At 60.0% G+C, this 57,671-nt stretch carries 45 protein-coding genes and 1 tRNA gene (1 of these 46 running past the window's edge); 17 read left to right on the top strand and 29 right to left on the bottom strand.

The window, feature by feature from the left end; all coding sequences use genetic code 11:
- On the top strand, nt 1-308 hold the 3' portion of the coding sequence (locus tag HMPREF9720_RS13795; protein ID WP_009598976.1) for an acyl-CoA thioesterase. It extends 106 nt beyond the left edge of the window; the window shows 308 of its 414 coding nt (coding positions 107-414); its start codon lies off the left edge, out of view; the stop codon is at nt 306-308.
- 153 nt (nt 309-461) lie between these two features.
- On the opposite strand, the gene htpG is transcribed toward HMPREF9720_RS13795, so the two are convergent.
- Nucleotides 462-2,525 (bottom strand): molecular chaperone HtpG, encoded by a 2,064-nt coding sequence (gene htpG / locus HMPREF9720_RS13790; RefSeq protein ID WP_022044616.1) that lies wholly within the window; start codon nt 2,523-2,525, stop codon nt 462-464.
- A gap of 173 nt (nt 2,526-2,698) precedes the next feature.
- Here htpG and HMPREF9720_RS13785 point away from each other — a divergent pair, with 173 nt between their 5' ends.
- Entirely contained in the window at nt 2,699-3,217 is a 519-nt protein-coding gene (locus HMPREF9720_RS13785) for a nitroreductase family protein (protein WP_009598992.1), read from the top strand.
- A gap of 159 nt (nt 3,218-3,376) precedes the next feature.
- On the opposite strand, the gene HMPREF9720_RS13780 is transcribed toward HMPREF9720_RS13785, so the two are convergent.
- Together HMPREF9720_RS13780 and HMPREF9720_RS13775 are read right to left on the bottom strand one after the other, a co-directional pair.
- Nucleotides 3,377-5,218, bottom strand: coding sequence for a hypothetical protein (locus tag HMPREF9720_RS13780; RefSeq protein WP_009598982.1), 1,842 nt, complete (start codon nt 5,216-5,218; stop codon nt 3,377-3,379).
- Nucleotides 5,219-5,358: 140 nt separating this feature from the next.
- A complete protein-coding gene (locus HMPREF9720_RS13775; RefSeq protein WP_009598941.1) occupies nt 5,359-5,793 on the bottom strand; it encodes a hypothetical protein in 435 nt (144 codons plus the stop codon).
- Between the two features lie 386 nt (nt 5,794-6,179).
- On the opposite strand from HMPREF9720_RS13775, the gene HMPREF9720_RS15290 reads away from it, so the two are divergent.
- Entirely contained in the window at nt 6,180-7,064 is an 885-nt protein-coding gene (locus tag HMPREF9720_RS15290; protein WP_009598944.1) for a DUF4377 domain-containing protein, read from the top strand.
- Between the two features lie 176 nt (nt 7,065-7,240).
- On the opposite strand, the gene HMPREF9720_RS13765 is transcribed toward HMPREF9720_RS15290, so the two are convergent.
- Genes HMPREF9720_RS13765 through dnaE form a run of 3 tightly spaced genes read right to left on the bottom strand, consistent with a single transcriptional unit; the run spans nt 7,241 to nt 12,229 of the window.
- Nucleotides 7,241-8,233 (bottom strand): aldose 1-epimerase, encoded by a 993-nt coding sequence (locus HMPREF9720_RS13765; RefSeq protein WP_009598942.1) that lies wholly within the window; start codon nt 8,231-8,233, stop codon nt 7,241-7,243.
- A 1-nt stretch (nt 8,234) separates the two neighbouring features.
- Nucleotides 8,235-8,549, bottom strand: a complete 315-nt coding sequence (trxA, locus tag HMPREF9720_RS13760) for a thioredoxin (RefSeq protein ID WP_009598939.1) — start codon at nt 8,547-8,549, stop codon at nt 8,235-8,237.
- Between the two features lie 23 nt (nt 8,550-8,572).
- Nucleotides 8,573-12,229 carry a DNA polymerase III subunit alpha gene (dnaE, locus tag HMPREF9720_RS13755; protein WP_009598949.1) on the bottom strand — a complete coding sequence of 1,219 codons (3,657 nt, stop codon included), beginning with the start codon at nt 12,227-12,229 and terminating at the stop codon, nt 8,573-8,575.
- Nucleotides 12,230-12,353: 124 nt separating this feature from the next.
- On the opposite strand from dnaE, the gene HMPREF9720_RS13750 reads away from it, so the two are divergent.
- Nucleotides 12,354-12,563, top strand: coding sequence for a putative signal transducing protein (locus tag HMPREF9720_RS13750; RefSeq protein ID WP_009598952.1), 210 nt, complete (start codon nt 12,354-12,356; stop codon nt 12,561-12,563).
- Nucleotides 12,564-12,686: 123 nt separating this feature from the next.
- On the opposite strand, the gene HMPREF9720_RS13745 is transcribed toward HMPREF9720_RS13750, so the two are convergent.
- The 9 genes from HMPREF9720_RS13745 to HMPREF9720_RS13705 all read right to left on the bottom strand — a co-directional run bounded on the left by HMPREF9720_RS13745 (nt 12,687) and on the right by HMPREF9720_RS13705 (nt 22,330).
- Nucleotides 12,687-13,226 (bottom strand): energy transducer TonB, encoded by a 540-nt coding sequence (locus tag HMPREF9720_RS13745; protein WP_009598990.1) that lies wholly within the window; start codon nt 13,224-13,226, stop codon nt 12,687-12,689.
- Between the two features lie 126 nt (nt 13,227-13,352).
- Nucleotides 13,353-14,090, bottom strand: a complete 738-nt coding sequence (locus HMPREF9720_RS13740; protein WP_009598981.1) for a shikimate dehydrogenase family protein — start codon at nt 14,088-14,090, stop codon at nt 13,353-13,355.
- Between the two features lie 3 nt (nt 14,091-14,093).
- A complete protein-coding gene (locus HMPREF9720_RS13735) occupies nt 14,094-15,035 on the bottom strand; it encodes a DUF368 domain-containing protein (RefSeq protein WP_009598979.1) in 942 nt (313 codons plus the stop codon).
- A gap of 189 nt (nt 15,036-15,224) precedes the next feature.
- Entirely contained in the window at nt 15,225-15,542 is a 318-nt protein-coding gene (locus HMPREF9720_RS13730) for a DUF3276 family protein (RefSeq protein WP_009599004.1), read from the bottom strand.
- Between the two features lie 84 nt (nt 15,543-15,626).
- Nucleotides 15,627-17,204: a S41 family peptidase gene (locus HMPREF9720_RS13725; protein WP_009598937.1), complete on the bottom strand. Its 1,578-nt coding sequence runs from the start codon at nt 17,202-17,204 to the stop codon at nt 15,627-15,629.
- A gap of 101 nt (nt 17,205-17,305) precedes the next feature.
- Entirely contained in the window at nt 17,306-18,661 is a 1,356-nt protein-coding gene (gene hisS, locus HMPREF9720_RS13720; protein WP_009598940.1) for a histidine--tRNA ligase, read from the bottom strand.
- Nucleotides 18,662-18,692: 31 nt separating this feature from the next.
- Nucleotides 18,693-20,369 carry an energy-dependent translational throttle protein EttA gene (gene ettA / locus HMPREF9720_RS13715; protein ID WP_009598991.1) on the bottom strand — a complete coding sequence of 559 codons (1,677 nt, stop codon included), beginning with the start codon at nt 20,367-20,369 and terminating at the stop codon, nt 18,693-18,695.
- A gap of 213 nt (nt 20,370-20,582) precedes the next feature.
- Complete coding sequence (gene rbr / locus HMPREF9720_RS13710) at nt 20,583-21,161, bottom strand: rubrerythrin (protein ID WP_009598975.1); 579 nt, start codon at nt 21,159-21,161, stop codon at nt 20,583-20,585.
- Between the two features lie 110 nt (nt 21,162-21,271).
- Nucleotides 21,272-22,330: a CapA family protein gene (locus tag HMPREF9720_RS13705; RefSeq protein WP_175282419.1), complete on the bottom strand. Its 1,059-nt coding sequence runs from the start codon at nt 22,328-22,330 to the stop codon at nt 21,272-21,274.
- 286 nt (nt 22,331-22,616) lie between these two features.
- Between HMPREF9720_RS13705 and HMPREF9720_RS13700 the strand changes: the two genes are divergently transcribed.
- The gene (locus tag HMPREF9720_RS13700; RefSeq protein WP_009598966.1) at nt 22,617-23,543 is read left to right on the top strand and encodes a DMT family transporter; all 927 of its coding nucleotides are present in this window, start codon (nt 22,617-22,619) and stop codon (nt 23,541-23,543) included.
- Nucleotides 23,544-23,692: 149 nt separating this feature from the next.
- Here the strand turns inward: HMPREF9720_RS13700 and HMPREF9720_RS13695 are convergent, their stop codons facing one another.
- The gene (locus HMPREF9720_RS13695; RefSeq protein WP_009598945.1) at nt 23,693-24,001 is read right to left on the bottom strand and encodes a DUF4491 family protein; all 309 of its coding nucleotides are present in this window, start codon (nt 23,999-24,001) and stop codon (nt 23,693-23,695) included.
- Nucleotides 24,002-24,089: 88 nt separating this feature from the next.
- Nucleotides 24,090-25,445 (bottom strand): DcaP family trimeric outer membrane transporter, encoded by a 1,356-nt coding sequence (locus tag HMPREF9720_RS13690; RefSeq protein ID WP_014776498.1) that lies wholly within the window; start codon nt 25,443-25,445, stop codon nt 24,090-24,092.
- 386 nt (nt 25,446-25,831) lie between these two features.
- Here HMPREF9720_RS13690 and HMPREF9720_RS13685 point away from each other — a divergent pair, with 386 nt between their 5' ends.
- The 6 genes from HMPREF9720_RS13685 (at nt 25,832) to HMPREF9720_RS13660 (ending at nt 33,057) form a co-directional block, all read left to right on the top strand.
- Nucleotides 25,832-27,001 carry a metallophosphoesterase gene (locus tag HMPREF9720_RS13685; protein ID WP_009598965.1) on the top strand — a complete coding sequence of 390 codons (1,170 nt, stop codon included), beginning with the start codon at nt 25,832-25,834 and terminating at the stop codon, nt 26,999-27,001.
- The gene (locus tag HMPREF9720_RS13680; protein ID WP_009598956.1) at nt 26,992-28,068 is read left to right on the top strand and encodes a dihydrofolate reductase family protein; all 1,077 of its coding nucleotides are present in this window, start codon (nt 26,992-26,994) and stop codon (nt 28,066-28,068) included. The genes HMPREF9720_RS13685 and HMPREF9720_RS13680 overlap by 10 nt, the downstream gene beginning before the upstream one ends.
- A 104-nt stretch (nt 28,069-28,172) precedes the next feature.
- Complete coding sequence (locus tag HMPREF9720_RS13675) at nt 28,173-29,630, top strand: TolC family protein (RefSeq protein WP_009598967.1); 1,458 nt, start codon at nt 28,173-28,175, stop codon at nt 29,628-29,630.
- A 12-nt stretch (nt 29,631-29,642) separates the two neighbouring features.
- Nucleotides 29,643-30,632 (top strand): HlyD family secretion protein, encoded by a 990-nt coding sequence (locus HMPREF9720_RS13670; protein WP_009598984.1) that lies wholly within the window; start codon nt 29,643-29,645, stop codon nt 30,630-30,632.
- A gap of 9 nt (nt 30,633-30,641) precedes the next feature.
- On the top strand, nt 30,642-31,820 hold the full coding sequence (locus HMPREF9720_RS13665) for an ABC transporter permease (protein WP_009598989.1): 1,179 nt from the start codon (nt 30,642-30,644) through the stop codon (nt 31,818-31,820).
- Between the two features lies 1 nt (nt 31,821).
- Nucleotides 31,822-33,057: an ABC transporter permease gene (locus HMPREF9720_RS13660; protein ID WP_039940799.1), complete on the top strand. Its 1,236-nt coding sequence runs from the start codon at nt 31,822-31,824 to the stop codon at nt 33,055-33,057.
- Nucleotides 33,058-33,225: 168 nt separating this feature from the next.
- On the opposite strand, the gene HMPREF9720_RS13655 is transcribed toward HMPREF9720_RS13660, so the two are convergent.
- From HMPREF9720_RS13655 to mazG, 6 genes are all read right to left on the bottom strand, one after another.
- A complete protein-coding gene (locus HMPREF9720_RS13655) occupies nt 33,226-36,180 on the bottom strand; it encodes an outer membrane beta-barrel protein (protein WP_009598993.1) in 2,955 nt (984 codons plus the stop codon).
- 150 nt (nt 36,181-36,330) lie between these two features.
- Nucleotides 36,331-36,795 (bottom strand): DUF4890 domain-containing protein, encoded by a 465-nt coding sequence (locus HMPREF9720_RS13650; protein WP_014776506.1) that lies wholly within the window; start codon nt 36,793-36,795, stop codon nt 36,331-36,333.
- Nucleotides 36,796-36,929: 134 nt separating this feature from the next.
- On the bottom strand, nt 36,930-37,691 hold the full coding sequence (locus tag HMPREF9720_RS13645) for a LytR/AlgR family response regulator transcription factor (protein WP_009598997.1): 762 nt from the start codon (nt 37,689-37,691) through the stop codon (nt 36,930-36,932).
- Nucleotides 37,688-38,995, bottom strand: coding sequence for a sensor histidine kinase (locus tag HMPREF9720_RS13640; RefSeq protein WP_009598958.1), 1,308 nt, complete (start codon nt 38,993-38,995; stop codon nt 37,688-37,690). Before HMPREF9720_RS13640 ends, HMPREF9720_RS13645 begins: the two co-directional genes overlap by 4 nt.
- 7 nt (nt 38,996-39,002) lie before the next feature.
- On the bottom strand, nt 39,003-39,536 hold the full coding sequence (locus HMPREF9720_RS13635) for a gamma carbonic anhydrase family protein (protein ID WP_014776507.1): 534 nt from the start codon (nt 39,534-39,536) through the stop codon (nt 39,003-39,005).
- Nucleotides 39,537-39,667: 131 nt separating this feature from the next.
- Nucleotides 39,668-40,477 carry a nucleoside triphosphate pyrophosphohydrolase gene (mazG, locus tag HMPREF9720_RS13630; RefSeq protein WP_009598948.1) on the bottom strand — a complete coding sequence of 270 codons (810 nt, stop codon included), beginning with the start codon at nt 40,475-40,477 and terminating at the stop codon, nt 39,668-39,670.
- Nucleotides 40,478-40,628: 151 nt separating this feature from the next.
- Here mazG and HMPREF9720_RS13625 point away from each other — a divergent pair, with 151 nt between their 5' ends.
- The gene (locus tag HMPREF9720_RS13625) at nt 40,629-42,785 is read left to right on the top strand and encodes a beta-N-acetylhexosaminidase (protein ID WP_039940795.1); all 2,157 of its coding nucleotides are present in this window, start codon (nt 40,629-40,631) and stop codon (nt 42,783-42,785) included.
- 135 nt (nt 42,786-42,920) lie between these two features.
- Here HMPREF9720_RS13625 and HMPREF9720_RS13620 read toward each other — a convergent pair whose 3' ends face one another.
- Together HMPREF9720_RS13620 and pheT are read right to left on the bottom strand one after the other, a co-directional pair.
- Nucleotides 42,921-43,562, bottom strand: a complete 642-nt coding sequence (locus HMPREF9720_RS13620) for a lysoplasmalogenase (protein WP_009598955.1) — start codon at nt 43,560-43,562, stop codon at nt 42,921-42,923.
- A 129-nt stretch (nt 43,563-43,691) separates the two neighbouring features.
- Complete coding sequence (pheT, locus tag HMPREF9720_RS13615) at nt 43,692-46,157, bottom strand: phenylalanine--tRNA ligase subunit beta (protein ID WP_009598974.1); 2,466 nt, start codon at nt 46,155-46,157, stop codon at nt 43,692-43,694.
- Between the two features lie 523 nt (nt 46,158-46,680).
- Between pheT and HMPREF9720_RS13610 the strand changes: the two genes are divergently transcribed.
- A complete protein-coding gene (locus tag HMPREF9720_RS13610) occupies nt 46,681-48,042 on the top strand; it encodes a TrpB-like pyridoxal phosphate-dependent enzyme (protein WP_009598969.1) in 1,362 nt (453 codons plus the stop codon).
- Nucleotides 48,043-48,189: 147 nt separating this feature from the next.
- On the opposite strand, the gene HMPREF9720_RS13605 is transcribed toward HMPREF9720_RS13610, so the two are convergent.
- From HMPREF9720_RS13605 to HMPREF9720_RS13595, 3 genes are all read right to left on the bottom strand, one after another.
- On the bottom strand, nt 48,190-49,089 hold the full coding sequence (locus HMPREF9720_RS13605) for an EamA family transporter (protein WP_009598988.1): 900 nt from the start codon (nt 49,087-49,089) through the stop codon (nt 48,190-48,192).
- A 72-nt stretch (nt 49,090-49,161) separates the two neighbouring features.
- A complete protein-coding gene (lysA, locus tag HMPREF9720_RS13600) occupies nt 49,162-50,322 on the bottom strand; it encodes a diaminopimelate decarboxylase (protein ID WP_009598953.1) in 1,161 nt (386 codons plus the stop codon).
- Between the two features lie 49 nt (nt 50,323-50,371).
- Complete coding sequence (locus tag HMPREF9720_RS13595; RefSeq protein ID WP_009598957.1) at nt 50,372-51,244, bottom strand: UbiA-like polyprenyltransferase; 873 nt, start codon at nt 51,242-51,244, stop codon at nt 50,372-50,374.
- A gap of 213 nt (nt 51,245-51,457) precedes the next feature.
- On the opposite strand from HMPREF9720_RS13595, the gene lepA reads away from it, so the two are divergent.
- The 3 genes from lepA (at nt 51,458) to HMPREF9720_RS13580 (ending at nt 55,305) form a co-directional block, all read left to right on the top strand.
- On the top strand, nt 51,458-53,248 hold the full coding sequence (lepA, locus tag HMPREF9720_RS13590) for a translation elongation factor 4 (protein WP_014776518.1): 1,791 nt from the start codon (nt 51,458-51,460) through the stop codon (nt 53,246-53,248).
- Nucleotides 53,249-53,259: 11 nt separating this feature from the next.
- On the top strand, nt 53,260-55,167 hold the full coding sequence (locus HMPREF9720_RS13585; protein WP_009599001.1) for an AMP-dependent synthetase/ligase: 1,908 nt from the start codon (nt 53,260-53,262) through the stop codon (nt 55,165-55,167).
- A gap of 66 nt (nt 55,168-55,233) precedes the next feature.
- Nucleotides 55,234-55,305 (top strand) — tRNA-Gly (locus HMPREF9720_RS13580).
- A 114-nt stretch (nt 55,306-55,419) separates the two neighbouring features.
- Here HMPREF9720_RS13580 and HMPREF9720_RS13575 read toward each other — a convergent pair.
- A complete protein-coding gene (locus HMPREF9720_RS13575) occupies nt 55,420-55,704 on the bottom strand; it encodes a hypothetical protein (RefSeq protein WP_009598964.1) in 285 nt (94 codons plus the stop codon).
- 917 nt (nt 55,705-56,621) lie between these two features.
- On the opposite strand from HMPREF9720_RS13575, the gene HMPREF9720_RS13565 reads away from it, so the two are divergent.
- Nucleotides 56,622-57,593, top strand: a complete 972-nt coding sequence (locus HMPREF9720_RS13565) for a site-specific integrase (protein WP_009598960.1) — start codon at nt 56,622-56,624, stop codon at nt 57,591-57,593.
- Nucleotides 57,594-57,671 lie beyond the last annotated feature (78 nt).

Genomic DNA, 57,671 nt, shown 5'->3' with positions numbered 1-57,671 from the left:
AACTGCTCCGCTGGCTGGGCATGTCTTTCGCCGAGGTCGAGAAGCGGGGCATCATGATGCCGATTCTGGAGGTGCAGTCCAAATACCACCGTCCGGCCTATTACGACGAACTGCTCACCGTACGCATCATGCTGAAAGAGCTTCCCACGGCCCGCATCAACTTCTTCTACGAAATCTACAACGAAAAGGGCGACCTGCTCAATACGGGCATGACGCAGCTGGGCTTCATCCACAGCGACACGCGCCGCCCGTGCCGCGTTCCCGACTGGTTCCTGCAGCTGGTCACCAACAAGTGGACGGAGGAGTAGAAGCGGCAGCGACACCTCCGATGATTCCCGCTACGGCAAGGCTCCGGAGCGACGCAATGGCGGAGACTCCAACGGAACGATACTGAAAAACACCGCATACGAAAGAACCGCACCCATCGGGATGCGGTTCTTTTTTCCGGAACGCGACTCCGGCTATTTTTCGATCAGCGAAATCGAACGCTGGATGAAGTCGGTCAGGTTCTTGCCCTTGAGCATGCCGTTGGTCAGCAGCGCAAGGTCGATGATCTGCTTGACGAGCCGGTTTTCGCCGCCGATCTCGCGCAGCCGCTCGTTGCGCTCGTCGCGCAGCGTGACGATCTTCTTCGACAGCTCCTCGCGCGTCGATTTCTCTTCGGGAGTCAGCTCCTCTTCCTTCTTGCCCTTCACCACCTCGTCGAAGCGGTTCTCCTCGGCGACCGCCGCGTCGATCTTCTTGGTGATCGACTTCAGCTTGTCGCCATAGGCCTTCTCCGCGTCGGAGAGAATGTCGGCGACGATGGGGTGGTTGCCGTTTACCGCAATGGTGAAGTTGTCGGGCATCTGTCCGTAGAACTGGCTCATGCCGCCTCCGCCGCCCATCGCGGCCATCTCTTTCATACGGCGCATGAATTCGTTCTGCGTGATGACCACGGGCGCTTCGTCGGGCGACATGGCCTCGAACGAAATGTTGTAATGGATCTTGTCGTCCTTGGGCATCTGGCTCTCGAATACCGGGCGCAGCAGCTCCTGCTGGGCTTCGGTGAGCGACATCTTGATATTCTCCTCCTTCTGGATCAGCTTGTCGATCACGTCGCTGTCCACACGCACGAAACGCGTCTCCTTGTTCTTCGACTCGTACCAGTTGATATAGTGGTTGTCCAGCTGACCGTCCATCAGCAGCACGTCGTACCCCTTGGCCTTGGCCGCTTCGAGGAACGTGTGCTTCTCCACGGGATCGTCCACATAGAGGAAGACGACCGTCTTGTTCTTGTCGGTCTGGTTCTCCTTCACCTTCTCCAGATACTCCGCAGGCGTGAAATACTTGCCCTCGATGTTCTTCCAGAGCATGAACTCCTGCGCCTTCTCGGAGAACTTCTCGTCGGTCAGGATGCCGTATTCGATGAATATTTTCAGATCGTCCCACTTCGCCTCGTAGTCCGCGCGCATGGTGTTGAACAGCTCCTGCAGACGGTCGGCGACCTTGCGGGTGATGTAGCTCGAAATCTTCTTCACGTTGGAGTCGCTCTGCAGGTAGCTCCGCGACACGTTGAGCGGAATGTCGGGCGAGTCGATCACGCCGTGCAGCAGCGTCAGGTATTCCGGCACGATGCCCTCGACCTGATCCGTCACATACACCTGATTCGAATAGAGCTGAATCTTGTTCTTCTGTATCTCGAAGTTGTTGTGGATCTTCGGGAAATAGAGGATGCCCGTCAGGTGGAACGGATAGTCGATATTCAGGTGGATCGAGAACAGCGGCTCGTCGCTCAGCGGGTATAGCTCATGATAGAACTCCTTGTACTGCTCCTCGGTGATGTCGGCGGGTTTGCGCGTCCAGAGCGGATCGATGTTGTTGATGATGTTGTCCTTGTCGGTATCGACGTACTTGCCGTCCTTCCACTCCTTGACCTTGCCGAAAGCGATGGGCACGGGCAGGAACCGGCAGTATTTGCGCAGCAGCTCCTCGACCTTCGAACTTTCGGCGTACTCCAGCGAATCCTCCGAAAGATGCAGGACGATCGTCGTGCCGCGGTCATGCTCCGCATCGGTCTCCTCCATTTCGAATTCGGGCGTGCCGGTGCAGCTCCAATGCACGGTCTTGGCCTCTTTCTTATAGGATTTGGTGAAGATCTCGACCTTGTCGGCCACCATGAACGACGAGTAGAAGCCCAGTCCGAAATGACCGATGATCGACTGGTTCTTGTACTTCTCCATAAACTCCTCGGCGCCTGAGAAGGCGATCTGGTTGATATACTTGTCCACCTCTTCGGCGGTCATGCCCACACCGCGGTCGGTCACGGTCAGCGTTTTGGCCTCCTTGTCCACGGCGACGTGAATCGTCAGGTCGCCCAGCTCGCCCTTCATTTCGCCGATCGACGAAAGCGTCTTCAGTTTCTGGGTAGCATCGACCGCATTGGAAATCAGCTCGCGCAGGAAAATTTCATGGTCCGAATAGAGGAACTTTTTAATCACGGGGAAGATATTCTCCGTCGTAACCCCGATTTTGCCGTTTTTCATAGTTTTATATTTAGCTGTATTTTGATTCATTTCATCCGACCATCCATCAACAAACCGTGTGCCACCGCCCGTTTTCTGCCAAACTGTCAGTCGGGCATGACAAAGGCCGCCGTAAAAAGTTGCCGCGGCGGGAATTTTGCCGTATATTTGTCCGACTTCAAACAGTTACCACTATGGATTTTCTCTCTCTGGCAAAAAAGCGGTACGCATGCCGCAAATATGCCCCGGCAAAAGTCGAGCAGGAAAAGCTCGACATCATTCTGGAGGCGGGCCGCGTGGCTCCTACGGGCGCCAACCGCCAGCCCCAGCGGCTCATCGTCGTACGCTCGCAGGAGGGGATGGAGCGTCTGGCACGCTGCACCCGCGACTTCGGCGCTCCCTGCGCCGTCATCGTCTGCGCCGACACCGGCGAAGCATGGACCCGCAAATACGACGGTAAAACGATCGGCGACATCGACGCTTCGATCGTCACCGACCACATGATGCTGGCCGCAGCGTCGCTGGGGCTCGACACGCTCTGGATCTGCATGTTCAAACCCGAAGCCGTCCGCGAAGAGTTCCGGCTCCCGGAACATGTGGAACCCGTCAATATCCTGCTCATCGGCTACGGCATCGGCACTCCCGCCGATCCCGACCGTCACGACCTGCTGCGCAAACCGCTCGCGGAAACAGTCGTATACGAAACCTTCTGACCGGAACGGAAGCCCAAAATTCCCCGACGGCAAAGGCGGCGGTTTTTGCGAACCTCCGCATCCGCGCACACCGGAAGATTCCGGCTACAACCGACAGCAAAAAATAAGCGAAGGCCTCACGGGCCTTCGCTTATTTCGTATCTGCGCCGGTCAAGCGCGTTATTTGCTGCGCACACAGCGCACCATCATCGCCGTAGCAGGTACGACCCCGCCTGCGGAAACCGACGGATTGTTCGTTGTGCTGGCCGTAGACCATGCCAGATAGCAATACTGTCCCGGCTTGGTCGCGCTCTCATCGGCCGTCCATACTGAGATGATATTCGGCAGCATGGTCTTCGTACCGTCCTTGTACAACTGTCCGGAAGGCACCATGTAGATATTCTGCATGCCGTCGCTGCACATTCTGAACGCATAAGGCTCGAATTCTTTCGCCCCGTCGGCGACAAGTTCCAGAAGCTGCTCCGAAGTGGGCATACGCCACGTTCCGGCAGGCGCCACGAGCGAACACGGATCCACATCGCCGTAGGGAACGTCCGCATAGTTCGGAATCGACTGTTCGTCGGGTCCGTAAACCACACCCTGATATTTCGTCGAACTCGAAACCGTGCCTTCGAACTTGATGCCGTACTTGCTCTTCCACTTGAAGTACATACCGCGCTCCTTGGGTTCCGCAAAGGTATAGGCTCCGTCGACGACAGTCAGGTAGCCTTCGCTCCAAGTCACCGAGAAGGCGTTCGTCGCGGGGTTGGCCTCCTGCCGGACGCTCTTTCCGGTATCGGAGCCGTTGACCCAGATGGCGAGCGTGCGCTCCTCGCCCGCATTTTCGGGAACCGAGAACGAAACGGTCGGATTCTCCTTCGATCCGTTCTGCGTCAGCTCCAGCCCGTCGCTGCCTTTGATGACCACGGGGAACGACGCAAGGTCGCTCTCGCACTTTACGCTCAGCGTAAACGCTTCGTAGGTGGCTTTCGACGGAGAGTGGGATATGTAATCCACATAGTTTTTCTTTCCCGGCTGCACGAACGAGACGCCCGAATAAACCCGGTTGATGAACAGCCGCCATTCGCGGTTTCCGACTTCGTCGTTCTTGGGCACGGTCAGCGTAACCTCCGTCTCGGACGACGATGCGTCGATGGACCGAATCTCCCCGTCCTCGGCTTCGATATCGACCTCGTAAGCCGGGAATTCACCCGGATCGGTCTTGACGGTAAGCTTGAACGAAGCATTGTCCGTCACCGAAGCCGGCGTATGCGACACATAAGAAGGCTGGCGGATATTCTTCACGCAGCGGAGCGAAGCCATGTTCGTGCCCGCAAGATCGTAATCCACCATCGAATAGTCGGCGTTGAGTACATAAATCACACCTTCACCCGCATAATTGGCGCCCAGTCCCCAATATCCGCCGAACTGAGACTTTCCGCTGATCTGCCCCGAAGCAAGTTCCAGCGCGCCGCAGAAAGGCATGAAATAGTCCGAGCTGAGATACCCCATGCCGGTAATGCCGTCCAATACATGCTGGTTCATGTAGTCTTCCCGGTCGTAAAGACAGAAAAGCTCCATATAAGTCGGCGTACGCAGCCCGGCATCGATCATCGTGCACGGATCGGTATTCGGCTGGCGGTAGGGGATGTCGGCCAGCGCCACCTGCACGGCTTCGGGCGTATAGGCCGTTCCGGCGTACGAACCGCCGTCCGACGGCACGCCGTATTTGCTGCCCTGACGGAAATAGAGTCCGAGGTCGGACATCTTGTCGGCAACGGCGAATTTACCGTCCATAAGCGTAACGTTGCCCTTCGCCCAATAGAAACCGGCCGTCAGTACGAGCGCGGCCTCCTGCCGGGCTTCGACGATCTTCGTCCATTGGGGTTCCGCACCCGCATCGGCCATCTCCACAACGATATTGCGTTCGTTCTCGGTATAGTTGCCCGCGATTTCGACGTCGATGCTCTCGGTCCGCTCCGTCACCGCCACCGGATCGCCGACCTTGTCGCCGAGCGTCACGCGGTACTGCCATTCGACGAAAATCGGATCGGCCGCACGGGTCTCGATGCTCGTGGTGAAACCGAGTTTGTAACCGCCGCCGTTGTAAGGAACCGTTTCCGGAATGGTCGTGGAGTCGTATTCGGTTACACAAAAGTCTTTTAAGGCAGGTTCCTGTTCAGCCTCGACGATCCGAATCCACCGGGGGGGGTAGCGGCATCCTCTGTTACAGCCATTTCCACGACGACCGCCCGCGGTTCCTTGCTGTAGTTGGAACCGATGACGACCGATACTTCCGTTTTGGGTTCGGTCACGGCTATCGCATCGCCGACAGCCTCACCGAGCGTCACACGGTACTGCCACGGTTCGAATACGGGAACGACCGGCTGGGAGCGAGTTTCGGTGCGGGTCGTAAAAGTCATCGTGTAGGCACCGCCTTCGGCAGGTATCGTCTCAGGAATGGTCGTCGATGCGAATTCGGTCACCGTATACTCCGTTTTTTTCGTCGGTTCCGTATTGTCGTCCGAACAGGCCGACAATACGACACACAACATGCCTAACGGAAGGCACAAGCATTTGAGTAAATTTTTCTTCATAGTACAAATTAAAAAATGAGTGGACGGCTAAAGTAGTGATTTTATTCCTCGCAAACAAACCCGGACGAACAAAAAAGTATAATCCGCACAAAATGAGAGATCGGCTAAATCCTTGTAAATATTGATATTTATTACGATTTATCGCTGCCAAGCCGAATCATGCTTACATGTTTTCCGCACATCAGATCAAAATAATACAAATCCGCAGCAAAACACGCCCCGTTGCAAGCCGAAAACCATAATACAAAAAATACCGCTCATCTTGAACGTCCATGACACTTTTTTGTAACTTTACAAGGCAGGAAGGTCCACCGGAAACTGCGCCGGATGCGCGACGAGCGAAAGACAACGGAAAAAGCAAATACGGAACTACAAATCAAAGCAATATGAAGACTAAAAAATCAGGAATACTAATTTTATTCCTTTGCATATTCTGCGTCGTCGGCTGCGACAATGACGAAAAAAAAGGACGAGAAGTAACCGATTACAAAGAATATATTCTTACCGTTGCATCCAGAAAAGTTCCGGGAGTATTGACTTCCGACGGACACAATTATCTGACAGACGTATATGCCGTAAAAAAAGAGCTGTCCGATGAATGGATTCCCTTCGGCAATATCGAAGGATTTGACTTTGAAGAAAAATACGAGTGCAAAATAAAAATCAGCGAAACGAGCTACTTGGATTACGGCATGGGAGAACCCGCATGGACGGAATATGAACGGCTTGAAGTAATATCCAAAGAGAAAAAGGATTCGGAGGAGATGCCGTTGCACTTTATTCCCAAATGGTATTATGAAAACCGTCCCCTTCCTCAATACAGATATGCAATAGAATCTGAAAACAAAGAGCTTATCGAAGAAGTTTTGAAAGCCAATCCCATCCTTCCCTTGGATTATCATTATTTGCTTTATCGGGATGAGGATAATCACCCGAAAGGGATTGCGATAAAAGACGACGACGATTTATTCGGTCCCAGCATTATAAAAAGCACAAATAGAAATCCGGAAGAAATGCCGGAGTCCTACAAGCTGCTTCCTCCCGAAGAACAGGTGCAAGGTTTCATGGAATGGACATTTTCAGATGAATCGGGAAATGCAACCGATTACCCGTCATTCGATGTGTTTGTCGCCCATTCTTCTCGATCGAGGAGCGTTGGTCCCGCACCCGACCTTGTCTGTCTCTATAAAGACCTTACAGAACATTACAAAAACCAATACCCCGATGCCGGAGTAAAAACGGTTGTCGTTTCTTTCACAATAGACATATAACAAAATAAAGGCAACGCCCTAAAACATGTCAATCCGCTGAAACTCTGGAACCGAAACCGGCACGCGGCACGGACATCCCTCAAAATCACCTATAGCGCAAAAAGACAGCGGGCCGAAATTCGGCCCGCTGTCTGCCTTGAAGAATCCGTACGGATTCCCCGTTTCGTAAAGGCAGGTCACTTGGCATACAGCCGGAACTTCATGCGCCAGCTTTCGCCCGGAGCGATCGCCTGAAAACCTTCGGCCGCAGGGTCCGCGGCGTTCGGGGCGTTCGTCGTCCACGACTGCGGTTCGGGACAGCAGTAGGGCACCCGGCCGCCGTTGTTCCAGATCGTCCAATAGGTCGTCTGCCGATCGACCTCGTAGAAAGTGCGGACGCCCGTACGGAGATTCTCGACCAGCGCACCCCGGAAAGGCTTGCCGTCCACCTCGATTTCGCGCAGCGTGAAGCCCGCTTCGATCGGTTCGCAGTCCGTTACCCGCAATCCGCCTTCGCGCAGTCTGGCGAACTGTTCCGACAACGGCAACTTACGCCCTGTCGGGATATTACGCCCGCTCATCTCAACTTGTTCTCCAACTGCGACGCGCATCACATAATCCGCCGCCTCACCGCCCGCAAAGGGAATCTGCATCGGCGTATGAAACCCGACGCCCACGGGCATCGACTCCGCACTGCGGTTGGCGAACATCACCTCCTGCTCCAGCCCTTGGGCCGTAAGGCGGAAAGTGATCTTGCATTTGAACTCATGCGGAAAATCGCGGAAAATCGCGTCGTTTCCGGCGTTCGAATAGTAGCGGCACTCCACCAGCACCTCCTCCCCGGTCTCCCAAGCCTTCGACACGGCGAAAGGCTGGCTCTTGAGGATGCCGTGGTGGTAATGGTGCTCTTTGGCGTTCGTGATGGGAAAGCGGTAAGTCCGGCCGCCGAACGTATAACGCCCGTCCTCGATCCGGTTGGGCGGAAACAGGATCGGCAGTCCGAAGACATGCGGCCGTCCCTTGAACGTTTCGACCTCGTCGTCGGCCGGCGCCCGCAGAATCTCGGCGCCCAGCCGCGTATTGGTCAGCCGGATGAGGTTTGCGCCCATGCCCGGAATCAGCAGGGCCGTATAGTCGCCTTTCGAGAACTCGACGGCCTGCATCCCATGCCAGTCGGTACTGCGGAGCATTTTAGAGCAGTTTTTCGATCTTCTCCGCGAGTGCGGCCTTCGACGCGGCGCCGACCTGCTTGTCGACCAGCTCGCCGCCCTTGAGGAAGACGATGGTCGGGATGTTGCGCACGCCGTATTTCATCGTGATCTCATCGTTCTCCTCCACGTCGCATTTGCCGATCAGCACGCGGCCCTCGTATTCGGCGGCGAGTTCGTCCACAATGGGAGCGATCGTGCGGCACGGACCGCACCACTCGGCCCAGAAGTCGATGACGACGGGGAGCTCCGATGAAATTACTTCCTGAAAATTCTCTTTCGTGATTGCTAAAGCCATAATTATTAAGTTTTAAAATGTTATTATGCGATGGAATACTTTATCTCGTTATCGTCCAGATACGAAACCAGCGACTGCGTCAGGCTCACCTTGTGGCTCTTCGAGAAGAGACTGAGCGAAACATGCGCTTCGCGGTCGATCACGCTGATGCGGAAAAGGGTCTCGCCCTTTGCCTCCTTCACCTTCTCCGTCAATTCGCGTACCAGCGTCGGGGTTACGTCCTCGACGGGCAGCAGCACGTTCATCTCCTTGATCATCGTGTCGCGCATCTCCGAGAGCTGCACCATCGAGATGATCTTGAACTCCAGCTCCTTGTCGTTATAGGGTTTGGGCTGGACCCGTCCCCGGACGAAGAGGAAATAATCCGAGAAGAGGTACTTGCGGAAATTCTCGTAATCCCTGCTGAACAGCGCGAATTCATGCGTGCCGTTGTAATCCTCCAGCACGAATTTGCCCCACGGCTTGCCGGTCTTGGTGATGAGGTTCTGCACGCTGACGACCATACCCGCGACGGCTATCTCCTGCCCCTTGAGCGCTTCGAGGTTTTCCAGCTCCGTGAGCTGGGTCTTGCACATGTGGTTGATGATGATCTTGTAGTCGTCGAGCGGGTGCGCCGAGAGGTAGTGACCGATCATCTCGCGCTCCTTGGCGAGCGTTTCGAGCTGGCTCCAATCGGCGCATGCGGGCAGCACGGGGCGCTGGATATCCACGTGTCCGCCGCCGCCGAAGAGACTCTGCTGGGCGTTGTTCTTCTCGGCCTGAAAACGCTGGCCGTAACGCATCAGCTGCTCGATGAAGGTCACGCCCGTATTGTCGCGCGCGTCCGCACCGAAGAACTTGCCGCGGTGGAAGCCCGATATCGAGTCGAAACCTCCGGCATAGGCCAGATTCTCGAAACACTTGCGGTTTACGGCCGAGAAGTTCACACGCTCCATCAGGTCGTATATGTCCTTGAAACGGCCGTTGGCGTTGCGCTCCGCGATGATGCTCTCCACGGCGGCTTCGCCGACGCCTTTCACGGCCCCCAGACCGAAGCGCACGTCGCCCGCCTTGTTGGACGAGAAGGTGCGCATCGACTCGTTGATGTCCGGACCGAGCACACGGATTCCCATGCGCTTGCACTCGTTCATATAGAGCGTGAGCTGCTTGATGTCCGCGAGGTTTCGGCTCAGCAGGGCCGCCATGAACTCCGAAGGGTAGTGGGCCTTCAGGTAGCCGGTCTGGTAAGCGACATAGGCATAGCAGGTCGAGTGCGACTTGTTGAAGGCATAGGAGGCGAACGCCTCCCAGTCGCCCCAGATCTTGTCGCAGATCTTCTCGTCGTGTCCGCGCTGCTTACAGCCCTCGATGAACTTGGGCTTCATCTTGTCCAGCACGTCGCGCTTCTTCTTACCCATGGCCTTGCGCAGCGTGTCGGCCTCGCCGCCCGTGAAGCCGGCGAGTTTCTGCGACAGCAGCATGACCTGCTCCTGATAGACCGTGATGCCGTAGGTGTCGTTCAGATACTCCTCCATGTCGGCGATCTCGTAGGTCACGGGCTCCTGCCCGTGCTTGCGGGCGATGAAGTTGGGAATGTACTCCATCGGGCCGGGCCGGTAGAGGGCGTTCATGGCGATCAGGTCCTCGAAGCGGTTGGGCTTCAGGTTGCGCAGGTGCTTTTTCATACCGGGGGACTCGAACTGGAACAGGCCGGTCGTGTCGCCGCGGGCGAAAACCTCGTAGGTCGGCGCATCGTCGAGCGAAATGCCGTCTATGTCCACATCGACGCCGTGCACCGCCTTGACGTTCTCCACGGCGTCCTTGATGATCGACAGCGTGCGCAGTCCCAGAAAGTCCATCTTGATCAGGCCGACGCTTTCGACCTCCTTGCCCTCGAACTCCACCACGTTCAGCTCGGCATCCTTGGCAATGGCCATCGGCGCGAACTTTTCGAGGTCGTCCTGACCGATAATCACGCCGCAGGCATGCACGCCCGTCTGGCGGATCGAGCCTTCCAGCTTCTCGGCGTATTTGAGCGTATTGCGGATCAGCTGGTTGGGCGACTCGCGCTCGGCGGCCAGCTCCGGAGACTCCTTGTAGACGAAATCGAACGGCGTCTCGCCGTGTTTCTTGTCGGGCGTGACCTTGTCGGGCACCAGCTTCGAAAGGCGGTCGCTTTCCGAGAGGGCCAGCTTCTGCACGCGGGCGACGTCCTTGATGGCCATCTTGGGGGCCATCGTGCCGAACGTCACGATCTGGGCCACGCGCTTCTGGCCGTACTTCTGCACGCAGTAGCGCAGCACGTCGGCGCGGCCGTCCTCGTCGAAGTCCACATCGACATCGGGGAGGGAGATGCGTTCGGGATTGAGGAAACGCTCGAACAGCAGGTCGTATTTCAGCGGGTCTATATTGGTGATCTTCAGACAGTAGGCGACCACCGAACCGGCGGCCGAGCCACGGCCGGGTCCCACCGACACGCCCATTTCGCGTGCGGCGCGGATATAGTCCCACACGATCAGGAAGTAGCCCGGAAATCCCATCCACTCGATCGTGCTCAGCTCGTATTTGATGCGCTCCTCGGTCTTTTCGTCCAGCACGTCGCCGTAACGCATGTGCGCGCCCTTGTAGGTCAGGTCCTTGAGGTAACAGTACTGTTTGGCGACCATCAACCGGTCCGAAAGCTCCTTGTCGCCGGCCACCAGCTCCTCCAGCTCCGGAACGGTGGCGCAGGCGCCGATCTTCGCCAGCATCTCCTCGTCCTCGATCTTCTTGACGAACGACTCGCGCAGTTCGCCGAGGGCGATAGGGAAATCCTCCGGCGGCGGGAAGTTGGGCATCAGCGGGGCGTGCGTCAGCTTGTAATCCTCGCACTTGTCGGCGATTTCGAGCGTCGTGGCCAACGCTTCGGGATGGTCCGGGAAGAGCGCCGCCATCTCTTCGGGCGACTTGAGATACTCTTGAAACGTATAGCGCATACGGTTCGGATCGTCCAGATCGCGGCCCGTATTGAGACAGATCAGATGGTCGTGCGCCACGGCATCCTCGGCGAGGATGAAGTGCACGTCGTTCGAACAGATATACTTGACGCCGTATTTGGCCGCCAGCTCCAGAATCACCTTATTGACGCGCAGCTGGTTTTCGTAGACGTCCGCGTCTTTCTGCGGATCGCCCGAAGGGTGCAGCTGCAGTTCGAGGTAATAGTCTTCGCCGAAGATGTTCTTGAACCACTGGACCACGCGCTCGGCCTCCTCGATGTCGTTGTGCATGATGGCCTGCGGCACTTCGCCGCCCAAGCACGCCGAGCAGCAGATCAGCCCTTCGTGGTACTGTTCGATCAGCTGCTTGTCGATACGCGGCTTGTAATAGAATCCCTCGGTAAACGAGTAGGAGACCATCTTGCAGAGGTTGTGATAGCCTTCGAGGTTCTTGGCCAGCAGGATCAGGTGGTCGCCGGCCTTCTCGTCCTTGTCCTTCTCGAAGCGGTTTTTCACCACGTAGACCTCGCAGCCCAGAATCGGCTTGACCCCGGCGTCCGTGGCGGTATCGTGGAAGTTCTTGACGCCGTACATGTTGCCGTGGTCGGTAATGGCGATGGCGTTCATGCCGAGGGCCTTGGCCCGCTTGATGAGCGGCTTGATGGCGGCGGCGCCGTCGAGGATCGAATACTGGGTATGTACGTGCAGATGGACGAAATCGGGCATGGTTCTAACTCCTGTTTTTATGGCTGAACAAAGATAGCGATATTTCCGCAGATTTCGTGGCAGGGCTATTGCATTTTATCAACAAAATGCTTAACTTTAAATATCCAACCAATACCGAGAAATTATGCAAGACGAAACCATGGTTGTATTAGCGGAATACAACACCATCACCGAAGCCGAGATCGCCAAATCGATGCTCGACAGCGCAGGTATCTGGTCGATGATCCGCAACGAATATATGTCGGCCATATACCCCATAGGCACCATGCCCGCACAGGTCGTCGTCCGCGAGGAGGACGCCGAGAAAGCCAAAGCGATGCTGCGGCACAGATAGAACGGCAAGAGCTTCCGGAGGTTCCGGAAGCTCTTGTTTTATCGTCGGGGCGGTCGGCCCGCCAACGGGACGGTCTCACGCTTCCGCCGGCCGGATTCGTCTCCGCCCGGCGTTTCGGGAGCGTCATTCGGCCATCCCCAGAAAATTGACCCCGTATTCATAGGCGGTCCGCTGGGGCACTCCGCGCACCTTGCGGGGCGTCCATTTGCCCTTACTGCTCCTGATGACGCGGATCATCTCGCGCGACAGCTTCTCGTCGGGCGACTTGATTACCTCGCCGATGGTGATTTTCCCGTCGGGTTCGATGTAGAAGCGCACGCGCACGACGCCTTCGCCCTTCGCGCCGCGGCCGGTGAACCTTCCGTCATAACGCAGGCGCATCGTCAGCCGCCAGCTGTAGGTCGTCGGCTTCCCGTCCTTCATCGCCGGAGTCCACTTTTCGAGCCGCCCCAGCGCCTCGGTCATCGCCTCGCGCGTGCGGGGCGTCGCCGGCTCCACGCCGACCGAATCCTTTCCTTCGCACGTGTTGTCCAGAAACCGCCACTGCGTCACATTTCCCGTCTCATCGACCGTAAAGCCAACGACGACCTGCGACGAAAACTCGGCGGCGGGAATCTGCGCCGCATCGACGATCTTCTCGGTCTCGCCGATAAGACGCGCCATAAAAACGCTTCGCATCCGACCCCTGAAAGCGGGGCGGCACGGTCTCCTGAGCCGCGGCGCCGCACCACACGGCCAGCGCCGACAAACAGATAGCCATTCGCTTCATACTGCTGTTGTTTTTCAAGGTCATTCGTTCCAAATCCGCCACGAGGCCTCGGCCTGTTCGCGCAGCATCGTTTCACCGTTGAGGATATGCGCCCCGCGCTGACGTCCGTAGTCGAGGAACTGCGTCAGGGGCGGGTTGTACACCAGATCCAACAGATAGTGTCCGGGCGTCACGAAACCGTAGGGAATCCGCGGCGCGGCATCGACGGCGGGGTAGGTCCCCACGGGCGAAGCGTTGACGATCAGACGGCTCCGCTCCACGACTTCGCACGGCAGATCGTCGTAAGTATAGTTGCCCTTCGCCGTGTCGCGCGACACCAGATCGAACGGGATTCCGCGCTCGGCCAACACATACTGCACGGCCTGCGAAGCGCCGCCCGTCCCCAGCACCAGCGCATGTTCGGGCTGTTCCCCGCCCAGCAGTTCGTCGAGCGAGGCACGCAGTCCGACCACATCCGTATTATGGCCCGTCAGCGAGCCGTCGGCCGCACGGCGCACGCAGTTCACGGCCCCGATCATCCGGGCGTCGTGGGAAAGGGCGTCGAGCAGCGGCATCACCTCGCGTTTGTAAGGTATCGTGACGTTGAATCCGCACAGGTCGGGCGTACGGGCCAGCAACCCCTCCAGCGCGCCGATGTCCGGCAGTTCATACAGCGCATAGGCGCAGTCCGCAATCCCTTCCCGTTCGAATTTGGCGGCGAAATAGGCAGCCGAAGCCGAGTGCCCCAGCGGGCGTCCGATCAGTCCGTAACGACGCATGGCCTACTCCTCCCGTTTTTTCACGACGATACGCGCCGCCAGCTCGATGCAGTAGATCGTGAGAAACCCCACGACGCAGAGCACGACGGCCTCGCCCAGCAGGGCGTCCTGCTGCGCAAGGGCTTCGAAACGCCCCGGCGCGACGTTGCGCTCAACGAGCGGCATGATCTTGCCGTGGCTGTCAGTATAGGTCTCGACGACCTCCTTCCACGGCCACACCTTGTTGAGCGAACCGACCATGAACCCCATGAGCACCGCGACCGTCACGTCGTGCCAGTGCTTCAGCAGCCATGAGAGCAGGTGCGAAAAGCTGATGATGCCCGCCGCGGCGCCCACGACGAAAATCACGATGACGGGAACGTTCAGATCGCCCACGGCCTGCATGATGAACTGGTACTTGCCCAACAGCAGCAGGATGAAGGCGCCCGAAATACCGGGCAGAATCATCGCACAGATGGCGATCGCGCCCGAAAGCAGGATAAACCACCACGTATCGGGCGTCTCGGCGGGCGTGGCGACGGTGATCCACCACGCCGCGGCGGCGCCGATCAGACATGCCGCGACGGTCTGCACCCGCCAGCGTCCGATCTGCTTGGCCACCAGCAACGCCGAAGCGACGATCAGACCGAAGAAAAACGACCAGATGGCGATCGGATGGTTCGTGAGCAGGTAGGTCATCAGCCGGGCCAGCGAGAAAATCGCAATGGCGATGCCCAGCAGCACGGGCAGCAGGAATCGGCCGTTGATATGCCGCCAGAATTCTTTCAGCCGCAGCGTGCCGAGCAGCCGCAGGGCGGTGGCGTCAACGCTTTTGATCGACTCGATCAGTTCTTCGTAGATGCCCGAAATGAAGGCGATCGTGCCGCCCGAAACTCCGGGAACGACGTCGGCCATGCCCATGGCGCAGCCCTTGAGCGTAAGTAACAGATATTGGGAAAACTTCATAATCCTGATTTTAGCCACAAATATAATAAAATTGCGGGAATCGCACACACTCCGCCAACAGACGCTCCGCACGAAGAGAGCGTGCGACAGGTTTCCGGCATCGAAAACACCCCCGCCAGAGCCAAACTCCGACAGGGGTGGAATCGTTGAAACCGGACATGCCCGACAGCCTTATTCCGGCCGGGAAGGCTATACGCCGACCTTCTCGCGCTCCCGGCACTCGAAGAATTCGGGTTTGCTGCGCCGGATAAAAGCGACGACCTCGCTCAGTCCGTCCGAAAATTTCTCGAAATCCTCCTTATACAGGAAAATCTTGTGCCGGTCATACGAAAAACCGCCGTCGGGGTTGGTCACCTTGCGGCTCTCGGTTATCGTCAGGAAATAGTCGCCGCCGCGCGTGCCCCGCACATCGAAAAAGTAGGTGCGCCGGCCGGCTTTCACGGCCTTGGTCAGAATCTGGTCTCCATATTCCTCCGCGTCGCGGCGAGGCGTTGTCTGGGGTGTCATGGCGTGGTAGTTTTGGGATTGCACTAAGATTAATTCATATAACGAATATAAGCAATTTAATCCTAAAATCCAAAACTTTCCGCCTTAATTTTCAGGCATCAGCAGCGGGGCGCCCTCATGTTCCCAGCCGCCCAGAATCTCCACCGCACGCCGATAGGCGCCGTTCTGCGCCGGGTTCATCACCCGGTAGAAAGCCCCCGTATCGAACAGCCGCTGCGCCACGAGCGCCTTCAGCTGGACGCGCATCAGCGGCTCCGATGCCGCAAAACCCGCCTCGTCGAACTCCACGCCGCGCTCCGCCCCCAGCGCCGTCAGGCCCGTGAGCATCTCCTCCCCGACACCGAAAGCGGCGTCGAAAGCGGCGAAATCGGGGTAGGCGCGCTCCAGCCTGCCGCGCTCGCGGTCCATGTACGAGATGACGTATTCATTGACCACGCCGCGGCGGATCAGATTGGCGTAGTAGACCGAGAATCCCGCAGTATCGGCTTCGACCATGACGTCGGGACGGATGCCGCCGCCCCCGTAGACCGTGCGGCCCGTGCGCAGGGTCCGGTACTCCGGCGCCCCGGCGTCGAGCGAATCGCACACCGCATCGTCGTAGCGGCGCAGGTGGTCGAGGTAGTATTCGCGACGTTTGCCCTTCTCGTAGGGACGCTGGATCACACGGCCCGAAGGGGTGTGGTAGCGGGCCACGGTGATACGCACGGCCGAGCCGTCGCCGAGTCCGATCTGACGCTGCACCAGCCCCTTGCCGAAGCTCGGACGGCCCACGACCACGCCGCGGTCCCAATCCTGCACGGCCCCCGCGACGATCTCGCTGGCCGAGGCCGAGCTCTCGTCGATCAGCACCGCCAGAGGCCCGTCGGGCGCCTCGCCGTCGTGCGGATTGCGCAGCGACATCGGCGGCACGGCGCGTCCTTCGGTCGAGACAACCAGCGCGCCCCGCGGCAGGAAGAACCCGGCCATTTCGACCGCCTGCTCCAGCAATCCGCCGCCGTTGCCCCGCAGGTCGAGGATCAGGCTGCCGGGTTTGCCCAGTTTGTCGAACGCCTCGCGGAACTCCGACATCGTCGTACGTCCGAAACGATTGACCTTGATATAGCCCACGCCGTCGGCGGCCATATAGGCCGCATCGACCGTGTTGAGCGGAATCTTGTCGCGGACGATCACGAAATGCAGAGGCGCCGGCTCCCCGTGGCGCACGACGTCGATTTCGACCCGCGTGCCGGTCTTGCCGCGCAGGTGCTTCGGCACGTCGGTCTGCTTGAAGCCCACGGCGTCGAGCGTGTCGATGCGCACGATGCGGTCGTTGGGCATGACGCCCACGCGCTCGGCAGGCCCGCCGACGATCGTATTGACCACGATCACCGTATCCCGCAGCACATTGAATTCGATGCCGATGCCGCTGAACTCACCGTCGAAACTCTCCTGCACGCCCTTCATATCCTCCGCGCCGATATAGGCCGAATGGGGGTCCAGCTCTTCGAGCATCCCCTCAATGGCGCTTTCGACCAGCGGCCCCATCTCCACCTCGTCGACATACAGCCCGTCGAGGTAGCGGTAAACCTGCATCAGTTTCCGCAACTGCTGTGCGGCCCCGATCTCCTGCGCCGCGAGGGGCAGGGCGAAAAGGGCGGTGAAGAAAAGTAAGACGATACGCATAGCGATAGAATTTTAAGATTCGACAATTTAAAAAACCGGCCGTACTGCTCCGGACAAGCCGGTGCCGCAGCACGACCGGGATATCGGTTTTCGGGGTGCGCCTAACGCCGGGACTCCAAATCCGCTGCCAGAGCGGCGAAAGGCACCTGACGCTGCTCGCCCGAACGCATGTCCTTGACCGTCGCGGCCTGCGCCTCCAGCTCCTGCGAGCCGATGATGACCACGTAGGGGATGCTCCGGCGGTTGGCGTACTCCATCTGCTTCTTCATCTTGCCGCACTCAGGGTAGATTTCGGCGGCGACGCCCGCATCGCGCAGCGAGCGGAGCAGCTGCAGCGACGCGGCCTCCTCCTCGGCGCCGAGGTTGGTGAAGAACACCCGCGTCGTGAAGCTGACCTCTTCGGGGAAAAGGTTCAGCCCCGTCATCACGTCGTATATGCGGTCCGCGCCGAACGAGATGCCCACACCCGACATGTTGGGCATGCCGAAAATGCCGGTCAGGTCGTCGTAACGGCCGCCGCCGCAGATCGAACCGATGGCGAAATCGAGCGCCTTGACTTCGAAGATCGCCCCGGTGTAGTAATTCAGTCCGCGCGCCAGCGAAAGATCCAGCTCCACCGTCAGGCCGATGCCCGACCGCTGCACGTAGCCGAACACGGTCTCCATCTCCTCGATGCCTTTCAGGCCCGTCTCCGAGACCGCCAGCACCTCGCGCAGTTTCGTGAGCTTCTGCGAATTATCGTCGCTCAGCTCAAGTATCGGTTGCAGTTTGTCGACCGCCTCCTGCCCAAGTCCGCGCTCCAGCAGTTCGGCCTTCACGTTGTCCAGCCCGATCTTCTCCAGCTTGTCGATGGCGACGGTAATGTCCATCATCTTGTCGGCGTGGCCGATCGCCTCGGCGATGCCGAAAAGAATCTTGCGGTTGTTCATCTTGAGCGCCACGCGGATGCCCAGCGCACGGAACACCCGCTCGACGATTTCGATCAGCTCGACCTCGCACAGCAGCGACCGGGTGCCGATAACGTCCACGTCGCACTGGTAGAATTCGCGGTAACGGCCCTTCTGCGGCCGGTCGGCGCGCCATACGGGCTGCACCTGATAACGCTTGAACGGGAACGTCAGCTCGCCCTGATGCTGCACGACGTAACGCGCGAAAGGCACCGTAAGGTCGTAGCGCAGGCCCTTTTCGCAGATTCTGGACGCCTGACGCACCTCGTCGTCCGACAGCCCCGCGGCGTAATCGCCCGAATTGAGGATCTTGAACAGCAGTTTGTCGCCCTCCTCGCCGTATTTGCCCAGCAGCGTCGAAAGGTTCTCCATCGAGGGCGTTTCGAGCGGCGCGAAGCCGTAGGTGCGGAACACCCCCTTGACGGTGTCGAAAATATACTGGCGGCGCATCATCTCCGCAGGGGAGAAGTCGCGCGTGCCCTTGGGTATGGACGGTTTTTGTATTCCCATTTTATTTCGTGTTTATCAATCTTTGTGCGGACTACTCTTCGATCAGTTTGCGGTATTTCACGCGGTGGGGCGTCGTATCGCCTCCCTGCGCCTTCTTCCACTCCTCGTACTCGCTGTACGATCCCTCGTAGAAGACCACCTTCGAGTCGCCCTCGAAGGAGAGGATGTGCGTAGCGATACGGTCGAGGAACCAGCGGTCGTGGGAGATCACCACGGCGCAGCCCGCGAAGTTTTCGAGACCCTCCTCCAGCGCACGGAGCGTATTGACGTCGATGTCGTTGGTCGGCTCGTCCAGCAGCAGCACGTTGCCCTCCTCCTTGAGCGCCAGCGCCAGATGGAGACGGTTGCGCTCGCCGCCCGACAGCATGCCGCACTTCTTCTCCTGATCGGCGCCCGAAAAGTTGAAGCGCGCCACGTACGCGCGGGCGTTGACCTGCCGGTTGCCCAGCATAATCAGGTCCGTGCCGCCCGAAATCACTTCGTAAACGGTTTTCTCAGGGTCGATCGACTTGTGCTGCTGGTCCACATAGGCCAGCTTCACGGTCGGCCCCACGCGGAACGATCCGCCCGTCGGCGTCTCCAGCCCCATGATCATCCGGAAGAGGGTGGTCTTGCCCGTACCGTTGGGTCCGATCACGCCCACGATGCCGGCGGGCGGCAGCGAGAACTCCAGATGCTCGTACAGCACCCGGTCGCCGAACGCCTTCGACACGTCGTGCGCCTCGATCACCACGTCGCCCAGACGCGGACCGTTGGGAATGAATATTTCGAGTTTCTCCTCTTTCTGCTTGGCGTCCTCGTTCATCATCTTGTCGTAGGCCGACAGACGGGCTTTCGACTTGGCGTGACGCCCCGACGGCGACATGCGCACCCACTCCAGCTCGCGTTCGAGGGTCTTGCGGCGCTTCGACTCCTGCTTCTCCTCCATGGCCATGCGCGTGGTCTTCTGGTCGAGCCAGCCTGAGTAGTTGCCCTTCCACGGAATCCCCTCGCCGCGGTCCAGTTCGAGAATCCAGCCCGCCACGTTGTCGAGGAAGTAACGGTCGTGGGTCACGGCGATGACCGTACCCTTGTACTGCTGCAGGTGCTGCTCCAGCCAGTCGATCGACTCGGCGTCGAGGTGGTTGGTCGGCTCGTCCAGCAGCAGCACGTCGGGCTGCTGCAACAGCAGGCGGCACAAAGCCACGCGGCGGCGTTCGCCGCCCGACAGCACCTTCACCGACTGGTCGGGATCGGGACACCGCAGGGCGTCCATCGCGCGCTCCAGCACGCTGTCCAGCTCCCAGCCGTTCACCTGATCGATCTGCTCGTACAGCTCGCCCTGACGCTCGATGAGCTTGGCCATCGTGTCGTCGTCCATCGGCTCGCAGAGCTTCATGTTGATCTCCTCGTACTCCTTGAGCAGGGCCACCGTCGCGGCGCAGCCCTCTTCGACCACCTCCCTGACGGTCTTCGAGTCGTCGAGCTTAGGCTCCTGTTCCAGATAGCCCACCGTGTAACCCGGTGAGAAGACCACTTCGCCCTGAAAGTTCTTGTCGATGCCCGCGATGATCTTCATCAGCGTCGATTTACCCGAACCGTTCAGACCGATGATGCCGATCTTGGCTCCGTAAAAGAAGGAGAGGTAGATGTTGTTAAGGACCTTTTTCTGATTGGTGAACGTCTTCGAAACGCCTACCATCGAAAAGATGATTTTTTCGTCTGCCATATTATATGCGTTATTGTTCGTTGTTCCGATTTTCCTATCCGGCAAAGATAATAAAGATTCCGCAATCTTCCGACACGAAACGACAAATTAGGGCCGGGAACCGCGCACCTTCCCGACCGAGAGAGAGCCGGCTTCCCGGCAGGGACTCCCTGCGCCGCAAAAAAAGGCGGCCCTGCACCGTTCCGATACAGGGCCGCCAGCTTGCGAACTCCGTCAATAGTTCTCTTTCTTCGGCTCGAAGTAGGCCTGCGGATGCTTGCAGGCGGGGCAGAGCTTGGGAGCCTCTTCGGCTTCGATGACGAAACCGCAGTTGCGGCACTGCCACCAGATCTTGCCGTCGCGCTTGAAGAAGTTGCCGTCCGTCAGGCGGCTCAGCAGCTTGAGGTAGCGGCGCTCGTGCTCGGCCTCGACGGTCGAGATCATCTTGAAGGCCGTGGCGATTTCGATGAAGCCCTCTTCCTCGGCCACCTTGGCGAACTCACGGTAGAGAACATCCCACTCCTCCTTTTCGCCGTGAGCGGCAGCCAGCAGGTTCTCGGCAGTGGTTCCGATCGGACCGGTGGGGTAGCTGGCCGTGATCTCCACGTCGCCGCCCTCAAGGAACTTGAAGAAACGCTCGGCGTGCTCCTTCTCCTGTTCGGCCGTCTCGGCGAACACGCCTGCGATCTGCTCGTAACCCTCCTTTTTCGCCTTGCTGGCGAAGAATACGTAACGGCTGCGCGCCTGACTTTCGCCGGCAAACGCCTTCAGCAGATTCTGCTCGGTCCTTGTACCTTTAATGCTCTTTTCCATAATCTTATATTGTTTAGTGTGTGTCGTTTATTTCCGTACAGCAAAGATAGGAAAATCCCCGACAATTCGCCAAATTATCTTCATCGTTTGTTTTTATACGGCTATTCGGATTACTTATAGACCCGATCGAGCATCTCCGCCACGTCCTTCCGGAACAGGGAATAGGCCGCCGGCAGAGCCATCGTGTCGCCGACCTCAGGCGGAACGATCCGGTAGCCGGGCATCGCCACCCACACCGGCACCGGGTCGAGCGTATAGGTCATACGGCCGTCGGGATGCCGCACGGCTTCGATTTCGGCCATCAGCCCTCCGTCGCAGTAGCGGCGGCGCTGATTGGAGACGAAGTTGCCCAGCGAATAGAGCACCACGTGCGACGAATCGGTCTCGAAGGGCTGCACCACGTGCGGATGGCTTCCGACGATCAGGTCCGCGCCGTTGCGGCGCAGAAAGCGCGCCAGCCGCCGCTGTTCGGCATTCGCCTGCCGTTCGTATTCATTCCCCCAGTGGATGCAGACCGCGATGCAGTCCGGCGATCCCTCGCGCGCCGCGGCCAGATCGGCCGCCATGCGCACCGTGTCGATCAGGTTTACCCGCACGCCCTCCGGCACGGGGATTCCGTTGGTGCCGTAGGTGTAGTTGAGCAGTGCGAAGCGCACGCCGCAGTGTTCGAGCCAAAGCGGATTGTTGGCCGCACGGTCGAGACTGTCCGTAAATACGCCCGTATGCCGGATGCCGCACCGCCGAAGTTCCGCGACGGTCGTATGCACCCCGGCGCCGCCGCCGTCGCAGCAGTGGTTGTTGGCCAGCACGGCCACATCGACCCCGGCGTCGCGCAGTGCGTCGGCCAGCGCCGCCGGAGAGCGGAAACAGGGATAGCCCGTATAGCGGTCGGTGCGGGTGAGCGTCGTTTCGAGGTTCACGATCACCAGATCGGCCGCACGGAAGCGGCGGTGCAGGTGAGCGAACACCTCCCGGTAGTCGAACCCCGTTTCGCGGCGGGCCGCCGTGACCTGCGGCAGATGCTGCATCACGTCGCCCCCGAACAGCAGCCGCACGCGCACCGGCTTGGGCGGCGGAAGGGCAGGCTTCCGCTCCGACTGCTTCGCCGGAACGCAGCACGCCGCCGCCAGCAGCAGCCACGGAAGAATATGTCGAGCGGATATTTTCATGGTATGCGCCCCAAAGTTAGCTTTCCGTACGATAAAATCCAAAAACCGCACTATATTTGCCGTCCCGAACCGCCGAGCACGGTTTTTGCCGTCGTTCGGGATGCCGCGCGGCGCAGGCCGCGGCAAAAACGCGCAGCGGTGCGGCGGGCCGCTTCGCAACGCCGCCGTGCACCGCAGGCTCCGGCCCGCACCCGCCGTTCCGCATCTGCCGGCGGCGGAAGGGAGCGCACCGCGTGCAGACACGGTGCAGCCATGACAGACGCCAACGCGAAAAAACGTCGAACATATGCGTAACATAAGTAATATAAAGGGAGTGCTCTACGCCGTTGTCTCTTCGGCCACGTTCGGGCTGATCCCGCTCTTCTCGATCCCGCTGCTTCATGCGGGCATGGCCTCGCCGACGATTCTCTTCTACCGCATGCTGCTCTCGGCGGCCATCATGGCGGCGGTGGCGTTGCTGCTGAAACGCAACTTCCGCATCTCGCGGCGCGACTTCGGCGTGCTGGCCGGCCTGAGCCTGATGTACGCCGCCACGTCGCTGGGACTGCTGCGCTCGTACGATTACATACCGAGCGGCGTGGCCACCACCGTCAATTTTCTCTATCCGCTGGTGGTGACCATCGTCATGACGCTCTTTTTCCGCGAACGCAGTTCGGTGTGGATCGTCATCGCAGTCTTCATTTCGCTCGTCGGCGTGGCGCTGCTGGCGTGGGGCGACGCGGGAAACAACGATCCGGGACGCGGCCTGATCTATGCCGGGACGACCGTATTCACCTATGCGGTGTATATCATCGGGGTGATGAAGAGCCGCGCCGGACGACTCGACCCGCTGATCGTGGCGTTCTACGTGCTGACCTTCTCCGCCGCGGTGTTTCTGGTCTACGCCCTCTCGACGTCCGGCATCGCGGTAGTCCACACATGGCACATCTGGCGCAACCTGCTGTTGCTGGCCCTGCTCCCGACGGTGCTCTCCAACCTGACGCTGGTGCTGGCGATCAAGCATATCGGCTCAACGATGACTTCGATCCTCGGCTCGATGGAACCCCTGACGGCCGTACTGGTCGGCGTCGTCCACTTCGGCGAAGGCTTCGACCTCGACTCCGCGGCCGGACTGATTCTGGTCGTCACGGCAGTCATCATCGTCATTCTCCAGACCAATCACACGCCCCAGACTCCGCCGGCAAACATTCCGCCCACGCAGCCGCAGGAGTAAGACGCTGTCCGCCTTACACAGCCGAAAATCGCGGCCGCAGCCCGCTCCATTCCGCGCCGGAGGGCGACTCTCTGCCCGCAGGCGATCCGCCGCGTCGCGCCGACTGCCGTTCAGGACCGGCTCGGCGGCAGGCAGGCGCAACGGCCGGATTATTTCTTCTTCCGGTTCGGATTGGCCGGGAACCATCCCTTCGCCACACGTCCGCGCTGCTCGAACAGCTCGCCGATCGACCAGAGCGACGACGCGCCCCAGACGGCCAGCAGGGTGGACCAGAGGATATGCCGCACGGCGACCGACGCCGCGATCGCCGCGACGCCCATCAGCAGGAAAAACCACCAGCAGCGCACGCCGAAGTAATATTCGCCCTTGATTACGAAGGGGTGGAACAGACCGATGATCAGAAACGTAGCGACGCCGATCACCAGCCCCGTAAGGTTGTATTCCGTCAGAAATTCCATCATGATTCAGCAACAGTTTGAAAGCAAATATACGAAAAAAAGAGCGGCCCGCACCGGACCGCCCGAATAAATGACGCCGACAAGGCCGTCAGAAGCTGTACTGCACCATCACGTTCACGCGGTTGGCGTGGTTCTTCATGCTGTTCATGTCCTTGCGCGAACCGTAGAGGTACTCGCCGGCCACCTTGCAGCGCGGCGTGAGCGAATAGAAGATGTTGCCGAAGATATACTGCCCCTGCTTGTACTGGTCGTCGGTGTAATAGCCGTGGCTGCGCTGCACGCGGACGGTCGAATAGCCGCCCGAAACGAACAGGCGCGGCGTGATGTTGATCTGCCCGGCGGCCTGCCAGCCCCACATCGGCATCATGCGCACGAGCGACGGATCTTCGGGATTGGGCGTGAAGTCGAGCCCCGAACCCGTCAGGTCCTGAATATAGGGGGTGATGCCCTCGCCGTAAACGCCGTTCATGAAGAGCCGGAACCAGTCGCAGCACTTGATCGTACCGCTGAACTGCACGCCCCAGCCGAGCAACGAGGTGGTCGAATTTTTCGAGACCTTGTGCATGTAGGGGTTGCGGATGACGCCCGACGCGCGGATATGGCTGCTGCGGTCGTCGCCCCACGCATACTGCAGATACATCGGGAAGTCGGGCACGCGCTGGTGCATCGGCTTGAAGTTTTCGCCGTAGGTCGCGCTCACATTGGGCATTTCGGCCGCGACGCCGAAGGTCATGTGCCGGCGGGCGAACGAAACCTCATAGCGGATCATCGTGGCGAAATTGAAGTTGTAGGCGTTCGGTCCCTGAAAGTCGATGGTCGTGGGCGCGGCCTGCAGGTCGCAGAACGTCGTCACGTCGCGTCCGAGGGTCAGCCCCTTGAACGACACGTAAGCCGAGCGCAGGCGGGGCGTATAGCTGCCCTCCGCGCCGCCGCGGAAGTCGGCGTCCATGTAAATCACCACGCGGCCCAGCGCCCGCGTATTGGTGATCGCCTTCATGAAGAGACGCGAAGTCGAGGCGTCCATCATCAGCTTCTGTTTCGAATTGTAATTGCCCGGCACGGGAATGTCGTAGGGCACGAAGTCAATATTGTCCACGATGCCGTCGAAGTCGTATCCGGCGCGCAGGCTCACGAAGCCGCCCAGCGAGAACGAGAACCGGTTGTTCTTCGACGCGAATACGAACTGGGGCTTCTCGGACTGCTGGAAGCCGGGGCGGTGCGTCTCGATATAGTCCTGCGTGGCGTTGTCCATCGCCAGCCGGTTGAGCGCCGCGGCCTGACGGCTGCCGCAGCCGCCGCAGTTGTAAACCGTGTCCACTTCGTGCACGGAGATAAGGTAGACCGTGGGCGAATACTCTCCGTTGCGGCCGTCACGCATGTGTCGCTGGGCCGAAGCGGAAGACGCAAGCAGCAGAGCCACAATCAAAAGTCGAAATGTTTTCATAAGCTGAATTGATTTGGTTTTAAATTTGTCCGATATGTTTTGTTTTTGGAGCACAAGCAGTTGATGTTCAAACCCCCGATCAGCAAGTTATATGCCAAAGGATGCCGCACGCCATTCGATCTGCCGGAACGCACGGCGCTTCCGTCCCGCGGCAAAAGGCGCTCCGCCAGCTCCGGACGGGCTTGGTTTGCACGCGGTTTTCATTATCTTTGCCGGAGATAAACTCCCGCACGGACAGGCAGCGTCCCCGGCAGCGGCAAATCGATTTGCCCCAGCCCCCGACTTGCACTATCTTTGCCGTGGATAAACCGCCGCACGGACAGACGCCCGGCAAACCGGTTCCGCACCCGGCCCGCATCGTCTTCGTGCGTTAATTAAAATAAGGTATGTTTCTCTGGTTTACTTCGATTCTGACGCTCGCGGCCGCCGCCGCAGACATCATACACTACCGCCGGCTGCGGCGGCGCGGAACCTCCGCACGCAACCTGCGCCTGTTCGTCGCGCTGGCCGCCGCCACCGACGCCCTGCCGCCGGTCATCGCCCTGACCGACGCCCTGAGCCGCGACAACACCACGGGATTCATGCTCTTCGCCATGTGGGCGTTCTGGGTATGGATGATCACCGTCCTGCCGCGCATCGCCTGCTATTTCTTCCGGCTCGTCGGCCTGCCGCGCGCCGGCATCGCCGCCGGAATCTGCGTGGCCGCACTCCTGATTTGGGGCACCACGCGGGGCAGGACGCAAATCCGCGTCAGCCGCACCGAAGTCTGCTCCGAACGGATTCCCGCGGGATTCGACGGTTTCCGCATCGTCCAGTTCTCGGACGTTCACCTCGGCACGCTCGTCTGCCCCGAAGCGGAGCTGAGCCGCATCGCGGACAGCATCAACAGCCTGCATCCCGACCTCGTCGTCTTCTGCGGCGATCTGGTCAATATCCGCGGTTCGGAGCTGGACGCCCGCGCCATGCGCCTGCTGGGCGGCCTGCGCGCACCGTACGGAGTCGTAGCGGTCACGGGCAACCACGACGCCGGAGTATACATCAAGGACAGCATCGCGCATCCCGCCCAAGCGAGTCTGGCCGAGGTCGTCGCACGCCAGCGGGAAATGGGGTGGCGCGTGCTGGAGGACACGACCGTCTACCTGCGGCGCGGCGGCGACAGCATCTCGCTGACGGGCCTTTCGTTCGACCCCGCACTGCGGCACCTGCGCCACGCTCCCGACCTGCCGCCCGCGAACCTGAACGCCGCCTACCGCGGCGTCCCCGACTCGCTCTACAACATCACCGCCGTGCACATTCCCCAGCTCTGGGACCAAATCGCCGGAGAGGGATACGGAGACCTGACCCTTTCGGGCCACGTACACAGCATGCAGCTGAAAATACGCTTTTTCGGACACGCCTTCTCCCCGGCGCAGCTGATCTACACGCGGTGGAGCGGCCGCTACGACGAAAAAGGCCGCACACTCTATATCAACGACGGCACGGGATACGTCGCATTCCCGATGCGTCTGGGCGCATGGCCCGAAATCACACTCATAACGCTGAAAAGATGCGGATAACACTTTCCGCCGCGGTTACGGCCGACGGCTTTCTGGATGACAACAGCCCCCGGAGGCTGATTATCTCGACGCCCGAAGACTGGGCGGAGGTCTACCGTCTGCGCGCCGCGCACGACGCCATTCTGGTCGGCGCCGAAACACTGCGGCGCGACGACCCGTCGCTGCTCGTGCGCGACGAAGAGGTCCGCGCCCGCCGCAGGGAGCAGGGATTGCCGCCCGACATCGCCAAAGCCACGCTCACCGGCACGGGCGAACTTTCGCCCGGACTGCGTTTCTTCACCGAAGGCGAAGCCGAACGCTATGTGTTTTCTCCGCACGAAATAGATAGTTTACAGAACATTGCAACGGTTATATCAACCGAAGGACCAATTACGGCGAAGTTGATCGTCACCCAGCTGGAGAAGCGGGGCGTCGAACGGCTGATGGTCGAGGGCGGGGCGGCGGTCCTCCGCATGTTCCTCGGCGAAGGCATGGCCGACACCCTGCGGCTGGCCGTCAACCCGCAACTGCGGCTCGGCGCGGCGGGCGGCGCGGAATTCCGCTTCACACCGCCGCAGGGCACTCCGCAGACCCGCGAAAACTTGGGCGGCATGGAGGTCACGACCTACACGCTGCATCCCGACACCTCCGCCGCAGACCTGCGTTTCCTGAAGCAGGCCGTGGACGAAGGCCGCAAATGCACCCCCAGCGCCACGTCCTATTGCGTCGGTGCGGTCGTGGTCGCGGCCGACGGCCGGATCTTTGCAGGGCACACGCACGAAACCTCGCCGACGCACCACGCCGAACAGGAAGCCATCGCCAAGGCGCTGGCGGCCGGAGCGCCGCTCCGCGGAGCCGCCATGTACTCCTCGATGGAACCCTGCTCGCAGCGGGCCAGCGAACCGGAGAGCTGCACGCAGCTCCTGCTGAAATACGGATTCGCCCGCGCCGTCTTCGCGCTCTACGAACCCGACTGCTTCGTCTGCTGCCGCGGTGCGCTCACCCTGCGTGAAGCGGGCGTCGACGTACGGGTCTATCCCGGACTGGCCGGGGGAGTATGGGAAGCCAACGCCCACCTGAAGCGCTGAAACCGGCGCAATTTATGTCCATAAGGGCCTAAAATTGGCCTCTTTTACCGGAAAATCGCGCAACATATCGGGATAACTTATATATTTGTGTTTTAAACGTATCGATGAATATGAAAACAGCAGTCGGAATAGCTTTTGCGGCGGTATTCGCAACCGTCGTCCCGCTGTCGGCGCAGGAGGTCAAGCAGACGCTTTCGCTCGACGAGGCGATCGCCGTCACCCTCACGGAAAATCCCGCGATGAAGGCGGCCGAGTTCGAGGAGAAGGCCGCGACGCAGGAGCGTCGCGCGGCCATCGGCCTGCGCATGCCCAAAATCAACGTCACGGGCGCCTATGCCTATCTGGGCAAGGACATCGGATTCGACTTCAACGAGATGAAGGGTCCCGCCAAGAACCTCGCGGGACAGCTGCTGGGCAGCGGACTGATACCGCCCGAAGCGATCCCCTCGATCAACGGCCTGCTCAACCCGCTGCTGAACGCCGACTGGTTCCTCACGCTGCAGGACCGGAGTCTGGGGTTCGTGGGCGGCGAGGTGACCATGCCGATCTGGCTGGGCGGTAAGATCAACGCCGCCAACCGCGCCGCACGCATCAACGAACGCACCGCCGCAGAGCAGGGCAACCAGACGCGCAACGCCCTCATCTCCGAGCTGGTGGAGCGTTACTTCGGCCTTGCGCTCGCCATGCAGGTCGTCGAGGTGCGCCGGCAGGTCGTGGACGGCGTGCGCCGCCACCTCGAAGACGCCATAGCCCTCGAAAAGAACGGCATGATCGCCCAGAGCGAACGGCTCTACGTCGAATTCAAGATGGCCGAGGCCGAGCGCGAGCTGGCCAACGCCAAGCTGCAGGCCGAAACCATCGCCAGCGCACTCTCCAACACGCTGGGACGCGAAAACGCGTGGCAGCCCGTGACGTCGATGTTCATGATCGACAAGGTCGAGGATCTGGCTTACTATCAGGATCTGGCGCAGGACCGCAACCCGCTGCTCAATCAGGTTTCGCTCAAACGCCAGCTGGCCGAGGAGGGCGTCCGCGTCCAGCGCGCCGAATTCCTGCCGCAGGTGGCGGCCATCGGCGGCGGTTCGTTCTACAACTATCAGGTTTCGGGCATCGTGCCCCGCTGGGCCGTGGGCGTGGGGGTCAATATCAAGATCTTCGACGGCCTGAACCGCGAATACAAATATTCGGCGGCCAAACAGACCGCCCGCCGCGTCGGCGCCCTGCAGAACAAGGCCGGCAAGGATATTTCGGTGCTGGTCGAGAAGCTCTACAACCAGATGATGAACTACCGCAACCAGATGACCTCGATCGACGCGTCGCTGAACTTCGCCGAGGAGTACCTCCGCATGAAAAACGCCGCCTTCCTCGAAGGCATGAGCTCGTCGTCGGACCTGATCGACGCCGAGCTGAACCTCGCGGGAGTGCGCACCGAACGTCTGCAGGCGGCCTACAATTTCGACCTGCTGCTGGCGCAGCTGCTCGAAACCGCAGGCATCAGCGACGAATTCCCGGCCTATGCGCGCCGCAGCGACGCACGGCCCGTTCTGTTCGATAAAAAATAAAAACCGAAAAATATGAAACGCAGCAACATCATTGGAATCATCGCGGCCGCCGTGGTCATCATCGTGTCGGTCGTACTGATCAGCTGGTACCTCCGCAGATCGACCCCGACGCTGATTCAGGGCACGGTGGAGTGCACGACCTACAAGGCCTCGTCGAAAGTGCCGGGCCGTATTGACGACATGAAAGTCGAGCAGGGCGACCGCGTGGAAAAGGGGCAGCTGCTCTACACGCTCTCGACGCCCGAACTGGAAGCCAAGCTCCGGCAGGCCGAAGCGGTCAAGAGCGCGGCCGCGGCGTTGGATCAGGCCGCCATAGCCGGCGCCCGCATCCAGCAGATCGAAGCGGCCATGAACATGTGGGAGAAGGCGCAGGCCGGGCTGGAACTGGCGCGCAAGACCTACGAGCGCGTGAAAAACCTCTACGAGCAGGGCGTAGTCCCCGAACAGAAGATGGACGAAGCGTCGGCCAACTACAAAGCCATGGAAGCCACGGCGCTGGCCGCCAAAGCGCAGTACAATCTGGCCATGGACGGCGCCCGCAAGGAGGACAAGGAGGCTGCCGCGGCCCGTGTCCGTCAGGCCGAAGGAGCCGTCAGCGAAGTCGAATCCTACATCAGCGACGCCATGGTCTATTCGCCCGTCACGGGCGAGGTCTCGACCATCATCGCCGAGCAGGGCGAGCTGGTCGGCAGCGGCTATCCCGTGGTGGCGATCCTCGACATGAGCGACATGTGGGTGACTTTCAATATCAAGGAGACCCTGCTCCCCGCGATTCGGGTCGGCACCCGCATGAGCGGCTACGTGCCGGCGCTGGGGTATGACGTGGAGTTCGAGGTGACCTATATCGCCGTGCAGGCCGACTTCGCAACGTGGTCGGCGACCCGCACGCAGGGCGGTTTCGACATCCGCACCTTCGCCGTCAAAGCCAAGCCCACGACGCATATCGAAAACATGCGTCCGGGAATGAGCGTACTCGTGGACTGGGACCTGATCGGGAAGTAGGAGAGTGCGATGCTGAATTTCCTGCGTAATACCTATGCCGTTCTGCGACGGGAACTGACGCGTCTCGCGCACCAGCCGATGTATTTCGTGCTGATGCTCGTGCTGCCCGTCGTGTCGTTCGCGTTCTTCGCCCTGCTGTTCAACAAGGGCGTGGCGCGCGACATTCCGATCGCGGTACTGGATCAGGACCACACCTCGCTCTCGCGCAAGGTCACGCAGATGATCGACGACACGGCGACGGCAATGGTGTCGTACGGCATTCAGGACATGGACGAAGGCGAAAGGCTGATGCGCGAAGGCAAGATCATGGCGATCGTGCAGATTCCGGCATTCTTCGAGAAAAATATCCTGAGCAACAGCCAGACGCATATCGAGACCTACATATCGGGAACGAACATCACGGTGAACGGCCTGCTGTCGAAAGACATCCAGACCGCCGTGACGACCTTTTCGGGCGGCGTCCAGATCCAGCTGCTCACCAAACAGGGACTCACCGAGCTGCAGGCCATGGCGCAGCTGATGCCCGTGCGGTTCAACAAGCACGTATTGTTCAATCCCTATATCAATTACGGCTATTACCTCTCGCCGAGCTTTATGCCGATGATGCTCCTGATCTTCATCGTCATGGTGACGGTCTTCACCATCGGCACGGAGCTTAAGAAGGGTACGGCGCGCGAATGGATCGAGACGGGCAACGGCTCGGTATCGGCCGCACTGCTGGGGAAGGTCCTGCCAGTGACGGTGGTGATGTTCCTCATGTCGCTGGTCATGTTCCTGATCATCTTCAAGGTCGTCGGCGTGCCCCTGAACGGCAGTCTGACGGTCATCCTGCTGAGCACGCTGCTCTTCGTGATGAGCTATCAGGCCATCGCGGTCTTCATCGTCTCGCTGCTGTCGAACCTGCGCCTTTCGCTCTCGATCGGCGGCGGCTATTCGGTGCTGGCCTTCACCTTTTCGGGACTCACGTTCCCGATCATGGCCATGTGGCCCGCCATGCAGTACCTGAGCAGGCTCTTCCCGTTCACCTACTACACCGACATCTTCGTCGATCAGATGCTGCGGGGCGCCCCGGTCGTCTGCTCGCTGCCCGACATGTGCTACATGTCGCTGTTCATTGTCTTACCGCTTCTGTGCCTGCCGCGCCTGCGGACCATCTGCACGGAGGAAAAATACTGGGGGAGGTTATAGCATGAGCCGTTTCACACATCAGATGACCTCTTATTGGCAGCAGATGCTGTCGGTCATGCGCAACGAGTTCCGCACGATCTTCACCGATGCGGGCGTGGTCCTGATCCTCGTTCTCGCGCTGATCATCTACGCCACCGTCTACTCGATGGCTTACGGGGCGCAGGTGCTCCGCAACGTGCCGATCGGCGTGGTGGACGAATGCCGCACGCCGACCAGCCGCAGCCTGATCGAGACCTTCAACGCCGGGCCGAACACCTATGTGGCCTACAACCCGACGAGCATGGAGGAGGCCAAGGATCTCTTCTTCAAACGCAAGATCTACGGCGTGGTCTACATTCCGTCGGATTACGAGGAGAAACTGCTCGGCGGCCTGCAGGCCAACGTCGCGATCTACGCCGACGCCAGCTACTTCCTCATGTACCGGCAGGTGTTTCAGGAGGTCGTGACTTCGATCGGCGCCACGGGCGCGATGGTCGAATTCCAGCGTCTGATCGCCAAGGGAGCCAACCTCCCGCAGGCGCAGGCCACGACCCAGCCGGTCATCTACCAGTCCCACAACCTGTTCAACCCCTATCTGGGCTACGGCACGTTCGTCATGCCCGCGATCATCATGGTCATCATCCAGCAGACGATGCTCATCGGCATCGGCATGATCGGCGGCACATGGCGCGAATTCGGGCTGTACCGCAAACTCTGTCCGCCCGACCGCAAGCGGATGTCCACGCTCCCGATCGTGCTGGGCAAAGCGCTGGTCTACGGCATAATCTATTCCGTGACGACGTTCTACATCCTCGGTCTGCATTACAGGCTGTTCCACTATCCGATGAACGGCGCGACGGGCACAATCGTGGTCTTCATGCTGGCGTACATGGCGGCCTGCATCGCGCTGGGAATCGCCATTTCGACGCTCTTCCGCTACCGCGAGAATTCGCTGCTGCTGTTGTTGTGGACCTCGATTCCGCTGCTGATGCTCAGCGGTGTCTCCTATCCCCGCGAAGGCATTCCCGACTGGCTGTTCAACTTGGGGCAGATATTCCCCAGCAGCCACGGCGTAAACGCCTTTATCCGCATCCAGAGCATGGGAGCGTCGCTCTCCGAAGTGCTGTCCGAAATCAGGATGCTCTGCATTCTGGCCCTCGTATACGGCGGTCTGGCCTGCATCGGCATCCACTTGGTGCTCAACCGCGCGGACAAGGACGACATCCCGGCGCCGCACACCTCCGAACCGGAAAAGTGACGGCGACGCCCAAGCATCCGCAGGAACCGCCCCGTCCCGTCCGCAAAAAGGGACGGCCATCGGCCCGGCACACCGGCACAAGGACGAAGCGGAAGCAGGCTTCCGGCATAATCACAAAAAAGACGTCAGGCATTGCACCTGACGTCTTTTTTGTCCGAACCGCACTGGTTACCGCGGACCGTGGAAGATACCCGGAGGCGGCCCGCCCGGACCGCCGGGTCCCATGCGGCGGGGTCCCGACTGCACGACCCCGTCGTAATCGGAGATGTTCTTCGACCCCTTCTTGCCGAAGCGGCGCAGGTTGTAGGTGAACTGCACCATGTAATAACGGCCGATCACGCTGTTGGTCGCATTCTGCGTCCATCCCGAACCCGTCGTGCGGGCGAAAGCCTTGTTGCGGTTGAGCAGGTCGTTCACGCCGAACATGATCTCGCCGCGCTTGTTCTTGAATATCTTCTTGCCGATCCATGCGTTGCAGAGCAGGTACGAATCGTCGTAATCGTTCGTGAAACCGATATACTGCGTGTAAGCCACGCTGCCCGTAAAGGTGAAGCCCAGCGGGAAGACGAACTTCATGTTGCCCTGCGCCCGGTGGTTGAAGTAGCGGTTTTTGGAACCTGACTCGCCCAGCGAGTTGGTCGCTTCGTTGTAGGTGCCGTTCCACGAGAGCGTGAAGTCCACGTTTTCGGAAATATTGCTGCCCAGCACCGTGTTGAAGTCGTAGCCGATATTGCTCGTGTCGTTGCGCTTGCCGCCCGTGATGAATCCGTCGGCGTCCACCTCTCCGCCCAGCATGCTCGGCGTAAGCGAGTAGCTGACGCCCGCCATCACGTTGAAGTTGCTCTTCAGGAAGCCGATCGGAAAACCGTAGCTCAGGTGCGTCCGCAGGCTCCAGTAGCCGTCGAGATTGACGGGCGTGGAGTAGTAGTTGGGCTTGTACTGCACGCCGCCCAACGTGATCGTGCCGGGATTCGACACCACGTGCGTCGCATTGTAGTCGGAGGTGTTCTGCATCGAGAACATCCACATGAAGGTCCGGCCCTTCTCGACGTTGGAATTGATGTAGTGGAAATTGACGCGGTGGCTGTAGGTCGGATTCAGATCGGGATTACCCTTGGTGATATTCTGGGCGTCCGATACGTCGGCCACGTTCTGCAGGTCGGTGATCGACGGGTTGTCGGTATAGGACGATACGTAGAGCCGCAGCGAATTCTCGCGGTTGATGTTCAACTGTCCCATCATGAAATAGGTCACGTTGTTGTACGAATGCCTGATCTTGTCGGCGTCGTCCCGCACGATCTGCCCGTCGAGCGACGAACGCTGGTAAAAGACATTGGCGATGAACGTATTGCGCTCCTTCGAATAGCGGAAGCCGGGACCTGCGCTCTGCGTCAGGTAGTTGCTCCGGTAGGAGTTCGAAAGCGCTCCGTCGGGCGCCAGTCCCGCGATCGAATAATCCGCGCCGGTGATATACGACTTCTTGTCGCGCTCCTGATAATCGTACGAAATGCGGTACTGAAGGCTTACCTGCGCATATTTGGCGACGGGTTCCGTGTAGGTGAACTGTCCGCGCAGGCGGTAGCTGCTCGACGGCGCGAGGTCGCGCAGGTAGCGCAGGCGCGTGTAGCCCGTCGTGTCCCATCCCCACGGCGCGTCGACGCCGTCGGGCCGGAGGTCCGAAAGCGGCAGCACGTTCGAGAAGGAGTTCGAGTTGTTGGTGTTGTCCGAGTAGTTCACGTCGCCGTCCACGGTGATCGTACGGCCGTCCTTGCCCAGTTTGGCGCGGTAAACGGCGTTCGTCCGCACGTTGTAACCGTGGCGCAGGGCGTCGCTGCGGTTCTCGGTGCGGCTGTAACCGCTTTCGCCGAACTGCCAGCCCTGCGTCGTGCTCAGCGGGTCGTTCGACTGGTAGCTGAAGCTCGGACGGACCATCAGATTCTGGTTGTCGGAGATTTTCCACTCCAGACGGGCGTTGAAGCGGTGGTTATACGACTCGGTATCCGAGTAGCCGCGCGTCGAGAGCGTATCCACGGGCATCGGCGACTCGTACCATTTGTCGATCGTCGAACGGTTTCTCGTGTCGGTATTGTTGAAGAAATAGCTGCCCTGAAACGACACCTGATCGCGCTTGCCCCACGTATCGGAGTAGTTTACGCCGATGGCGTTCACCGACGCCACGCCGCTTTGGGGGCGCACCATATACTGGCCCACGCCGCCGCGGCGTCCGCGCCCCGAACCGCCCGAAACGCCCAGAATATCCTCGAACGAGAAGTTCTGCTGGTTGATGTTGTTGAACAGGCCGATGACCGACACGCGGCTGCTGCCGCTGAAGATATTGGCGTTGCCGCCCACGACGTATTTGTTCTTGGCTTCGGTCTTGGTGTCGGCGTCGTAACCGTAACCGGCATAGAGCTTGCCGAACTGCCCCTGACGCATGTTGGCGTGCGTAACAATGTTGAGGGCCTTGTAGCCCTCGCCGTCGTCCATGCCCGAAAATTCGGCCGCGTCGCTCAGCTTGTTATAGACCTCCACACGGTCCACGGCCTGCGCCGGAAGCGACTTGATGGCCGTCGTCACGTCCTCGCCGAAGAACTCCTTGCCGTCGACGAAAACCTTCTTGATCTGCTCGCCCTGCGCCTCGACCGTACCGTCCGACACGGTGATGCCGGGCATCTTCTTCAGCAACCCCTCGACGTCGGCGTCGTTGGTGACCTTGAAGGCTCCGGCGTTGTAACTTACCGTATCGCCCTTCTGCGAGGTGCGCAGCGCCTTGGCCTCCTTGACGACCGTTTCGATCTGCACGCCGGGCTTGAGTTCGATCCTGCCGATGTTCTGTTTGCCGGCCGCCACCCGGAAGGTGGTTTCGTAATTGTTGTAACCGAGGAAGGAGACGGTGAGTCTGTATTCGTCGTAGGGCAGCGAAGGAATCGCCACGGCGCCTTTATAGCCGGAAGTGAAATACTGTTTCTGATCCGGAGTCTTGACCGGAGCGACCTCCAGCACGGCTCCGGCAACGCTTTCGCCGGTATCGGCGTCAAGCACCGTTCCGCTGACCGCACCCTTTTGGGCGAATGCGGCCACGGCGAAAAACAGGAATAGGGTTGAGAGTAGTAGCCGTTTCATCTTAATGTTCTGTGTACTTTCTGATTTTGCGCATGCGAAAATAACTTTTTTCCCGCATACGGCCCTCCGACAAGGGGTGAATCGACAAAAAAAGGGCGTCAGCCGACAACCGACGCCCCGACTGCAACAAACCGGTCGATTTTCCTAACCTCACTTTTTCTCCTTTCCGGAGCGCGGTCCGTCGCATTTCCTATCCCCCGCGCAGGGGGCGCACTTGCGGCCTTCACGCACGGCGGCCTTGTCGCCCCGGCCGTCCTTCATCCGGGGACCGCGGTTCATGCCGTGACGCGGCCCCTGCATCTGCTTCCACTGCTCGAACTGTTCGGGCGTGAGGATGCCTTTCATCTTCTCGGCCTGCGCCTTGCGGTATGCGCGCATCTGCTCGGCCTGCGCCTGCATCTCCTTTATATCCTGCAGGTTGACCTCATAGAGCTGCTTCGACTGCTTTTCGCTGAGGTTCAGCTTCTCGGTCATGCGTTCGGTCCTGCGCTGGGCCATCTGCTCGGCCGTCGGCCGCTCCTTCATCATCGGAGCCTTCTTCGAATCCTGCGCAAAAGCGCCCGTTCCGGCCAGCAGGCACAAAGCCGCGGCGACTGCAAAAATTCTCTTTTTCATAATCTCAAATATCAATGGTTAATTCAATCCGTCAATCGGACCCGTTTCGGTCCCCTTACGATGCAAAGGTAAGGCCAAACCGGAAAAACGGAACGGCAATGCGGGTCAAACGCCCGAAGCTCAGGGTCAAACGCCTATTCGGCGGGTTGAACGGACGTGAGCCACGCCTTGAATTCGGGGACGCGGGCCTTGGAAATGACGATGCGCTCAGGAGTTTCGAGCACGAGACTCAGCGAAAGACGGCTGCCGAACCACACGGCGATCTCCTTCACGGCGCGGCGCGCCACGATGAACTGGCGGTTGGCGCGGAAGAAATCGGCTTCGGGCAGGACGGCCTGCAGCGCTTCGAGCGTCTTGTCGAGCGGATAGGACGCCCCGGCGAAGGTATAGGCCGTCACCTTCTCGTTGCAGGTATAGCAGAATGCGATATCCTCGCGTTTGAGCGGAATGATCTTGTCGCGGACATGCACCAGAAAGGTCTGCTCGCGGCGCGCCGCGGCCAGCGTGCGCACGCGCGAACCGTAATCGCTGCGCTCGCCCTTGGACAGCCGCATGAGCTTGCCGAGCGCCCGCTGCACGTCGGCCGCATTGAGCGGCTTGAGCAGGTAGTCGATGCTGTTCACCTTGAAGGCCTCCAGCGCATAGCGGTCGTAGGCCGTCGTGAAGATCACCGGCGCCGTGACCTCCACGGCGTCGAATATGCGGAACGAATCGCCGTCGGCCAGATGGATGTCCATGAACAGCAGGTCGGGCTGGGGGTTGGCGCGCAGCCAATCGACGCTCTCCTCGACGCTTTCGAGCGTATCGACGACACGGATGTCGGGAGCCGCCTGTTTCAGAATGGCTTTCAGGTTCAGCGCGGCGGCGGTTTCGTCCTCTATGATCAGTGCTTTCATCCTGCAAGGGGGGTATGCAGCGGCATCCGCACGACGAACTCCTTGTCGGTGTCGATGATTTCGATGTCGCGGCCGGTTATCAGGTGCCAGCGGTTGCGCAGGTTCTCCAGTCCGATGCCGGTCGAAGGTTCGGGTTCGAGCTTCGGCACCTTGGGATTGGAGACCACCAGCCAGCCGTTCTCGGTGCGGATCGAAATATGGAACGGCTTGCTGCGGGTTATGGTATTGTGCTTGACGGCATTGCCGATCAGCGGCTGCAGCGAGAGCGCCGGAAGCGTCCACGTGCGGTACTTCTCCTCGATGTCGATGTCGAAGAAGAGCTTGTCGGCATAGCGTATCTTGAAGAGGTAGCTGTACGCCTCGACGAATTTCAGCTCCTCGTCGAGCGTCATCAGCGTACTCTGTCCGTTCTGGATGATGTAGCGGAACGTATAGGAGAGCTGGTCGATGTAGGTCAGCGCCTTCTCGTCGTGCTTCTCGCGCACGAGCATCGCCAGCGAATTGAGCGAATTGAAGAAGAAGTGGGGGTTGATCTGTCCCACGAGCATGTTGTAGCGGGTCGTGAGGTTCTCGTTCTTGAGCCGCTCGTTCTCCATGACGACGGCCTGCTGCTTCGAATTGAGCACGTAGACCCAGCCGTAGAGCATCGACACCGCCACGGCGAACGAACACTTCAGCAGCAGCATGTAGTCGAAAATATGGTCGCCCATGCAGTTCAGCATGATGCGTCCCGAACGCCACTCCGTGACCGGCGCGACCATATACAGCGCGGCGGCGGCCAGCACGCACCATATGCAGTGGCGCACGAAGCGGCCCGGCGTGTACCTGCGGCGGACGGAGGTGAGGATCGAAAGCATGATGAACGAAACGACCAGATAATAGAAGAGCTGCAGCGCGAGTTCCGTCGTTTTCGAAGGCCGGTTGAAAAGCGTGCTGTAATCGAACTCCTCGCCGTTGCGCATGCGCAGTTCGGTCATCACCGGATGCGCCCCGTGACGGCGCGGCGCGGCCAGATTCGCCACCAGACGGTCGCCGTCCTTCAGGTTCATCCGGTAGATGCGCTGCATCATCACATAGACGCTGTCGCCGTTCTCGTAGACGATGTAGCCGTGGCCGTCGGGACTTACCCGCAGCGTTCCTTCCTCGCCGCGCGCAATGACGCTCGCCTTGGCCGGACGCGGCTGTCCGTCGCTCTTCTGATCGACGATCAGCAGCAGCACGTAGGAGAAATTGACGACCAGACTGACGGCCAGCGCCACCAGCAGATTGAGAATCAGGTCGGAATATTTCGGTTGCAGCCCCATCCGCCGTTTACTCCTCCTCTTTGAACCACGACGCATAGAGCATGTAGTCGCGGGCCGTGCGGCGGATGATCTCCTCGCGCTGCTGGGGCGTCACCTCCTTGACCTTCTTGGCCGGCACGCCCGCATACACCGAATTGGGTTCCAGCTGGGCGTTGGAGAGCACCAGCGCGTTGGCCGCGATGATGCAGCCCGACGGAACCACGGCGTTGTCCAGCAGGGTAGCGCCCATGCCGATCAGGCAGTTGTCGCCGATGCGCGCACCGTGAATGACAGCGTTGTGGCCCACCGACACGTCGCTGCCGATAATGGTCTGCGACGGATGCGGCGAGCCGTCGTAAAGCGTGTGCAGCACCACGCCGTCCTGAATATTCGTGCGGTCGCCGATGACGATTTTGTTCACGTCGCCGCGCAATACGGCGTTGTACCAGATCGAACAGTCGCGGCCGATGGTCACATCGCCCAGAATGACGGCCGTCTCGGCCAGAAACGTATTTTCACCGATTGCGGGCGTATGTCCCCGCACCTTTTTAATCAAAGCCATAAGTTTATATGCTATTAAATGTCACTTCGCTTTTGTATCGTCTCCGCGTGTCCGAGGGCGGACATTCACGGCAAAGCCGTGTTTTCAGGTCTGACCCTCCCCTAAATCCCCTCCTCGGAGGGGACTTGGCATTAGTGCGGACACATGCTGTTAAATGTCTCTTCGTGTTTGGCCTCCTGCCAGTACTCCTCCATCTTTTCGAGCGGAAGCTCGTGGAGCGTATGTCCTTCGGCGGCAGCCTTTTCCTCCATGTAATTGAAGCGGCGGATGAACTTCTTGTTCGTACGTTCCAGCGCCGATTCGGGGTCGATGCCGTAGAGCCGCGACGCATTGACCAGCGCGAAGAACAGGTCGCCGAATTCGCCTTCGAGCTTCTCCCGGCTGCCGGGGGCTTCCGAACGCATCTCGGCTTCGACCTCCGCGATCTCCTCCTTCACCTTGTCCCACACATCCTCGCGCCGCTGCCAGTCGAAACCCGTCGCGGCGGCTTTCTCGCCCACGCGGAAAGCCTTGACCATGGCCGGAAGCGAGCGGGGTACGCCGCCCAGCGTGCCGCTCTTGCGGTTTTTCTTGCGGAGTTTCAGGGCTTCCCAGTTCTCCTTGACCGCGTCGGGCGTATTGGCGTGAATATCGCCGTAGACATGCGGATGACGGTATATCAGCTTGTCGCACAGGGCATCGGCGACCTCGCCGAAATCGAAGGCTCCCGCCTCCTCGCCCAGCTTGGAGTAGAACACCACATGCAGCAGCAGGTCGCCCAGCTCCTCCTTGATGCCCTCCATATTGTGGTCGGTGATGGCGTCGGCCAGCTCGTACGTCTCCTCGATGGTATTGCTCCGCAGCGAATCGAAAGTCTGCTCGCGGTCCCACGGACACTCGCGGCGCAGCGTATTCATCACTTCGAGCAAACGGGCCGTAGCCTCCAGTCGTTTATCTTCCATGCTCAGTTACAGTTTACGGCAATGGCTGTTCGGGAAGCGGAGTCGGCCGATCTGCCTGAGCGCGCCCGTCCATGCCGGAATTTATTTTCAGCAAAGGTAGCAATTCGGCGGAAAAAAAGTAACTTTGTCCGAAACAAAATTCCGTACCGCCATGAAACTGCGATACCTGCTGCCCCTCGCAGGTGTGCTCTGCACCTTCCTCACGGCACATGCCCAGCCGTCGCCGGCCCGTCAGGCTTTCTACGAGGGCGCCTGCCGCATCAGCCCCCGGACGATGCTCTGTTACGAAACGCCGCTGGCGCCGCTGGCCGCCTACCTGCGCGAATATATCAACGTCGAAACGGCCAGCGACAGTATGTCGGCCGACGACGCGATCGTGCTTTCGACCGATCCGACGCTGGGCGGCGAAGCCTTCCGCCTGACGGTGCTCCCGCAGCGGATCGAAATCGCGGGCGGTTCGTACGGCGGCGTATTCAACGGCGTGCAGGCCCTGTTCAGGCTGCTGCCCGCCGAAATATACGCCAAGAACTGTCCGCTTCCGGTCGAAATCGCCTGCACGAAGGTCGAGGACGCGCCGCGCTTTCCGTACCGCGGTATGATGCTGGACGTGGCCCGCACGTGGATCGACGCAGCTGGAGTGAAGCGTTATATAGACTTGCTTTCCTATCATGGAATCAACAAATTGCATCTTCATCTTTCAGACGACGAAGGGTGGCGTATCGAAATCAGATCGCATCCCGAACTGACCGAAATCGGCGGCTTCCGCGGCGGCGATTCGCCCGTGCGTCCGGTTTACGGCAAGTGGGACGAGAAGTACGGCGGGTATTATACGCAGGACGAGATGCGCGGCCTGATCCGCTATGCGGCGGCGCGCAACATCGAGATCATCCCCGAAATCGACCTGCCGGGGCACAGCCGCAACATCGCGTCGGTGCATCCCGAAATACGCTGCAACTATCCGCCCGACACGGTTTCGACCAACGGTTACGACTACCGTTCGGCGTGGTGCGTGGCCCGCGAAGAGAACTACGCGTTGCTGGCCGACATTCTCGGCGAGTTATGCGCGCTGTTTCCCTCGGAGTACATACACGTCGGCGGCGACGAGGTGGACATGACCCAGTGGAACCGCTGCCCCGACTGTCAGGCGCTGATGAGCCGGCGGGGCATGACCGATCCGCACCGATTGGAAGACCTCTTCATGGAGCGCATGGCGGCGATTCTCGCGGCCAACGGCAAGCGTCCCGGCGTGTGGAACGAAGCCGTGACCACGGGCGGCCTCTCGCGCGAATGTCTCGTATACGGCTGGCAGAGCGTCAAGGCGTGTCTCGACGCCACGGCGAAAGGCTACAAGACCGTGGTGATGCCGGGCGAATACTTCTATTTCGACATGCGGCAGACGCCGCAGGAGGAGGGGCACGACTGGGCGGCGGTCTTCGACGCCAAAAAGGTCTTCGGATTCGACTTTACGGAAAAGGGCTTCAGCGATGAACAGATGCGCAACGTCGTCGGCCTGCAGGGGACGTTCTTCAGCGAAGCCTACGTTTCGCACGAGCCCGAAAAGCCCGACTATCTGGACTACATGTGTTTTCCGCGCATCTGCGCGCTCGCCCGCATAGCTTGGCGCGGCAACTGCGAGGGGTGGGACGCCTATTACAGGGAGCTGACCGACCATTACGACCGCATGGCGGCCATGGGCATCCGCTTCCGGCTTTTCCCGCCCAAGGTAAGCTACAAGGAGGGCGCCTTCACCGTCGTGGCGGACGACGGCTCGGAAATCTTCTACCTCGAAGGCGATTCGCCCGAAGAGCATCGGTACACCGGCCCCGTCAAAACCGAAAAACCGCATCTCTACCGCTTCCTGACGCGCTACAAGACGGGACGCAGTCCCTATGCGGCCGACAAATCCTACTACAGGACCCTTGCGCCCGCCGTGACGATCACCACCTCGATGGGCGAAAGCACGCAGTTCCCCTACACGAACGCCTCGGCCTACAAGGGACTTGCGCGCACGCGCCGCGCCTGCCGTCAGCAGGACTGGATACTCTACACCTATGAACAGCCGGTGAAGTGCCGCGAAATGTTTTTGCAGACGGGAAACCGCCAGCTGCCCAAAACCATTATAACCACCGGTTATGCAGAGGTGTCGTACGACGGCACGACATACGAACGCGCGGGCGATCTGGAAAAGGGCAGTATAACTTTAAAGCCCGGCCGGCCGGTGAAAGCCGTACGCATCGTCTCGACCTGCGACGACAACGGCACGCCCTACGTCACGATCCAGCCGCCGCAGATAAAGCCGGTACTGTAAGACGGAGCGAAAAAGCGACTATGACACGGAAGGAGCCGCCTTGGCGGAGACAACTAACGCGAACAGTGTGCCTCCGGCCTAAATAAGCGATGACAATATCGCACTACAATACCGCTCGGCATTTCAACGGCCGCATCAATGCGGAGAGTCGGAAAGAGTCGCCGCTCTGACGGCAAAGAGGTAGAAGAGGTATTGCGCGGCATAATAGGTAATCATCACGACACAGGTCCGGCAGGGAACGGGCGCGACGAAGCGTCCCCATGCGATCACGGAGTCGGAAAAGACAAACAACAGGGCCGCAAGGCGGAACCATGCGGCATACGCTCCGCGGTACTGAAGCGCGCTGTACAGCATGCCCGCGATGACGAGTCCGTAGACGGCGACGCCCGCGCGTTCGGCCGGATCGGCGGCGCGGGGAACGATGCAGACGAACAGAAACAGCAGCAGGGCCGTCAGAACCGGCCAGACAAAAGGCCGGGGCGCAAGTTGCGCCTGCGGCAAGAAGTAGCACATGTAGGCTCCGTGCGCCAAAGCGAAAAACAGCATCTGCGGAATGAACATCCCCCCGGCGCCCGCCGCATCGCCAACGGCCGACAACAAGAGCGCCGCGCCGACCGGAATCAGCGGTTTCAGCCGGAGATAAAAGAGCGACAGCGACAGCAGCAGGACCGGATAAGCGACCTTATACGGAATCACCGCCGCCTTGGTAAAGAACAGCGCGGCGCCGGCTGCGAAAAACAGCGTGGTCAGGCAGAGCGTTCGGGAGGTTCGTTGCATGGTTTCGGTAAAAAAGCCGCCTGTTCGTAACGTACAGGCGGCTTCGATTTATGGTCAATAAGCTCGTCGGCATGACCGTGGCGGGCGTGTGCCCGCATCGAGATGCGACGAGCGGCATTCGGATTGGGATCAACCGCGGACCTGAGCTCCGCACCGCTGTTCGAACTGCGCGGTGAGGTTCTTCATCGCCTTTTCGATCGTCTTCTCGTCGAGCGTGCGGGTCTTGTCTTCGAGGATGAAGCTCAGGGCGTAGGATTTCTTGCCTTCGGGAAGTTTGTCGCCCTCGTAGACGTCGAACAGCGAAACGCTCTTGAGCAGTTTGCGCTCAGTGGCGAACGCCACGTCGCGCAGCGCAGAGAAGGTCACCTGCTTGTCGATCAGAAGGGCCAAGTCGCGTTTCACTTCGGGGAACTTCGAAAGCTCCTCGGCCGCAATCTTATGCTTGCGGGTCGATTTCACGAGCGCGTCGAAATTCATCTCCAGATAGTAAACATCCTGCTTGACATCGAGTCGACGGCGGATTTTAGCACTTACCGTGCCGATCTGCAGCAGCTCCTTGCCGCCAAGCGACATCGAGAGCGCCTCGCCGAAGAGGTCGTTTTGCAGCGTCTCAGTCCGGAGCGCATAAATGTCGATGCCGAAGCGGCGCAGAAGTTTCTCGGCCACGGCGCGCAGTGTGAAGAACGACGCGGCCTGCGGCCGGGCGTTCCACGACGCAGGCTCGGCCACGCCCGTCACGGCGATCGCCAGACGGTACTCCTCGGAGTAGGCCGCGAGGCGGTTCTCCTCCGAGCGTTTCGACTCGTCGTAGAAATAGCAGTTGCCGAACTCGTAGAGTTTCAGGTCGCCGTTCTTGCGATTGGCGTTGAGCTGCACGGCTTCGAGCATGTTAAACAGCAGCGTCTGGCGCATCACGTTCAGGTCGGCGCTCAGCGGATTGAGGATGCGCACGCAGTTTTCGGGCTTGTAGGACTCCAGCCCCTCGTAGTAGGCCGCCTTGGTCAGCGAGTTGGACATGATCTCGGTGAAGCCGTTGGAGGTCAGGAAATCGGCCGCGAGATTCATCAGCTTGCTGCGGTCGGGCTTCGGCGCATAGGAGAGCGTCGAACGGACGCGCGAGGGAATCTCGACATTGTTGTAGCCATAGATGCGGAGGATATCCTCGACGAGGTCGGCTTCGCGCTGCACGTCCACGCGGTAGGGCGGCACGGCGACGCTCAGCACACCCTCTTTCTCGGCGAGAATCTTCACTTCCAGCGCGGCGAGGATCGTGCGGACCGTATCTTCGGGAATCTTCTTGCCGATCAGCGAGTCGATGCGGGCGAAGGAGATGTCGAATTTGAAGTCTTCGACAGGAGTGGGATAGATGTCGGTAATGTCGCTCGAAATCTCGCCCCCGGCCAGCTCCTTCATCAGCAGGGCGGCGCGCTTGGCGGCATAGACCTGCATGTTGGGATCGACGCCGCGCTCGAAGCGGAACGACGAATCGGTGTTCAGGCCGAAACGCTTGGCCGTCTTGCGCACCCACACGGGATTGAAATAGGCGCTCTCGATAAATACGTCGGTCGTCGTGTCGCCGATGCCCGAATCCAGTCCGCCGAAGACTCCGGCGATGCACATCGGACGCTCGGCCGAGCAGATCATCAGATCGTCGGCCGTCAATTTTCGCTCCACGCCGTCCAACGTCACGAAAGGCGTGCCTTCGGCGCAGGTGCGGACCACGACTTCGCGGCCTTCGATCTTCGCCGCGTCGAACGCGTGCAGGGGCTGCCCCAGCTCGAAGAGCACGAAGTTGGTGATATCGACCAGATTGTTCTTGGGGTTGATGCCCGCGGCGCGCAGGCAGTTCTGCATCCACTCAGGCGAAGGGCCTATCTTGCAGTTCTTCACCGTCACGCCCGCGTAGCGGGGGGCCGCTTCGTGGTTCTCGACGCGGACGGTCACCGGCAGGTCATGGTTGTCGGGAGCGAAGGCCGAGACGTCGGGCATCTTCACTTCGGCGTTCAGGCCCTGACTCCTGAGGTAAGCCGCCAGATCACGCGCCACGCCGATATGCGACGCGGCGTCGACGCGGTTGGGGGTGAGTCCCACCTCGATCAGGTAGTCGTCCTCGATGCCGAGGTATTCTTTGGCCGTCATGCCGACGCGGGCGTCGGCCGGAAGTTCCATAATGCCGTCGTGCGAGGCCCCGATGCCAAGTTCGTCCTCGGCGCAAAGCATGCCGAGCGACTCCACGCCGCGGATCTTGCTGCGTTTGATCTTGAATTCCTCGTCGCCGCCGCCGGGGTAGAGCACCGTGCCGACCGTGGCGCAGAGCACCTTCAGCCCGGCCCGGCAGTTGGGCGCGCCGCAGACGATCTGCAGGGGATCACCGGCGCCGACATCGACCGTCGTGAGGTGCAGGTGGTCCGAATCGGGATGGTCCGTGCAGGTCAGCACCTCGCCGACCACGACGCCGTGAAGCCCGCCCTTTACGGTCTCGATCTTCTCGAAACCCTCGACTTCGAGTCCGATGTCGGTCAGTATCCGTGCGATTTCTTCGGCCGGAAGATCGGTGTCGAGATAGCGTTTAAGCCAGTTATACGAAATATTCATAATTAAAAGCTTTAATGTTCCTCTTGCAGTTCAACATGCCGGACCGCCTTCCCCGCGGCGGAAGGCCGCGTTTGCAGGTCCGGCCGCCCCGGAATCCCCGCCAAGGCGGGGAGTGCCGCCGTCACAGCGTCCGGAACGGCATGCTAAAATCGAACAAAGATACATAAAAATTGTTAATCTCGTCGAGATTGGCGCACTAAATCGCGCCGGCGCTTCCGACCGGCTTTTCGACGGACGGGCACGGAAAAGGGGAGGACGCCATATATGTAGGTATCGAAAATATCCGCCGAAAAATTTGGATTTAAGGATCGGACCCGCTATATTTGCCGAAAAGAATATGATTCGCAATTTCAACATACAGGCTTGGTGGTGGCGCTCGTTGACTCTCGTGGACAATGAGTGCGGCTCCGTGCGTGTATAGTTGAAACCTGATACCAGCCACAAGCCCGTTGTTTACGAGAGAGTAAACAGCGGGCTTTTTCTTTTGCACTTTCACAAAACAAACGGAAAAATAAAAAAGAGTATGAAAACGAAAAAATTCTGCCTGACCGAGAATCAGATGCCCGCGCAATGGTATAACATCGTAGCCGACATGCCCAACAAACCGCTGCCCCCGCTGCATCCCGCGACCAAGCAGCCCGTAACCAAAGAGCAGATGAGCGCCATTTTCGCCGAAGAGCTGATCGATCAGGAGATGTCCGCGGAGCGGTTCATTGACATTCCCGAAGAGGTGCAGGAGATTTACAAAATATGGAGACCCACGCCGCTCGTGCGGGCTACGGGGCTGGAGAAGGCGCTCGGCACGCCCGCGAAAATCTATTTCAAGAACGAGAGCGTCTCGCCGGCCGGATCGCACAAGCCCAACACCGCCGTGCCGCAGGCCTACTACAACTACAAGCAGGGCATCCGCCGCCTGACCACCGAGACGGGCGCGGGGCAGTGGGGCGCAGCGATCGCATTCGCGGCCAAGCATTTCGGCATAGACCTGCAGGTTTACATGGTCAAGGTCAGCTATGAGCAGAAACCCTACCGGCGGCTGATGATGAACACTTGGGGCGCCGAGTGCATCGCATCGCCCAGCACGCTCACGGCATCGGGCCGTGCGGCGCTTGAACGCGACCCGAACTGTTCGGGAAGCCTCGGACTGGCCATTTCGGAGGCAATCGAAGTGGCGCTGCAACACCCCGAAGATACGCGGTACTGTCTGGGAAGCGTGCTGAACCACGTCATCCTGCATCAGACCGTGATCGGACAGGAAGCCGTGGCGCAGATGGAGATGGCCGACGCCGAGCCTGACGTGGTGATCGGATGCTTCGGCGGCGGCAGCAACTTCGCGGGACTGGGATTCCCGTTCCTGCGCAAGAACCTCACGGAAGGCAAAAAAATCCGGATCGTGGCGGTCGAGCCGTCGAGCTGCCCGAAACTCACGCGCGGCAGTTTCCAATACGACTTCGGCGACGTGGCGGGATTCACGCCCCTGCTGCCGATGTATACGCTGGGGCACGATTTCCAGCCGTCGGACATCCACGCGGGCGGACTGCGTTACCACGGCGCGGGGTCGATCGTCAGCCAACTGCTCAAAGACGGACTCGTCGAAGCGCAGTCGCTGCCGCAGACCGAGACCCTCGCCGCAGGCATTCTCTTCGCCAAGACCGAGGGCATCATCCCGGCGCCGGAATCGACGCACGCCATCGCCGCGGCCATCCGCGAAGCCATGCAGGCCAAAGAGGAGGGGACGCCCAAGACGATTCTGTTCAACCTCTCAGGCAACGGCGTGATCGACCTCTACGCCTACGAACAGTATCTGGCGGGAGCGCTGAAAGATTATGCGCCGGGGGATGCGGAAATCGCAAAGACGGTCAGCCGGCTGGAGCAGCTGATATGACCGGGACCGACGATACCGCAAATAAAAAAAGACAGCCCGCAATGGGTTGTCTTTTTATTTTGACACCGGCGGTTTCGGGACCGGAAGCCGGTCTGCGCCCAAACGGAAAGGTGTGCATGCAAATCCCGCGCTTCGACACGGTCGTCATTACCTCGACCCCAGCCAGAGGAAGAACATGCCGGCGAGGATAAAGGCCAGATCGAAGGCTTTGGAGCGGAGGTTGTGCTCGCGGAACAGCACTGCCCCGCACAGGAAAGAGACGACGACCGAACTGCGGCGGACCATCGACACGACGGAGACCATGGCGTCGGGCTGGTGCAAGGCGTAGAAATAGGCGAAATCGGCCAGCACGAGGAAGAACGAGATCAGCGGAATGGCCCAAGTCCAGTGGAACGGGGTGGTCGTCCGGCGGCGCGGCCACCAGAGGATGCCGACGACGACCGACATCAGGCCGAACAGATAGAGGTTGCACCAGCCCTGCACGAAGACCGGGTCGAGGCGCGCCATGATATATTTGTCGTACAGTCCGCTTACGACGGCGGCCAGAGCCGCCACCGCGATACAGAGTATCCAGACGTTGTGACGGAAATCGACCCCTTCGCGGCGGCTCGAACGGCTCAGCAGGAAGAGCGAGAGGAGGGTCAGCACGACGCCGGTCCACTGGCAGGCGTTGAGCCGCTCGCCGAAGATGAGCATGGCGCCGACAAGCACCATGACGGGGCGCGTGGCATTGATCGGACCGACGATGGTAATCGGCAGGTGCTTCATGGCGAAATAGCCGAAAATCCACGAAGTGAGGACGATGACCGCTTTAAACAGCACCAGTCCGTGCGCCCGGAGCGTGCCCGAAGAGGCGGCCAGTATCGTGCCGTCGAACCACCCGAAGCCGCACTCGGCCGAGACGATCATCGGCAGCAGGAAAAGCGCCGAGAAGAGGGTGTTGAGCAACAGCACCGGAAGCACCGCATTCCCCGTGAGGGATTGCTTCTTGGCCGCATCGTAAAAGCCCAGCAGCGCGGCGGAGGTGAAGGCGAGGGTCAGCCACATAATGCGAATTCGGCGGATTGACGTCCGGTTCGGTTCGGGAGCGTTCGGCGGTTCGGGTTACAGACGGCCCGTCTACCGGATTTCGTCGCTGTAAACCGCGCCCGGAAGGTCGTGGAGGTTGTAGCGCGACGCCATCGACATGCCGTAGGCCCCGGCCGACTTGAGGGTCAGCAGATCGCCGCGGCGGGTCTTGCGAAGCGTGACGTTTTCGTCGAATACGTCGGTCGATTCGCAGGCCGTGCCGACGATGGTGTACTTTTCGCGCACCTCGTCTTCCGAGGTGATGTTTTCGATGTTGTGGTACGAACCGTAGAGCGCAGGGCGGATCAGCTCGGTCATGCTGGCATCGACGATCACCAGCTTGCGGCCCGTGGCGGTGGTCTTGTTGAAAAGCACCGTCGTAATCAGCTCGCCGCACTCGGCGACGATCGAACGGCCGAACTCGAAATGCACTTCGCGGTCGCCGACGGCGAGGTGGTTGTGCACGATCGAGAAGAGCGACGCGAAGTTGGGAATAGGCTCGTTCTCAGGCACGTCGTAATTGACGCCCAAGCCGCCGCCGACATCGACGAAGCGGAACGAGAAGCCCAGCTTTTCGAGGTTCTCGACGATGACGTTCACCTTGTTGCACATGTTCTCGAACACATGCAGCTCGCGGATCTGCGAACCGATATGCAGGTGGATGCCTACGATATTGATATGCTTGAGCGACTTGATCTCCTTGGCATGCTCAAGCACCTCTTCATATGAAATGCCGAACTTACTGTCGGCCTGACCGGTATCGATGCAGTGATTGGTCTTGGGGTCGATGTCGGGGTTGATGCGCAGCGCCACGTCGGTCTTCTTGCCGGCCTCGCCCGCAAGCCGGTCCACGAGCTCCAGCTCCTCGATCGATTCGCAGTTGATCGCCATGATCTCCTGCCCGATGGCGTAACGCAGCTCCTTGTCGCGCTTGCCGATGCCGGCGTAAACGATGCCCTTGGGATCGAATCCGGCTTCGACGGCCTTGCGCAGCTCGTTGCCGCTCGCGCAGTCGATGCCCAGCCCGTATTCACGGATAATAGCCAGCAGATGGTCGTCGTAGTTGGCTTTGATGGCGTAATGCACCTTGTAGCCGTACTTTTTGGACTCGTAGACGACGCTTTCGAGGGTCTGGCGCAACAGCGCCGTATCATAGAGATAGAAGGGGGTTTCGTAGCCCCGAAGCTTTTGTGCGATTTGTCTGCTCAGCATTTTATCCTAACTTTTACCTGATTGAAGTTGCAAATATAAGCTATTTGGTTTATTTGAGCAAATCCGCGATTATTCCGGCGGCCAGCGTGAGGCTCGCAAGGCCGTTGAGCGTGCCGAAAGCGATGCCGATATTGCGCTGGCGCGAGGGCGTCACGAGCAGGTGTTCGAGCACCAGCAGGCCCGTGAAAATCCCGGCTCCGGTCCAGAACCACGCCGAACCGGGGCAGCAGGAGGCGAACCACAACAGGGCGGCGACGCTCACGGCGTGCAGACCGCAGCTCAACGCCAGCGCCGTGCGGGCCGAAAAGCGCGCGGGAATGGAGTGCAGGCCCCTTTCGCGGTCGAAGGCGGCGTCCTGCAGGGCGTAGATGATGTCGAAGCCGCCGCACCACGTCATCACCAGCAGCGAGAGGATGCAGGGTTCGAGGGCGATACGCCCCGTGACGGCGATATAGGCCCCAACGGGCGCGATGCCGAGCGAAAGCCCCAGCACCAGATGGGCCAGCGCGGTAAAGCGTTTGCAGTAGCTGTAAAACAGGATGATGAACAGCGCCACGGGTGACAGCAGGGCCGTCAGCAGGTTGATCGTCGAAGCGGCGGCGATGAACAGCAGGGCATTGACCGCCACGAAGCGGAGGGCATGCCGGGCCGGAATCACGCCGGCGGGGATTTCGCGGCCCGCGGTGCGGGGATTTTCGGCATCGATGCGACGGTCGGCCCAGCGGTTGAAGCCCATGGCCGTATTGCGGGCGAAGACCATGCAGAGCAGGACCTGCACCGCGCGCGTGAGCCACCACGCCGCGTCGTGCGCCCCGGCAGGCAGCGTCGCATAGGCGTAGACGAAGCCGACGGCGGCGAAAGGCATGGCGAAGATCGTATGGGCGAACTTCACCAGCGAAAGGTATTTCGATACGGTATTCATGCGGAAACGATGTTTGCGGCTGCAAAGATAGCGAAAGCCGAGGGCAATCGCAAAAGGGATCGCTGATTGCCGGGACGGGCCGGAAAAGCGGGACGGTACCGGCGCGACGAAAGGGGAAAATCAGGATCGCACGATTTTCCGGCGGGGCAGGGCGGACGCATCCCCGGAAATCCAAAATAATTCGTATATTTGCACACATTTTTAGACGAATATATGAAGAACATACGCAATTTTTGCATCATAGCCCACATCGACCACGGCAAGAGCACATTGGCGGACCGTCTGTTGGAAAAAACCAACACCCTGAACCAGCGCGAAATGCAGGCGCAGGTGCTCGACGATATGGACCTCGAACGCGAAAAGGGCATCACCATCAAGAGCCACGCGATCCAGATGGAATACAAGGCCCGCGACGGACAGCTGTATACGCTCAACCTGATCGACACTCCGGGACACGTGGACTTCTCGTACGAAGTTTCGCGCGCCATCGCCTCGTGCGAAGGCGCGCTGCTGGTGGTGGACGCCACGCAGGGCATTCAGGCACAGACCATATCGAACCTCTATCTGGCTGTGGGACACGACCTCGAAATCATCCCCGTACTGAACAAGATCGACATGGACTCGGCCATGATCGACGAGGTCAAGGATCAGGTGATCGACCTGATCGGCTGCAAGGACGAGGACATCCTGCTGGCGTCGGGCAAGACGGGGCTGGGCGTCGAGGAGGTGCTCGAAGCGATCGTACAGCGCATCCCGGCTCCTGAGGGCGACGAGAACGCACCGCTGCAGGCGCTGATCTTCGACTCGGTGTTCAATCCGTTCCGCGGCATCATCGCCTATTACCGCGTCTTCAACGGCCGGATCCGCAAAGGCGAGCACGTGAAGTTCTTCAACACGGGCAGTCAGTACGACGCCGACGAGGTGGGCGTGCTGAAACTCAAGATGCAGCCCCGCGACGAGATCAAGGCCGGAGACGTGGGGTATATCTGCTCAGGCATCAAGACCTCGTCGGACGTGAAGGTCGGCGACACGATTACGACGGTGACGAACCCCGCACGGGAAGCGATCGCCGGATTCGAGGACGTGAAGCCGATGGTCTTCGCGGGCGTCTATCCCGTCGAAGCCGACCAGTACGAAGACCTGCGCGCGTCGCTGGAGAAACTCCAGCTGAACGACGCGTCGCTGACATTCGAGCCGGAGAGTTCGCTGGCGCTGGGATTCGGATTCCGCTGCGGATTCCTCGGACTGCTCCACATGGAGATCATTCAGGAGCGCCTCTACCGCGAATTCGACATGGACGTCATCACGACCGTGCCCAACGTGTCGTACCGCATCACCACGACGCAGGGCGACGTGGTGGAGGTGCACAACCCGTCGGGACTGCCCGAAGTGACCAAGATCGCCAAGATCGAGGAACCCTATATCCTCGCGCAGATCATCACCAAGTCCGAATTTCTGGGCAACGTCATCAAACTCTGCATCGACAAGCGCGGCGTGATGAAAAACCAGACCTTCATCACGCAGGACCGCGTGGAGATCAACTTCGACATGCCCCTTTCGGAGATCGTCTTCGACTTCTACGACAAGCTCAAGAGCATTTCGAAAGGCTATGCGTCGTTCGACTACCACCGCACGGGATACCAGCCGTCGAAACTCGTCAAGCTGGACATCCTGCTCAACGGCGAACCGGTCGATGCGCTTTCGTCGCTCACCTATACGGACCACGCCTACGACTTCGGACGCAAAATGTGCGAGAAACTCAAGGAGCTGATCCCGCGCCAGCAGTTCGACATCGCCATACAGGCCGCCATCGGCGCCAAGATCATCGCCCGCGAGACGGTGAAGGCCGTGCGCAAGGACGTGACGGCCAAGTGCTACGGCGGCGACATCTCGCGCAAGCGCAAGCTGCTCGAAAAACAGAAGAAGGGCAAGAAGCGCATGCGCCAGATCGGCAACGTGGAGGTGCCGCAGTCGGCATTCCTCGCCGTATTGAAAATGGACTAAACGAACCGACCATGAAGAAGACCATCATCGACCTGTTCGAAGGCTCCGTGGAGAAATACGGCGCCAAGACATTCCTGCTGGAGAAGAAACACCGGGCGTTCGAGCCTACGACCTACGCCGAGACCAAGGAGCTGGCCTTGGAGACCGGGGCCGGACTGGCAGCGATCGGGATTCGCCCCAAGGACAAAGTCGCCATACTGGCCGAAGGGTCCAACGCATGGATCGTCTCGGAGCTGGGCATGTTCTACGCCGGGGCGGTCAGCGTGCCGCTGTCGGTCAAGCTCGAAGAGTCGAACGACCTGCTGTTCCGCATGCGCCACGCCGAAGTGAAGGCGCTGTTCGTATCGAAATACCAGCTGCCGAAAATCCGCCGCATACGCACCGAACTACCCGGAGTCAAGCATATCATCGTCATAGGCCACATACCGCTGGAGCCGGGCGAAACCGCGCTGGGAACGCTCCGCAGGCTGGGCCGCGACTACCTGTCGAAGCACCGCGAGGAGTTCCTCGCCATCGGGCGGGGGATCGGGAACGACGACTATGCGACGATCACCTACACGTCGGGCACCACGGCCGATCCCAAGGGCGTCGTGCTGACGCACCGCAACTACACGGCCAACGTCGAGCAGTCGCTCTCGCGCATCGACATTCCGTCGTCGTTCCGGACGCTCATCATACTGCCGCTGGACCACTGCTTCGCGCACGTCGTGGGGTTCTACATCATGATCGCATGCGGCGCCACGGTGGCGACGGTGCAGGTCGGCGCGACGCCGATGGAGACGCTCAAGAACATTCCGCAGAATATCCGCGAAGTGCGCCCGCACTTCCTGCTGTCGGTGCCGGCGCTGGCCAAGAATTTCCGCAAGAACATCGAGGGTTCGATCCGCGCCAAGGGCCGCTTCACGGAGCGGCTGTTCAATCTGGCGCTCCGCACGGCCTACCTATATAATAAGGACGGCTACGGCCGGGGGCAGGGCTGGCGCGTCCTGCTGTGGCCTGCGGTCAGGCTGTTCGACGCCGTGCTGTTCCGCAAGGTGCGCGAAGCCTTCGGCGGAAGCCTGCGCTTCTTCGTAGGCGGGGGCGCGCTGCTCGACGCGGAGCTGCAGCGGTTCTTCTACGCCATCGGCATTCCGATGTTTCAGGGATACGGACTTTCAGAGGCCACGCCCGTCATCTCGACCAATTCGCCCAAATACCACTGGCACCGTTTCGGCTCGTCGGGCAAAATCCTGATTCCGCTCGACCTGAAAATCGTGGACGAAGCGGGCCGGGAGGTGCCGCGCGGGGAAAAGGGCGAAATCGTGATCCGCGGCGAAAACGTAATGGCCGGTTACTGGAAGAATCCCGAAGCTTCGGCCGAGACCGTCCGCGACGGATGGCTGCACACGGGCGACATGGGGTATGTCTCGAAGGACGACTTCCTCTATGTGCTGGGCCGCTTCAAAAGCCTGCTGATCGCTTCGGACGGAGAGAAATACAGTCCCGAAGGAATGGAGGAGGCGATCGTGGACAAATCGCCCTACATCGACCAGATCATCATACACAACAACCAGAGTCCGTTTACGGGCGCCATCGTCGTGCCGAACCGCGAAGCGCTGCGGCGGGAGCTGGACAGCCGCGGGATCGCGGGCGAAAAGCGGGCGGAGACGGCGGCGGAGATCCTCGGCGGCGAAATCGACCGTTACCGGGCCGGCGGCGTATTCGGCGGGGAGTTCCCCGAACGCTGGCTGCCGGCGGGACTGGCCATCGTGGACGAACCGTTCACCGAGCAGAACGGGCTGGTGAACAGCACGATGAAGGTCGTGCGCAACAAGGTGGAAGCGCATTTCGGCGACCGTCTCGATTACCTTTACACGCCCGAAGGCCGCAGTCTCAAAAATGCGAAAAACCTCGCATCGCTGAAAAAAATCGTGGCGTAAAGGTAAATTTACCGCCCCGAAACCTTGAAAAATCGAAAAATGCGGAGTATATTTGTACTCCGAAATGCGGGAGTAGCTCAGTGGTAGAGCATCAGCTTCCCAAGCTGAGGGTCGCGGGTTCGACCCCCGTTTCCCGCTCATAAAGCCCTGCGAAGGAGGGCAAACGTGCAAAAACCTTGTGTATCGACGATACGCAGGGCTTTTCTCGTTCAAATCCGATAACGACAGAAACAAAAAGCGCAAAACGCCCCGTCAGATCAACCGGCCGGACAATTCGCCGAGCCGCTGCGGCAGGGCGCATATTTTCAGCAGGGAGTCGTAACGGGCGAAATCCAGCAGGTCGTGATTACCGATGTCCACGCCGGCTTCGCGGGCTTCGGCGACCAGCTCCAGCAGACGGCGGAACTGCCTGTAGAGGACGGAATTGCTTGTAGAGGACCGCCGCCGCGGTCTACGGATGCGTCTATATCTGCGGCTGACCGGAGACGCGACACGATGAAAACGACCCTCGACGGGGTCGTTTTTTTGTTGCCGCACGTGTCAGGTCATGCAAAAAACGGAGTTTCACCGCAGGCGGATTTTCCCCGGACCGAGCGGAGGGCGAGGAAACGGCATGCGCCGTTCGGGCGAGTCGGCAGGGCAGCGGGTGGCGGGCGGCAAGGCGGCAGGACGGCAAGGTGGCAAGGCAGCGGGCGGCAGGCTACAAGGCAGCGGGCGGCAAGACGGCGGGCGGCAAGACGGCGGGCGGCAAGGCGGCAAAGTAGCAGGACGGCAAAGTGGCAGGGCGGCAAAGTGGCAGGGCGGCAAAGTGGCAGGGCGGCAAGGCGGCAAAGTGGCAGGACGGCAAAGTGGCAGGACGGCAAAGTGGCAGGACGGCAAAGTGGCAGGGCGGCAAGGTGGCAGGACGGCGGTCGGCAGGGCGGCAGAAAAAGAGGGGATTGCGATTTTTTTTGAAAAAAATTAAAAACCATTTTGTCCGAAAATCATATGTCCCCGCATCCCGGAGGCAAGGCCGCGTCATCGCAGCGGACAGATCCGGGGCGCCGCCCACACAAACAAAAAACGGGCGAGACCCATAACGTCCCGCCCGTTTTAGCACCGGGATTCCAACCGCCGGGAGCCGCCGGACAGCGAAAAAGCGCACGGAGAAGCGGCCCGGCATCTGCAAAAGGCCAATGCACAGGTTCTCAATACGCTGTTCGGACACCGGGAAGGGTGCAATATTATCCGCACGGCCGCCGTTAGTAAAATAACAGAAAGCAACTTTTCGATCTTTTTACATTCCGATCATTCTTTCCAAGCGCACAGCCGGACCCGTCCGTGGTCTTTCCCGTTCCCGGAACTGTGCCCGGAGGCCGAGCGGGTCTCCGTTTCCGCAAATCTTCGCAGGCATCGTGCGGCCTTTGATTTGCGGTTTTCTATCTTGTGCACGATTTCACACAAAATTCTATTCTATGACGTATTCACCGGATTCAGTCGGCATGCACCGACACACGTTTACGGGGCGGCCCGCATTCACGGGGCAGCCCCGCAGTAAAACGCCCCCCGATTTCATGTCCTGCTTCGCACTCCACGTCGCCGAGTGCGAACAAACGGGAAGAGACGGTTCCGCCGCAAACTACCTGACGGCATACCGCATGCTCGTCAAATACATGAACGGCCGCAAACTGCTGCCCGAACAATTTACCGCCGAATGGCTCGAACGTTACGAACGATGGCTTCTGGCAAGAGGACTGGGGACAAACAGCGTCGTGTTCCACATGCGCTACCTGCGGGCCGTCTACAACAAGGCCGCGGACAGGGGCAGCTTCATCGCATCCCGCGGCAATCCGTTCTACCGCAGGCATATCAGGCAGGTGGCGACCCGCAAGCGCGCGCTGCCGCGCGAAACGCTCAGGCGGATCAGCGACGCCGACCTGTCAGAACTGCATCCGAAATATGCGCTGGCGCGCGACCTCTTCATGTTCAGCTTCTACACCCGCGGCATGTCGTTCGTGGACATGATCTATCTGCGAAAAAGCGACATCAGCGACGGTGTGCTGACATACAAACGAAAGAAAACCGGCCAGACACTCACGCTGCGCATCGAACCGCCCCTGCAGCGCATCATCGACCGTTACAACGGCGATTCACCTTATATACTGCCCGTGCTCGCCCGCGACGACAGTTACCGCGCCTACCGTCAGCAACAGCGCGAACTGAACAAATTCATCCGGAAGATCGGCGCGATGCTGGAAATTTCCGAACCGCTGACATTCTATGCGGCACGCCATTCATGGGCGACACTGGCACGCGACTGCGGCACGCCGCTGACGGTCATCAGCGCCGGCATGGGACACACCTCCGAACGAACGACGCGCATCTATCTGGCGCAGCTCGATCACGACGTCATCGACAAGGCCAATCGGAAAATCATCAACCTGTAACGATCAGGCCGATTCAGGCAGCGTTCGGATTTTTCTGGTATCAGGAAAAAATTTTGCAGAAGCGAGAAACAAGGCCCA

Origin of the sequence: Alistipes sp. HGB5 (assembly GCF_000183485.2) — a bacterium.
Taxonomy (GTDB): Bacteria; Bacteroidota; Bacteroidia; order Bacteroidales; family Rikenellaceae; genus Alistipes; species Alistipes finegoldii.
The sequence above is the reverse complement of the archived record's forward strand: the minus strand, read 5'-3'. Positions and strand labels throughout refer to the sequence as shown.

What these genes read in the sequence shown, in the direction of transcription:
- pheT (WP_009598974.1), bottom strand. Translation starts at nt 46,157, where the DNA reads ATGAATATTTCGTATAACTGGCTTAAACGCTATCTCGACACCGATCTT.
- HMPREF9720_RS15290 (WP_009598944.1), top strand. Translation starts at nt 6,180, where the DNA reads ATGAAGACTAAAAAATCAGGAATACTAATTTTATTCCTTTGCATATTC.
- rbr (WP_009598975.1), bottom strand. Translation starts at nt 21,161, where the DNA reads ATGGAAAAGAGCATTAAAGGTACAAGGACCGAGCAGAATCTGCTGAAG.
- HMPREF9720_RS13650 (WP_014776506.1), bottom strand. Translation starts at nt 36,795, where the DNA reads ATGAAAAAGAGAATTTTTGCAGTCGCCGCGGCTTTGTGCCTGCTGGCC.
- trxA (WP_009598939.1), bottom strand. Translation starts at nt 8,549, where the DNA reads ATGGCTTTAGCAATCACGAAAGAGAATTTTCAGGAAGTAATTTCATCG.
- HMPREF9720_RS13750 (WP_009598952.1), top strand. Translation starts at nt 12,354, where the DNA reads ATGCAAGACGAAACCATGGTTGTATTAGCGGAATACAACACCATCACC.
- dnaE (WP_009598949.1), bottom strand. Translation starts at nt 12,229, where the DNA reads ATGCCCGATTTCGTCCATCTGCACGTACATACCCAGTATTCGATCCTC.
- HMPREF9720_RS13705 (WP_175282419.1), bottom strand. Translation starts at nt 22,330, where the DNA reads ATGAAAATATCCGCTCGACATATTCTTCCGTGGCTGCTGCTGGCGGCG.
- HMPREF9720_RS13665 (WP_009598989.1), top strand. Translation starts at nt 30,642, where the DNA reads ATGCTGAATTTCCTGCGTAATACCTATGCCGTTCTGCGACGGGAACTG.
- HMPREF9720_RS13740 (WP_009598981.1), bottom strand. Translation starts at nt 14,090, where the DNA reads ATGCGTCGTTACGGACTGATCGGACGCCCGCTGGGGCACTCGGCTTCG.
- HMPREF9720_RS13695 (WP_009598945.1), bottom strand. Translation starts at nt 24,001, where the DNA reads ATGGAATTTCTGACGGAATACAACCTTACGGGGCTGGTGATCGGCGTC.
- HMPREF9720_RS13585 (WP_009599001.1), top strand. Translation starts at nt 53,260, where the DNA reads ATGAAGAAGACCATCATCGACCTGTTCGAAGGCTCCGTGGAGAAATAC.
- HMPREF9720_RS13765 (WP_009598942.1), bottom strand. Translation starts at nt 8,233, where the DNA reads ATGCTCCGCAGTACCGACTGGCATGGGATGCAGGCCGTCGAGTTCTCG.
- HMPREF9720_RS13700 (WP_009598966.1), top strand. Translation starts at nt 22,617, where the DNA reads ATGCGTAACATAAGTAATATAAAGGGAGTGCTCTACGCCGTTGTCTCT.
- HMPREF9720_RS13610 (WP_009598969.1), top strand. Translation starts at nt 46,681, where the DNA reads ATGAAAACGAAAAAATTCTGCCTGACCGAGAATCAGATGCCCGCGCAA.
- HMPREF9720_RS13595 (WP_009598957.1), bottom strand. Translation starts at nt 51,244, where the DNA reads ATGAATACCGTATCGAAATACCTTTCGCTGGTGAAGTTCGCCCATACG.
- ettA (WP_009598991.1), bottom strand. Translation starts at nt 20,369, where the DNA reads ATGGCAGACGAAAAAATCATCTTTTCGATGGTAGGCGTTTCGAAGACG.
- hisS (WP_009598940.1), bottom strand. Translation starts at nt 18,661, where the DNA reads ATGGGAATACAAAAACCGTCCATACCCAAGGGCACGCGCGACTTCTCC.
- HMPREF9720_RS13640 (WP_009598958.1), bottom strand. Translation starts at nt 38,995, where the DNA reads ATGGGGCTGCAACCGAAATATTCCGACCTGATTCTCAATCTGCTGGTG.
- lysA (WP_009598953.1), bottom strand. Translation starts at nt 50,322, where the DNA reads ATGCTGAGCAGACAAATCGCACAAAAGCTTCGGGGCTACGAAACCCCC.
- HMPREF9720_RS13660 (WP_039940799.1), top strand. Translation starts at nt 31,822, where the DNA reads ATGAGCCGTTTCACACATCAGATGACCTCTTATTGGCAGCAGATGCTG.
- HMPREF9720_RS13785 (WP_009598992.1), top strand. Translation starts at nt 2,699, where the DNA reads ATGGATTTTCTCTCTCTGGCAAAAAAGCGGTACGCATGCCGCAAATAT.
- HMPREF9720_RS13565 (WP_009598960.1), top strand. Translation starts at nt 56,622, where the DNA reads ATGACGTATTCACCGGATTCAGTCGGCATGCACCGACACACGTTTACG.
- HMPREF9720_RS13680 (WP_009598956.1), top strand. Translation starts at nt 26,992, where the DNA reads ATGCGGATAACACTTTCCGCCGCGGTTACGGCCGACGGCTTTCTGGAT.
- HMPREF9720_RS13735 (WP_009598979.1), bottom strand. Translation starts at nt 15,035, where the DNA reads ATGAAGTTTTCCCAATATCTGTTACTTACGCTCAAGGGCTGCGCCATG.
- HMPREF9720_RS13670 (WP_009598984.1), top strand. Translation starts at nt 29,643, where the DNA reads ATGAAACGCAGCAACATCATTGGAATCATCGCGGCCGCCGTGGTCATC.
- HMPREF9720_RS13645 (WP_009598997.1), bottom strand. Translation starts at nt 37,691, where the DNA reads ATGAAAGCACTGATCATAGAGGACGAAACCGCCGCCGCGCTGAACCTG.
- HMPREF9720_RS13675 (WP_009598967.1), top strand. Translation starts at nt 28,173, where the DNA reads ATGAATATGAAAACAGCAGTCGGAATAGCTTTTGCGGCGGTATTCGCA.
- HMPREF9720_RS13775 (WP_009598941.1), bottom strand. Translation starts at nt 5,793, where the DNA reads ATGAAGAAAAATTTACTCAAATGCTTGTGCCTTCCGTTAGGCATGTTG.
- HMPREF9720_RS13625 (WP_039940795.1), top strand. Translation starts at nt 40,629, where the DNA reads ATGAAACTGCGATACCTGCTGCCCCTCGCAGGTGTGCTCTGCACCTTC.
- lepA (WP_014776518.1), top strand. Translation starts at nt 51,458, where the DNA reads ATGAAGAACATACGCAATTTTTGCATCATAGCCCACATCGACCACGGC.
- HMPREF9720_RS13620 (WP_009598955.1), bottom strand. Translation starts at nt 43,562, where the DNA reads ATGCAACGAACCTCCCGAACGCTCTGCCTGACCACGCTGTTTTTCGCA.
- HMPREF9720_RS13605 (WP_009598988.1), bottom strand. Translation starts at nt 49,089, where the DNA reads ATGTGGCTGACCCTCGCCTTCACCTCCGCCGCGCTGCTGGGCTTTTAC.
- HMPREF9720_RS13745 (WP_009598990.1), bottom strand. Translation starts at nt 13,226, where the DNA reads ATGGCGCGTCTTATCGGCGAGACCGAGAAGATCGTCGATGCGGCGCAG.
- HMPREF9720_RS13725 (WP_009598937.1), bottom strand. Translation starts at nt 17,204, where the DNA reads ATGCGTATCGTCTTACTTTTCTTCACCGCCCTTTTCGCCCTGCCCCTC.
- mazG (WP_009598948.1), bottom strand. Translation starts at nt 40,477, where the DNA reads ATGGAAGATAAACGACTGGAGGCTACGGCCCGTTTGCTCGAAGTGATG.
- HMPREF9720_RS13635 (WP_014776507.1), bottom strand. Translation starts at nt 39,536, where the DNA reads ATGGCTTTGATTAAAAAGGTGCGGGGACATACGCCCGCAATCGGTGAA.
- HMPREF9720_RS13655 (WP_009598993.1), bottom strand. Translation starts at nt 36,180, where the DNA reads ATGAAACGGCTACTACTCTCAACCCTATTCCTGTTTTTCGCCGTGGCC.
- HMPREF9720_RS13690 (WP_014776498.1), bottom strand. Translation starts at nt 25,445, where the DNA reads ATGAAAACATTTCGACTTTTGATTGTGGCTCTGCTGCTTGCGTCTTCC.
- HMPREF9720_RS13685 (WP_009598965.1), top strand. Translation starts at nt 25,832, where the DNA reads ATGTTTCTCTGGTTTACTTCGATTCTGACGCTCGCGGCCGCCGCCGCA.
- htpG (WP_022044616.1), bottom strand. Translation starts at nt 2,525, where the DNA reads ATGAAAAACGGCAAAATCGGGGTTACGACGGAGAATATCTTCCCCGTG.
- HMPREF9720_RS13730 (WP_009599004.1), bottom strand. Translation starts at nt 15,542, where the DNA reads ATGACACCCCAGACAACGCCTCGCCGCGACGCGGAGGAATATGGAGAC.